Source organism: Methanomassiliicoccus sp., assembly GCA_033485155.1.
Lineage (GTDB): Archaea > Thermoplasmatota > Thermoplasmata > Methanomassiliicoccales > Methanomassiliicoccaceae > UBA6.
Genome location: JAWQJJ010000001.1, coordinates 568928 through 609447, shown reverse-complemented (window position 1 = coordinate 609447; position 40520 = coordinate 568928). Strand labels below are relative to the sequence as shown.

Genomic DNA, 40520 nt, shown 5'->3' with positions numbered 1-40520 from the left:
GTCGACGATCTCGCCGATCTCTTCCGAGCGCTTGCCCAGGACGGTGATGACCTTCGCGCTCTCGTCGACGACCTTTGAGATCTCCTGCATCTTCCTGACGGTGTTCTCGACCGCGGCCTTGCCCTGTCCCGCGCTCTCCGCTCCAGATTTAGCGCCATCGGCCATGCTCTGGAACCTGCTGACGATCTGGGTTACATTCGAAGACATACCCTCCATGATCTTGGCCGTCTCGTCCACCTGGGCAGACTGGTTCTGCGCTCCCTTGGAGATCTGCTGGATCGCGGCGCTGACCTGCTCGGTGGAGGCGTTCATCTCCTCCGCCGAGGAGGCTAGCTCCTGCGAGGTGGAGGAGACCAAGCTTATCGATCCATTTACCTCTTTCAATAGATCGGTGAGGCTCTCCCCGATATGATCGAGCGACCGGGCAAACTGTTGGAAATCACCCTGGGTCTCGATACTCACCCGAGCGGTCAGGTCCCCATTGGAGTAAGCGTCAGCGATACGCATCGCTTCGTTGATCGGGCCGATGACTGAATCCAGAGTATCGTTGACCCCTTGCACTATCGTCGCATAGCCACCCTTAAGCCGGTTCACGTCACCGCGGGTGGAGAGCTTTCCCTCGATCGCAGCCTTGGACAGCTTTCCTGACTCTTCGAGTAAGGCATAGAGGGAATTCCGCACATCGTTCAGATTGGCCATGAGGATCTTGAAGTCCCCTGAGTATGTGTTGTCGATCGCCGGCAGGTCCTCGCCATTGGCCATCACTTGGATGTATGTTGAGGCGTAATTTACCGGTCCCACTACGGCGTCCAGAGTATCGTTCATTCCATGAATGATATGAGCGAAACCGCCTCTGAGCCTGGTCAGGTCTCCTCTGATGTTCAATTGCCCGTCTTTTGCTGCCTGGATTAACAATTCGGACTGTTCATTCATCAGGACCAGTTGCCTCTTTACCTCGTTTATGCTGTTCACCAGTCCCTTGAAATCGCCCCTGAATTCTTTTTCAATCAGCTCCTGGTGTTCACCATTGGCCATCACTCTGATGTAATCCGTGCAATAGTTCAATGGTTCCATCACCGCGTCTAGAGTATCGTTGACGCCCTGGACAACCCTCTGATACTCACCCTTGTGTCTTGAAGCGTCGACCCTAGTGGATAATTTTCCCTCGATTGCTGCCTGGGAGAGTTTCTTGGTATCATCGACCAGCACTTCGATGGAATTCTTGGCTTGAACGAGGCTGTCGTTGACCTCCTGATATTGCATATGTAGGGATTGAGTGTACGCATTCCCCTCTCCCGCCTTAGCTTCGAAACTCAAATCACCATCAGCCATCTTCTTCAGATTATTTTTCAACTTGGCGAACTCAGCGGTGCGGTACTCCGCTTCCTTGGCCTTGGCGGTGACGTCCTGAACGATCTCGATGTGGCCGATGTTCTTTCCTTCTCGGTCCTTGATGTAGGTGACATCGACCTGGAAGTTCATGTTCGCCTGCTCGAAGAAGGTGATCTTCTTATCGGCCCGCAGGCACTCGACGCCGCAGTTCTTGGTCTTACAGATGCCGGCGCCCCAATTGCTGCATGGCTGCCCCATGACCTGGGACCGCTTGACCTTCAGCATCTCTTCGACCGGCTTGTTGATGAAGGTCCAGTTCATGTTGATGTCGGTGACCGACAGCGGCCAAGGCAGAGAATCGAGGATCTGCTCATAGAGGTATATCTTATCCTCGAGCTGCTTAATCTTATATGAGCTCTCTTTGGATTCCTTTTCATTTACAGAACTTGCATCGTTTGGAGTTACATCGAGATTACTCAGTCAAACACCCCACTATCCTAAAAATTAATTTATACTTTATATATATTAATATCATTAATTAATCAAAATTGATTACATCGATAGAGATTCTATGATCACGTAAGGTCCGGTTAATCATCTGGATAGTGAGGCTTTCCCGGCAGGCTTATACGCATTGAACACGAGAACGGTCAATTGGAAATTGATAATGAGAATGGATAAACTCAATAACGCTCTACAATCTAGTGAAATAAACACTACAATTGAAAAAATGTTTTCCTCATCGGTTCTTAATCAGGAACCTCATTCGACGGAAGGGGATCGCGGACGAGGTTATGCAGCTGCTCTGTAAAAGGGTGAAACGTTTTCGCTCCGATCATCCCTCATCCATTATTTCTCCCGATCACATCGGGCCAGGGAACTTGGATACAATAATGCGCACTGCCATGGTGGCAATAGAACACTACTTCGTTCACGGAAGAATTGGCCACCGATACTACTTGGCCATCGTTATATTATGTGCCATCATTGGGAATCTCTTCATCGCAGGGCCACCCTTCAAGTCAGGTGTTTCCTCTCCGACCGGTTTTTATCTTCATTACAGCAAGTACAGGCAGCTTCTTCACACTTGGCTTTCCCCTGATACCTGCCTACGTCGCGATCAGGCTTGACGATATCATACTGGCCGTTACCAAGGAGGGGTTCGACTACTGGATATGTTGTCCACAAGTAAACTCGATGCGAGTATGAGGTGGCTGGACGCTAGGAGGGTTCGAATAAATGTTGGGCACGGCCCCATTAGGCGGAGAGTTGAGATTGATAACATCAGCAGGCGGAATAGAGATGGAGACTTCATGGTGAATATTCCAAGACTCTACGTAGACATCATGCTACGCGCGACCGATGCAAAGATCTCCAAATATGTTAGAGATAATGGAAAATGGCTCGAAGAAGGTGATGCTGTAGAAGATTACCATTTTTCATATCCTGATAGTACCCGGCTATCCTCTATATTCATAGCTCTTCAAGCGCCACCATCAAACGTCTTAGCCCTCGTCATCCTCACTGAAAAATCACCCAATGTGATTTACCAATGGGCTCGACATGATCAAGGAATACACGTATCATGAGCTGATACCATCGTTCAATGGCTCGATGATGATCGAAGCCGAAGTAACCCTCAGATCATGCTATTCTTTGATGCCGCTTCACTTGGGTGGAATGATTAAAAGGGGTATCTTGATGCTGCGTGATACTTTACTGGTCACGCTCCCGAGGACGAATCGGTTCACGCTCCCTAGGCCTCTGCTACCCATGATCGCCAGGTCGTATCCCTTCGCCGATTCGCTCAATATCTCATCCGCCGGATTACCCATGGCCAACACGAGCTGATGCTTCAACCCTGCTTCATCCAGGATTCTCTCCGCTCCCCTCAGACGGGCCACCTCCTGATCGGGCACCTCTAAGGGAATATCCATCTCCTGTCCGGCCGAGGCTGGCGGCGTCCAAACGAACATCAGGTTGATCGTTGAGTCATGTTCCCTGGCTATGCCCACGGCATACCTCACCGCCTCCTCGGAATACTGTGACCCATCCACGCAGACCAATAACTTTGCCATCGGCACCGTCTTCACCTCCTACCATTACCAGCAGAAATTATTCGAACGGGGGTTATTAAGGAATTCATTCCATCTTCCGTTATGTTGAAAAAAGAGGGTCTACGTTGCCCATCGTTAGTACGGGTCAGAGGCCTCGATCTATTCATCGAGGCACCGTCCCGTACTTGAATCGGGCACAGCGTGGAACGTTGGCCCCTGTACGACGAGTCGTTCTGCTGTGGCCCGATAACGTGTTCTCGTATTAACAAAAACTAATTGTATATATCCTCGATCTTACTCTTCCCCCTGTGGGACGCATCTGGGTACTCCCCTGCACGGCCCTTGTGGCCGCAATTTTGCTCGTTGTAATCGTGCCGGTCGGCCAAAGCAGCGCCTCCTCCCCGGCGACGGTGTTCTCGACCGATTTTGAGGGGGTGGGATTCTTCATCACCGCCTGGGAACCGATAGGGTGGTCCCGCGGGGACTATGCCGCAGGCCATGTCGATGACCTGTGGTGCCGGGCCAACTCTTCCTGGCTGGGGATACTCTCCACCGGGTCGGGCATCAACATCACCGCCCACTCCACCCAGTCCGCCCTGTACTGTGCCAAGTTGGGAACGAACTCCAACAATGGGGCCGATAACCTCGTGAATGGCTACCCCGACCCGGGTATGGACTCGTGGGTACGGCTCACACCGTCCAATGCTGCGAGTTATGACGGGATGACTTTGACATTCTGGTACTGGGCTAAGACCCAGGACGCCAGTTACACCGGTGATCTGACCGACTACCTATGCGTCAACGCCAATAACGGGGCCACTACGACAATGGTCTGGAAGCAACCCTCGGCCGACAGCAACGGCTGGCAGATGGCCACGGTCTCCCTGCCGGCTGGGACGGTATGGATGGAGTGGGAGTTCAAGTCAAGTTCTTCATCCAGCGGCCACTATCCCGGGGCGCTTATCGATGATGTGACTGTCACCACAGGCAGCGTCGTCTCCGCCTCACCATTCTCAAAGATCGGCAGCATGAGCGCATACTACAGCAGCCGGACCGTACAGGTGCCAGCGACCTGGACCAACGCGGACCATCTCTCCCTTTACTACCGTACCGGGAACGGAGGATGGAATCTGTACACTGACAACGGGCATCCCGATGGCCTTTTCGGCAGCGCGCCCATCACATTCATGGCTCCCAGTGACGGGCAGTACCAGATCTTCACCATCGCAGGCAATTCCGCTCACGGTGAAACGATGAAGGCTGTTGCCGATGCGTCGATCGTCGTCGACGCCACCCCGCCAACCCTGGCCATCACCTCTCCGGTCGGGGGAACGGTCCATAATGAAAGTACCTTGTCCCTGAACTGGGCCGCCACCGACCATGGCTCCGGCATCGCGCGGACGGAGGTCAGCGTGGACGATGGGGCATGGATCAGGGTGCAGGGAGCTTCCCGCTCCCTCAGCGGGCTGACCGCCGGTACGCACACCGCAAAGGTCAGGGCGACGGACAACGCCGGTAACTCGGAGGAGGGCTCGGTCACTTTCATCGTTGCCCCGGGAGCCCCGGCGATGAGCGTGTCGCCGATCGGTCCGGGGGCGTTGCTCAACAGCACGGTCGTCGTGTCGTTCAATGAGACGGTGACCCACGCTTCGGTCCACATCTCGGTGAACGGTGTTCCGGCCACGCTGTCCTGGAACGGCGAGGTCGCGACTTCGACGTCCCCTTCTCTAGATCCGGGTCAGACCTACACGGTCAATGTGACCGGCACCAAAGTGGGAGGTCAAGCGTTCAGCGTGGAGTGGTCGTTCACTACAGTGAATGATATGGGGAGCATTTCCGGCACGGTGCGCGATCAAGGGGGCAACGCAATCTCCAATGCCACGGTGGCCCTGAGCAACGGCGATGTGATGATTACAGATGCCGGTGGGCACTTTAAGTTCACCGCCCTTGCTCCTGGCAATTATACTATGACCATAACCGCCCAGGGGTTCGTGGTGAGGACCATGGCCGTTAACGTCACCGCGGGTCAGGTGCAGGAGATGGGCGATCTGAAGATCGATGCTGTTACCGCCGATGCTCCGAACGGCGGTCTCGATCCTATCGTTCTACCTCTGGTCGCCCTGCTCGGGATCGGAGCGATCGCGCTGGTGGCAATTTGGAAGGGGAGAAAGAGACACTGACCGCCCTCTCGCCGCGGTGCTATCGCTCACACGTGTGACCTAGTGGCCATGGCCCGCCTCATTTCGCCAGGTCGTTGACGACCTGTACGGCTTCCAGGGCGTCCGAGGCAAAACCGTCCGCCCCGATGGCTTTCCACAGCCCCTCCACGTTGTTGAAGGGGTACCCTCCCACGACGATCTTGATGTCGCCGAGTTCGGGATCTCCCCTCACGAACCGTATGAGGCCCCTCACTCGCCTCACGTTATAGGCCATAGTCGCGGAGACCAGAAGGAATTTGGCTTGCCTCTGCTTGGTTATCGATACGACGTCCGGATGCGGCGTGTTAGCGCCGAGGAAGCTGACGGCCCAACCGTCGACCTCCAGGAAATCGGCGACCATCCTGGCGCCGACCTCGTGCATCTCATTGCCCACGCAAGTGACCACGATGGATCCCTTTCCCACCTTCCGGGGGCACATCTCGGCGTAGAGCTGGGCCATGAGCTGAAGGGTCACCTCGGTCACCAGGTGCTCCTGGGCCACGCTGATCAGTCCCTCCTGCCATCGCCTCCCCAGCTCATACTGCGTCCGCTGGAAGACGTTTAGGTACAGGTCCTTGAACGGCAACCCTCGGGCCAGGGCCTGCCGGATCGTCTCCTCGGCCTTGCTCCGGTCGCCTTGGAGAACATTTTCCAGGTAGGTCAGGGCGACCTTGCCCATCTCCTCGTTCTCATCAATGTACCGGGGGGCGGACTCAGGCATGGTCGGAAATCTTTCCAGCGTCGACTGGAGGATGTGATCGACCTTGGCAGCGAACGGGCCTTCGAGCTCCGACCGGCATCGCTCGCGCATGTGCTGCAGTTTTTCGTAGAGAAGGTCAGAGGGGGCCCCGGTGTGCTTGAGCACTACCTTGGCCCAGCTGATGTAATTGATGAACAGCTGGGGGGAGTCCATGACCGCGGCGTCGAATAGGAACGTCAGCTGTTTTTTGGTCTCCTCCAACCAGGGGTCGTTCGCATCACCCTTGTAGGAGGCGAAGACCTCCGGCCGAGCCTTCTGGTGGTCGTCCATTACCCCTGCCGCCAAGTCATCTATCAGTCCATACGGGTCTTTCATATCCCCACCTCCATCGTCCTCATAACCGTTCGTTCCGCTCTCTCGCCCTTCCGAGAGGTATGCCCCCTTGAACTGCAATATGCCTCCCGCTCCTCCAACACATAGTGGACCATCATTCCACGGCCTCCTTACTGCCGATCGTCTGGCGGGCAAGCTCTTTCACCTGCTCTATGGCCTCCCTCATCACTGTCAGCGTCCCGTCCCGGGACTCGAAGCGCAACGACAGCTCGTCCGCGAACTTCTTGGCCTTCCTCTCGAAGCACTCCCGTTCCCCGATGGTATGCACATAGATGCTCCGGGAGTAGCCATCGAAGAGCTTGGTAAACATGGAATGAAACATCTCATCCTCAAGGTCCATGCCCATCTTCCTATTCCAGTCCTCGTGGTGCCATTCCATGTCCATCTCCGAGAAATATGGGGTCGAATAGTAGGTCAGGGGCACATTCTCCTTCTCTCGATCGTACACCTCCTGGGTGAGGTACACGGCGATGCAATCGTCAGCCTTGAACATAACCGTTGGTACCTTCACCCGGTCCTCGACGCCCTTAAGCGATCCGCAGGTACCATAGCCCAGGAGGACGGCGTCAACCTTACCTTCCAGCGAATCGATCCGATCTATGACTGTTTCTCTCAGGGCCTTAGGATTCTCGTGCAAATGATATTCCAAATACTCATGGAGAACGAAGTCGCCGTCCCCTTCGGTAAGTGCTTCCAGCTCCCGTTTGAAGTGGTCACAGGCGATGATGGCGATCCTCAACTTACCCCGCACCTCCAAGAACCCGCCGACCCCGCCAGCGAACTGGGTTCCCCCATCTATTACCGTAGCCGGTGGCTATTAAGGTTTATTATCCTAAAGAAACGAGAGGAGCATCATTTCTTGAAATTAATGTAAGTATCCTGCTTCCGGTCCGGAAGGAGCCAGTTAGGGCGATGCATTGCCTCCATCGGCGGGTCGATCGTGAATTTAAATATCCACCTAACCACATCGGCCATCCGCCAAAGTAACGATCTCAGGCGCCCTGGGGGATGGTCGCATGTCCTTGAAGTAGGGCCTCATCTCCTCGAGGACCGGAGAGGCCGCGACGTCCGAGGTGATCAACAAGACTGAGATGGAATTCGTCGGAAAGGATACCATCGACATCCTGACCAACAGGAGTTCGTCATCACGGTTGAACCAATAAGAGGAGGAGTGGCAAGGTTAGCTCGGTAATGATCATCAGCATGGACATCACCGGTAGGAAGCGATGATGAGGTCGAACCGTCAGGGTGTCTGAGGAACCCATAACAAGCACGCACCGACCGTCAGATGCGTTCGCGAGAATTTATCTGGACATAAGTTCTTGATGATCGGCCCGACGAGGGATGCGATGAATAGGAAGGTAACTTACAAGTCCGAGATAAGGGAGAGCATTCTGGATTATCTGGCCGGCGACGACAGGACGATCGTGAACTACCTGGCCTCCAATAGCAACCTGCCAGGTCCGCGCGGCAACCTGGAGATGGCCGAAGCCTTCGCCGACCTGGCGGGCGAGATGTCTATCAAGGAGCCCATCAAGATCTGGAAGCTCGCCGCCGACATGGCTGCGATCCCCCCGGAGGCTGCTCCGGTGAACGACCCGATGGAGATGGTGCCTTTCTGCGGCACGGTGGCCATCGGAGCTATTGCGTCGGCTCAGGAGGGATTGGACGAGAAGGCCTTCGCTCTCCTCAGGAAGATGGCGGACGACCCTCGATGGAGGACACGGGAGGCGGTGGCTATGGGCCTTCAGCGCATGATCGCGAAGGATGGTCGGGCAGTGATGACCGAGCTCGAAAGCTGGATTAAGAGCGGGGAGTGGCTCAGGATGAGGGCGGCGATGGCGGGCGTCGCCGAACCGGCCCTGTTAAAGGATCCGGAGCTGGCCCGAAGAGCCCTCGACCTGCACAAGGGGGCAATCGCAGAGGTCCAAAGGTCCGGGAACCGGAAGGATGAGGGGTTCAGGACGTTGCGACAGGCATTGGGCTACTCCCTCAGCGTCGTGGTCAGCGAGTGCCCGGGTGAGGGTTTCAGGTACATCGACCGAATCGCCCATACCTCCGACCCGGATATCAGATGGATCGTCAAGGAAAATTTAAAGAAAAAGAGGCTGACCAAGTCCTATCCTAGGGAGGTCGCCGAAGTGACCGATATCCTGAACGGTCGGCCGTGAGCCAGAGGCCCATCGCTATCCTTTAGTCAATGTATCCGATCGTGGCGGAGAGAGGGCCCTACCGCCGCCACTGGCTGAAACGTGTATATAGTGACTCCTAGCAACACACGTCGACCGGCCATCCCGAATCATCATAGTCGAGCTATGTTGGCTGGTAAAAAGGAGACGTGATTCCGCTGACAAGTTCGACCACCGATGACTATCGACCGATCGAAGATTATGGGCTTATCGGCAACAGGCATACGGCCGCCCTGGTAAACAGCGCTGGGTCGATCGATTGGCTGTGCTGGCCCCGCTTCGACTCTCCGTCCATCTTCGCCAAGATCTTGGACCCACAGCTGGGTGGAAGCTGGTCCATCCAGCCGACCTCCGAGTTTAAAAGCTATCACCGCTACCTGAAGGATACCAACATCCTCGAGACTTTCTTCGTGGGCCCGCGGGGAAAGATAGCTGTGCTCGACTTCATGGACATGTCCTGGGCCGAGCAGGAGATGGAGGGTGGCCCTCCGGGCAAGCTGATCCGAGTGGTCAGGGGGCTGGAGGGGAACGTGGAGACGACGAGCCTCTGTCGACCCAGACCTAACTACGCCCGGGATAAGTGCGCCATCGATCTTAGGGGGAACGAGACGTCGATCGACAACTTCATATTGACGGGGCCGGTGGGCTGGCTGGTGGACGAGGAGGACCGGTCCCTCGCCCAGACCTTCATGGTGCGCCCGGGAGAGCAGTTCTACTTCACCCTGGCCAGCGACATCGACCAGAGCCCATTGGGTTCCATCTACTCTTCCCTTCATTCGACCCAGAACTATTGGGTGGCCTGGGCGGACAAGTGCACCTACAACGGACCGTACCGTGATATGGTCGTGCGCTCCGCCCTGATCATGCAGCTGATGACCTATGCACCGTCCGGGGCCATCGTCGCCGCGCCGACGACCTCTTTGCCCGAGGAGATAGGTGGCGAGCGCAACTGGGACTATCGTTATACCTGGCTCCGTGACGCTTCCTATTCCCTTCTCAGCCTGGTCCGTGCCGGCTACTCCGATTTCGTCGAGCACTACACCAGCTGGGTGTACCGGGCGACCGTTGGAGACCTCAAGATACTCTATCCCATCGTCCCCCATGGACGGACCGAGGAAGAGGTGCTGGAGCACCTGCGGGGGTATAGGGACTCGAAGCCGGTGCGCATTGGCAACGAGGCCGCCGACCAGCTGCAGCTGGACGTGCTGGGGGAGCTGTATGGGGCCGCGTACTTCGTGTGGCGCCTGGGTTTGTTCAAACCATTCGAGGACGGGGAGAGGCTGAAGAGGGGACTTGAATGGATATGCGACAACTGGAAGATGCCGGAGAACGGCATCTGGGAGGTGCGGGGCGGACGGCGCAACTTCGTCTATGGAAAGGCGATGCTGTGGTTCGCCCTCGACCGGGGCATCCAGATCTGCGAATCCCTGGGATTCGAAGGAAACTTTGATCGATGGAAGGGAGAGAAGGAGGCGATCCGCGAAGCCATCATGACTCGGGGATGGAGCGATAAGCTCCACGCCTTCAAGCAATCCTTCGAGGACGAGTATCTGGACGCAGCCAACCTGATGCTCCCAGTCATAGGGTTCATCGACGGCACGGACCCCCGCATGCTCTCGACCCTCGACGCAACGATGGAGCACCTGGTGGTCGACGACCTCTGTTATCGGTATAACAACGCTCCCGAGGGCCTCTCGGGCAAGGAGGCCACCTTTACTCTGTGTACCTTCTGGCTCGTGAGCGCCCTGCTCCTGGCCAACCGCTTGGAGGAGGCCCGGAGGATCTACGATCGTTTGCTGTCGAGGGCGAGCCCGCTGGGCCTGTTCGCCGAGGAGCTGGACCCCCGGACGGGGGAGCAGCTCGGTAACTTCCCCCAGGCGTTCTCGCACCTGGGCGTGATTCATACAGCGATCAACTTCGCATACCTGGCTGGGCTGGGCGAGGTGGAGCAGGGATGCTGGCAGCCGATGATGAACGGTGAGTTCGGGGTGTGCGGGCCGATCGTGGGGGGCCATCGCTCAGTCATGTTCACTGAACCGCGGCAATGACGCGGAAAGCTACCCGTGACCAACTCACGGCCGGGGCGGCCTAAGGTCACGGGGGTGCCCGCCCTTCTTGAAGTGTTCCTCGATGCGTTCCAGGCTCAGCCCCTTGGTCTCGGGCGTGAGCCGCCAGGCGAAGATGAAGGAGACGACTCCGATCGCGGCGAATAGCCAGAAGGTACCCGACTGCCCCAGCAGCTCCACGAGGTGGAGGAAGGTAAGCGTTATGATGAAGTTGGCACCCCAGTTGGCCACGGTGGCCACGCTCATGGCCGTTCCCCTCACTTCCAGAGGAAATATCTCGGATATCAGTAGCCAGAAGACCGGCCCCAGGCCGATGGCGAAGAATGAGATGTAGGCGATGAGACTGAGGGCGGTGACCGTCCCGACCGTTCCCCCGGTCGTACCCGAGCTGAGGGCGAACCCCGCCCCCAGGACGACCAGGGAGATGACCATGCCGGCGATGCCGATGAGAAGCAAGGGCCGGCGGCCTACACGGTCCACGATCAGGACCGCGAGGACGGTAACCAGGAAGTTGGCGACCCCCACCCCGGTGGTGGCGGCGATGGAGGCCGAGGCTGATCCGAAACCCGCATATTGGAATATGGTGGGGGCGTAGTAGATGATGGTATTGACCCCGGTGATCTGCTGAAAGATGGCGAGGCCCACTCCGATGATGAGCGGATACCTAACGAAGTTAGCCAGAAGGGCCTTGAGCCCCTTGGTCTCGACCTTGATCTCCTTCTCGATCTGGTTAATCTCCCCTTGCACATCCTGGGTCCCGTGCACCCGCTGCAGCACCTTCTTGGCCTGGTCGTTCCTTCCCTTGTATACGAGCCACCGGGGGCTGAACGGCATGAAGGCCATGCCCACCAGGAGGATGACGCCGGGGATCAACCCGACGGCGAACATGGCCTGCCAGTCCCCGGTGGCGGAGAAGTAGTTGTTCACGGCGTAGGATATCAGGATGCCGGCGGTGACGAACAGCTGGTTGAATGATACCAAGGCCCCCCTGATGCGCCTGGGGGCGAGCTCGGAGATGTACATGGGGACGATGAACGAGGCAAGCCCGATGGCCATGCCGATAAGGATCCGGCCTGGCACGAACACGGTGAGACCGTCGGAGACCACGACGATCAGCGTGCCAACGATGAACATGACCGACCCGATGATGACTGAGATCTTTCGACCGAACCGGTCGGCCATGTACCCGCCGAGGATGGCCCCGACGATCGCTCCGATGAGGACCGAGCTGGTGGCAATCGATTCCTCTCCCGTGGTAAGATGCCACTCCTGTTGCAGGAAGAGGATGGCGCCGGAAATGACTCCGGTGTCGAAACCGAAAAGTATGCCTCCGACCGCGGAGATGAGCGTAGCAATGATCACGATGATAGTTAGTCGGTGATGGACCTCTGTCGCATCCGTCCCGCGGTGCTCGCTCATGTCTGGTGCGGTCGGGAGGACATCCTATTAAAGAAAGCACCTGAGTTTCAATGGAAAAACGAGAAAACACCGGTCGTCGTGCAATCTGCCTTTCCCGAATGCCGAGATCCAGGTGCGAATTGAGCACGGATAACATTCTGAGCCGACGGAGCGGGATAGCTATGGGGCTATCCTCATCGGTGTGGATCCACAGGCAGGCTGAAGAAGAAGGTAGAGCCACGATCCGCACGCGACTCGAACCAGATCCGGCCGCCGTAGCGCTCGACGATCCTCTTGGCTATGGCCAGTCCCATCCCCGTTCCCTCGTACTCGTCCCTGGTGTGCAGCCGCTGGAACATCTGGAATATTCTCTCCTGGTACTTGGGGTCGATGCCAATGCCGTTGTCCTGGACGCTGAAGACCCACTCCTCGTCGGTCTTGCGGGCCGATACGTTGACCTGGGGGGCGGCCACGCTGCGGTACTTGATGGCGTTCCCCACTAGGTTCTCAAGGAGCAGGATCATGTGACCTTTGTCCGCGATGACCGTCGGCAGAGGGCCATGCGTCACCGATGCCCCGCTCTCGGAGATGGCGATACTGAGATCCTTCTGAACGATGGACAGGACTGCATCCATGCTTACCGGCTCGAGGAAGCTCCCTTTGCTCTCGACCCGGGAATAGGTGAGAATGTCGTCAATCATGGCCTTCATCCTCTTCGCCCCGTCTACGGCGAACCCTATGTATCTCCTGGAAGTCTCATCCAGTTCGCCGCCCTCTCTCCTCTCCAATAGCTGGAGGTAATTGGTCACCATCCTTAGAGGCTCCTGCAGATCGTGTGAAGTAACGTACGCGAACTGCTGCAGCTCGGCGTTGGAACGTTTGATCTTCTCCTCGTACCGCTTGCGCTCGGTTATGTCCCTAACCACTGCGAGGATGGCTTTCCTGCCCCCGAATGAGATCGTCCGGGTGCTCAGCTCGACCGGTATGCGGCGGCCGTCCTTGGTCATATGGGCGCTCTCGAAGATCTTGTGCCCGCTGCCGATGGTGTCGCTGATGTCCACCGGGACGCGGACCGATATCTCCGGCGTGGTGATGCGGGACGGCCCTAACCTGAGCATCTCCTCGCGAGTGTAACCGAGTTGTTGGCAGGCTGCATCGTTGACCTCTAGGAACGAACCTTCCGGGTCGGCCACGAAGATGGCGTCGTTCGTAGAGTTGAAGATGTCCCGGAACTTGGCCTCGCTCTCCCGGAGCGCTTCCTCCGCCCTCGCCCTCTCCACTGCGGACCATGTGCGGTCCGCGGTCTCCTCGACCAGAGTAACATCGAGTGCCGTCCACCGCTTCGGCGCGGAGTGCTGGACGAGCAGAACGGCGACGAAACGACCCTCCTTGATCAACGGCACCCCGACGAGCGAGGCGACCCCGTGGCGATGATAGCTGCCTCGCTCCTCACTGGAGAGACCATCCGTCAAGGCCACGTCCTCGACGATGATGGTGGTGCCATCCCTTAACGCCGAGAGCGGGTTCGTCCCGAAGTCCACCATTCGCAGCTGATCGGCGATCTCTTGGACCCCGGGAGCATAATAGCTCCTCTCGACAGCGAGATGGTTCTCCTCCCCCTTCACCTCCCCATACGCCACGCGGGCGACCCCAAGATGCTCTCCGAGGACCCGCGCCGCAGTTCGCTGAATCTCGACGGGGTCCCTGAGCGGCCGCAGCGCGTCGCTGAGCTTCAGTAGGAAAGCCCTCTGCTCCTCCATCCTCTTCCTTTCAGTAATGTCCCTGAAGATAGTGTAGACCTGATACGGTCGGTCCTCACCCGGCCGGAACAGCGGCACGGCGGTAACTAGGATCCAACGGTACGCTTCTTCCCGATGGTTGTAGACTCCCATCACCACATCGGCGACCTCGCGGCCGGTCCGCAGCGAAACCATCGCCGGATGCTCCAATCCCGGGAAGGGGGTGCCATCCTCCCTTATGGTATATTGCTCCTCGCTTACGGAGGACCCGCCCACGAACTCATCGGGAGACCGGCCGAGGATCAGCTCGGCTGCGGGGTTCATCGATACTATCCGGCCCTCCGCATCCTGGAACACCACCCCCTGGAGCATGGTGCTGAACAAAAGCCAGGACTGCTGCTTGTCCGGGACCGTCGGTCTCTTGATGTTCATGGGGTTCGGCGCCATCGGCATTAACTTCCCTGGTCCGAACGGGATACCTGCATCCATGCCCGGACGGTGCAGGTAGCTCAACGGACCATTCCAAGTATTGGTAAGGCTGATAGTTATACTGCTGCGGCCCTCGGAGTGGCGGACTACACCGCCCTTCGTCTAGCCGGATGAAAGGGCGAAAACAGCGGGGTGACCGAGTTTTAAGTATCACTATGACTCTTCAGGCTCGGCGGAAGTCGGAGGCCTGCATCGATATACAGAGGTGCCTGCACAGCAGCGTGAGCTCTGGATGCTGGCCTAGCGCCAGAAGCATAGTAGGTCAGTGGTTCAGGATGCCATATCATAGGAAACCGATCCAGATCAACTCGCATGGTAAGCAGATCGTCAACCGGAGGCTCAATCCCCATTATCGGGAGGGGATGAGCGTGGAGGAGATGGACCGCTTCCTGGAGATGGAATCAATCAAAGTCATCGCCAGCGAGAAGAGGGGCGGGGAGTTTTTCTGGTACTTCAAGGTCAGTCCATTCCTCGACATCCAAGGGGATGATGGCGGTCAAAGGCTCATAGGCAAACGGAACCCGGCTGGCCTCCGTTCGAGATACGCGTTCATCAGGCAACCTCAGGAGGGGGACGAACGCATTTACATAGTCCCCACTCCAGTGCTCCAAGACATCCTCCTCGACCTCTACCAAGAGAAGCTGGAGGCCGGCGGTTCGAGACGAAGGGTCGATCCTGAGTCCACCTACATGGCCCTTTACCCGTCACATATCGATAATTTTCTCGTCGATTGAACGCCTGGACCCTAGACGCGTATGGACTGGGGCCGATGGAGGTTTCCATTGGTGCCCGCACACTCGTGGATCTCCAGCAGCCAGGGGCCGACCGGGACCGGCCCGTCGACCCTGGCCATGGTTGCGAAAAAGCCATTCTCCCTCTGTGGAGAAGCGGGCTAGCACCACCGTGCGATCGTCCCACTCCCTATAGCCTCCAGCCGCTGCAATTACCCTATCAAGCCTCTCGCTCTCACCTCTAGATCGCTCCGCACGAAAGTGTGGGAAGAGCAAGCTGGAGAGTTACATGAAGGCGATGTCGTACCCCCGCTCATTGACCCCTGACCAGTCTTCCTGGCACATAGCAGGTTCTGCACGTTACCGTGAAGCACAATGACTTCTCCATACATTCATCGGCTAGACGCTGGAACCTTGATCTGTTGGTGACCTTCGGGATGTCCTCATCCCCACCAAGGCACTCTTGGGTTCACCAGCATCCCTTTTCCATTTTCGCCTCGGTCAGAAGAGCCTGAAATCACAGACTTGGGCGTCGTTCAGGTGATCGTGGTCGGCGTTCTCGGTCATGAGCTCGTACCCTTCCCAGAACTTTTGTGCGCGATAGAGATCGAGACCTTGGTTGATGAGCATCGTATAGGTCCTGCGGTACAAGGTCTTATTCCGGCATGCGGTGTATAAACATCGATGTGCTTTCGGGCCAGCAGGGGCATTGCTACATGCTACCCTGGCCCCTGTTATCATGTAGCACAGACTTTATATACTCCATCTCAAATCACCTAGCGAGTTATCTGGGGTAATTGTATGCTGGGCATAGACGACCTTATGATCGTCCTTGGCTACGCGCTGTCCATCGGGCTAGCGGTGGTTTGTGTACTGTATGGTTGGTTGAAGAGGAACGCGGAGGGCGAGCGTCATGGTTGATACCACGGTCTTCGCCATCTGCACCGCGGTCTATCTCCTGGCAACGATGTTCCTCGGCTATCTGGGCTACCGTCACACCAAGGCGGCAGACGACTACATGATCGCCGGCCGGAAGGTAAGCCCCATCATACTGGGACTGTCGTACGGCGCCACCTTCATCTCTACGTCCGCCATCGTCGGGTTCGGCGGGATCGCCGCGCTGTACGGGTCCGGCCTCATCTGGCTGACGGTCCTGAACATCGGCCTGGGGGTCCTCATCGCATTCATCCTGTACGGCAAGAGGACGAGGGACATAGGCCACCGTCTAGGGGCGGTGACCTTTCCCGACCTACTGGGCAAGCGGTTCAACTCCAATTTCATGCAGTATGCCACCGGAGTCATGATCCTACTGTCCATGCCTCTGTACTGCGCGGCGATCATCATTGGCGGGGCCTGGTTCATCCACACCACCTTCAACATCGACTATTACGTGTCGGTGCTGGGCTTTGCCCTTGTCACGGCTGCCTATGTGGTCACCGGCGGCCTCATCGCAGTCATGTACACCGACGCCATGCAGGGCGTCCTCATGCTGGTGGGTATGACTCTACTACTCGTGCTCACCTTCATGAGCATAGGTGGCGTGGAGCAGGGCTTTACCTCTCTTACCAACATGTCGCCGCAGATCCCGACCTTCCTGCAGAACGGAGGCCTTCATTCGTGGACGGCCATGCCCGACCTCGGCTCCAGCATCTGGTATACATTGGTGACGACGATTGTCATGGGAGTGGGGATCGGCGTGCTGGCGCAGCCGCAGCTCAGTGTCCGATTCCTCTCGGCCAAGGACGATGCGTCCATCAACCGGGCGGTGTCCGTTGGCGGTCCTTTCCTGCTGATGATGACTGGGGTGGCCTTCACCGTCGGCCCTCTGACCAACGTGTGGTTCTGGAACAACACCGGTAAGATTGCCTACGAGGCTGCCGGGAAGAACGTCGACAACATCATTCCCCTGTACATCAACTCGGCGATGCCTGAGCTCTTCGTGGTCATCTTCATGCTGGTACTGCTGGCGGCAGCGATGTCGACCCTCAGCTCGATCTTTCACACCATGGGCACCACCGCTGGCTATGACCTTTACAGGCACATCGCCAAGCGGGACCAGCCCTCGAAGAGGATCGCTCAAATCGGAACGGTGATCATGATCGTGGTATCCGTGGTCCTCGCCCTGGTCATGCCCGCTAATATCATCGCCCGCGCCACCGCCATGTTCATGGGCCTGTGCGCCTGCGCCTTCCTGCCTGTGCTGACCTACGGACTGTACTCCAAGAAACCGCTGGCCATGCCGGCTAAATTGTCCCTGGTGGTGGGGGCGACCTCCTGGTTCCTTTGGACCGTATTCGTTCACACTGCGGAGGCCTCCCAGCTCGGGATCTGCAAAGCCCTGTTTGACCAGGTGACCCTGCTGGGCGCCCCGTTCAACGTCATCGACCCCCTGATCGTCGGGCTCCCCCTGGCCGCGGTGACCCTGGTCATCGGCGTGCTGGTGGCCCAAGCCCGGCACAGCGCCGAGAACCGGCTGGAGGCTTAGGTCGGGGGGAGTCATGGCTGCAAGCCACAACCCAAGTCATAAGAACCTCCCACACGATATGTAGGGACGTTGACCGCCAAGTCCCTCGCCGTGGGGGCCACGGCCCCCGATTTCGAGCTCCCGGAGGCGTTCGGAGGGACCGTACGCCTCTCGGAGGTGCTGTCCAGAGGCACCGCTTTGCTAGCCTTCTACCCTTCGGACTTCGGGGTCATGTGTGCCGTCGAGCTCAAGATGCTGCAGAGCCTACTGCCCCGGTTCCAGGCATTGAACGCCACAGTCTTGGGGATATCGACCAACAGCGTGATCACCCACTCAGCATGGAAGGAGCACATGAGGTTCACCTTCCCCCTGCTGTCGGACTACTACGGCCAAGTCAGCGATTCCCTGGGCGTGCTGGTCGGTGAGGAGATTCATTCGGGATATATGCTGGGTCGGTGCCTGAGGGCGGTGTACATCATCGACCGCGAGCGCAGGGTCAGGTATTTCTGGTTCACCGAGGATCACGCTTCGGAACCAGACTACGATGAGTTACTGGAGGTCTGTTCGGAGCTGCAGCTCAGTACAGCTCCATCTCCAGCTGATAGAACTCCGGGTACTGCCAAGCCTTGACCTTGCGGAAGTACGGGAACTTGGCCACCATCTCCTCCTCACTTAGTCGCTCGGACAGCGGGGGCCCGAAGCTCGTCTCGTGCTTGGGGAAGTCCACTATGCTCAGCTTTCCCCCCTGGCGCAGGCACCGGCGAAGCTCCGATTCGAAGAGCGAGAGGTCTTCTATCTCGTGGACGACGTTCACGGCTACCGCACGATCGATGGAGCCGTCCCCAAGGGGGATCCTGGGTAACTCGCCCTGTACCGGGACGACCCGGTCCTTAAGGTCCGCAGGGACGTTCTCCATGAGGGCGTCAAGCATAGCCTGCTGGACGTCCACCCCGTAGAGCTTCGACACTCGCCGGGCTAGAGGAAGGGCGGTGTATCCGGGGCCGCACCCCAGATCGGCGACCACCTCGCCGGGGGAGGGGGCCATGCGTTCCACGATCCCCTCCGGGGGCTGTACCTTCCTACGGTTCTCGTTGTCTAATCTCCTCTTATCCCCGGCAGGGAACCTGTGACCGCTCATTGCTTATCCTCCAACATCGCCCTGGTCACTCGAAGCAGACCGGAGTCCCGGCCGCTTTCCACCTCCGTCTCCATTATCCTGAGCGCCCTCCGGTGCAGGGGGGAGTCAAGGACCAGGGTCTCATACTCTCCTCCTTCCCCGGCGAGGTTCATCCCCTTGCGGCGCGCCAGGGCCCGCAGGGAATCCAGCGCCTGACGGTCGATCTCCCGGCCCAGCCACGAGGCGTCGAGGCCGTCGGCCGATACGCTGACCATGATGGCCCTGACCCCGGCATCGATCAGCTCTTCCATCAGCAGGCCCTGGTCCTTCCTCCACAATGGAGAATAGACGTTGAGGTCCAGGCCCTCGCAGACGTGATTGATGCGATCCCACTGGTAGTCCGAGGCGATGGCTCCAGTGGTCACGCCGTCGACGTCAAGCAGGGAAAGAGCGTCTCCCAGAGCCCGCAGATCATCCTCTTCCGTACCTGAAGAGTCCACCGCCACCAGCTCCTTCCCCATGGCCTCGGCCATCAGAGGAAGGATCTTAAGGTTGGGAGTGTGGAACACCCAGGAATGGGGGTCCTTAGGCCGGACGTTGACCAGGACATCTACGGAGTGTCCCTGTTGCTCCATGAGGTAGGCGGCGAACACGGAGTCTTTTCCTCCCGAGAACAGGGCGGCCAAGCGCATAACGGGGATTATCACGGGTCCGGGCCTTAAGCTTGCCCCCGGCAAATATTAGAACCGGGCAATCCGTTGCGCCGGACGATGTACTGCCCCCGCTGCGACCGCAGCATCAGGACCGATGATCTCGCCAAGCTCAACCAGGAGCTCAAGGAGAAGTTCGGGCAGGACGCCCTGGAGAAGGGCAACTGCCCGGTCTGCGGCACTCAATTGATTGACCTGTCCAAGCGGAGGTCCCACTGATGCGCCTGGACTCTCTCTCCTCCACCGAGTTCGCGAAGGTGATGAAGAAGCGCCCGGTGATATTCCTGCCCATCGGGGCAACCGAGGCCCACTCCTCACACCTCCCTCTGAGCACCGACTCCCTGCAGCCGGAATATATCGCCGACGCGGTGGCCGAGCGGGTGCATGGCCTAGTGGCACCCCCGCTGCGGTACGCCTTCCACTCCTCCACCAGGAACATGCCGGGGACCATCGGGCTGGGCTTCGACACCACCATCCATGTGGTCAGGGACATCCTGGACTCGCTGATCGCCAACGGGGCGGACAAGTTGGTGGTCATCAGCGGCCACGCCGGGAGTTCACACATGAACGCTCTCAGGCAGGCGTGCGTGGAGATCGTGGAGGAGCACCACGTCAAGATCATGCTCCTCACCGATTACGATATCGCCAAGCACTTCCCCGAGGACCAGCGAGGGGACGGGCACGGGGGCAAGGTGGAGACCTCCCGGGTGATGGCCATCGCCCCCGCCCTGGTGTCGCCCCAGGATAAGATCGGCCAATATGTGAGCCAGGGCTACATGATCGTGTCCGACCCGGAACGGTCGATGCCCGACGGCTTCGTCGGCGATGCTCCCTCGGCCTCCGCCGAGCTGGGGACCAGGGTCAACGCGTTCATCATCGATGAGCTGACCAGGGAGATCGAGAAGGAGTTCGGGGTGCGGGCATGATCGAACTCAAGATGCAAGCGGCCCGCAAGGCCGTGGAGTTCGTCGAGGACGGTATGATTCTGGGGCTGGGCACTGGGTCCACGACCCGCCTGGCGATAGATGAGATAGGAAAACTGGTCAAGAACGGCTACCGCCTGGTGGGGGTACCGACGTCGGTGGAGACTGAGAAGCAGGCCCGCTCCCTGGGCATCCCTCTTACTACCCTGGAGGAGGTAGACAGGATCGACCTGACCATCGATGGTGCGGACGAGGTCGACCCCCGGTTCCGCTTGATCAAAGGATTAGGCGGGGCGTTGCTCAGGGAGAAGATGGTCGCTTACTACTCCCGACGGGAGGTCATCATCGTCGATGGCTCCAAGATCGTCGACGTCCTGGGGGTCAAGACTCCGCTGCCGGTGGAGGTCATCAGGTTCGGCCACCGCCGTACCAAGAAAGCGCTGGAAGCCATGGGCTGTACCGCCCTGTTGAGGGGCGGGAACGAGCAGCCGTTCATCACTGACAACGGCAATGTCATCTACGATTGCAAGTTCGAAGCGATAAATGACCCGGAGGGGATGGACTCGGAGATGGCATCGATCCCCGGGATTGTGGAGACCGGCCTCTTCATCGGGCTGGCGACCTGTGTGGTCGTCGGAACGGAAGGTGGGACGATAATAAAGGAAAAGGACTAGGCCTGTTGCAGGGCGACCTGCTTCAGGGCCTTGATGTTGTTTTGGATCTCCTCGATCCTCTTCATCTCCTCCTTTTCCAGGATCTCGATGATCTTCTCGAACGGTAGAGCGAGCTTGTACGAGTGCACCGGCCTTCCTTTGCCCTCCTTCTTGATGTCCCTCTTAATCACCCACTTGCGCCGACGGAGCTCCTGCATCGCGATCGAGACCTCCGGCTGCCTTAGGGCAGTCGATATCTCGATCTCCACCGAGGTGGTCTCCTCTTTCTTGCGCAGGAACACTAGGGTCTTAGCGACATTTTTTGGCATGTCGGTGCGCATGAGGAGCTTGACGAGGGTTTCGTCCTTTTTCGTGAATCCTCTTTCATTCATAATTTATCTTAATCAATTATTAATCGAAGCATATATATGACTTTCTATTTCACGAAGCGGTAATAAGCGGCCTCTCCAAGCCAGTAAAAGGTTTTCCATTCGTATCGTCATCATAATATCAAAATTTGCAACTGAGCATCTGGCATGCCAAAATATTGCTATCTTTCATGATTCTTAATAAGCTGGTTTGTCCATAAGCGTTCCGCCCAGGGAGAATTATGGGTCCTCCCGGCGGCCGGGGGGAGCGCTCCGGGAGCGCCGGAAGACGTCGCCGGCCGGCCGGGCGGGAATGGTCAAAAAAGGCTAAGCCAGATTGTCGTTCTGGGCCCCCTCCGAGATTGCTAATATTTTAAATAGATAATGCGTATTAGGAGTCCTCACCTCGTAAGGTGTTACTATGAAGATGCCTCACACTGTCAAAACCTATTGTCCCTGGTGCAAGTCTCACACCGATCATGAAGTAGAGAGAGTCAAGAAGAAGAAGGCCAGCGAGCTCAAGTGGGGGCAGAGGAGATTCAGGCGGGCCACCTCGGGATACGGAGGATTTCCCAGGCCCAAGCCCGAGGGGAGGGAGAAGCCCACCAAGAGGGTCGCCCTCCGCTACCGCTGCAAGACCTGCAAGAAGGCCATCCAGAGGCCCTGCTTCAGGGCCAAGAAGTTCGAGCTGGAGGAGTGATTTCCATGGCTGAGGTACACACTGGCAAGTTCATCAAGGTCAAGTGCCCGGATTGCGGCAACGAGCAGATAACCTTCAAGAACCCCGCCACCAACGTTGCCTGCAACGTCTGCGGTTCCACCCTCGTCAAGGCGAGGGGGGGCGCGGGCGAGCTGCGCGGCACGCTGGTTGAGGTGGTCGATTAAGAATGGTGCGCCAAAGCGAGTTCCCTGAGGAGGGCGAGCTGGTCGTCTGCACGGTCCAGAACGTCAAGAACTTCGGAGCCTTCGTCTCTCTGGACGAGTACGGCGGTAAAGAGGGCTTTATCCACATCAGGGACGTCGCTACTGGTTGGGTCAAGTACATTCGGGACTTCGTCCGGGAAGGACAGAAGGTCGTGTGCAAGGTTCTGGGCGTGGACTCGTCCAAGGGCCACATCGACCTCTCCCTCAAGTCGGTCAACGAGCACCAAAAGAGGGAGAAGATCCAGCAGTGGAAGAACGAGAACAAGGCGGACAAGCTCATCGAGATCGTGGCCGAGCGTCTGGGCACCAGCAAGGAAGCGAACTACGAGCAGTACGGGTACGATCTAATAGATAAATTCGGGACCCTGTTCGGGGCGTTCGAGACAGTGGCGTCCAATCCCGGGTCCCTCACCGAGGAGGGCTTTGAAGGCGACTGGACCAAGACCTTCATCGATGTTGCCAAGGAAAACGTAACGCCCTCGTTCGTGCAAATCGACGGTTACATGGAGATGACCTGTTTCCAGCCGGACGGCGTGGATCGCATCAAGGACGCGCTGATCGCCGGGATCGTCTCCTCGAAGGAGCAGGTCAAGATACAGTACATCGGGGCACCGAAGTACCGGGTGGTGGTGGCGGCCGCGGACTACAAGACCGCAGAAGAGGAGATGAAGGCTGTCACCAGCAACATCATCGCGAACCTGCAGGCTTGCGGGGGGAAGGCGAGCTTCCACCGCGAGGCAAAATGAAAATAGCGGTTAATTCATGTGTTGTGGCTGGTGAGCCGGCACGACCGCGGCCGGATCACACCTGCAAGGTTGAAGCATGAAGACTTCGCTCAGGAAATGTCCCCAGTGCGTGGAGTACACTCTGTCGGATCAGTGCTCTCGCTGTGGGTCCAGGACGGACACCCCGATACCTCCCAGGTATTCCCCTGAGGACCGTTACGGGGAGTATCGGAGAAAACTAAGGAAGGAGAGTGATGGTCGTGGAAAAGATTAAGGCAGTCTTTATCGAGGAACCGCAGTTCGACGCGCCCGTACTGGTGGAGGGCCTACCCGGAGTGGGGAACGTGGGAAAGCTGGCCGCAGAGCACCTGCTGGACCAGCTCAAGGCCACGAAGTTCGCGGACATCTACTCATCCTATTTCCCCCCTCAGGTCATCGTCGACGATGACGGAGTGATTAAGCTCGTCAACAACGAGCTGTACTATTCCAAGGCCGACGGCAAGCACCCCGACCTCATAATCCTGGTCGGGGACTACCAGGGCTTAACTCCGGAGGGCCAGTACGACCTCTCCGACCACATCATGCAGCTCTGCCGGGGATGGGGAGTCAAGACCATCTACACCCTCGGGGGCTACGGCATCGGCAAGATGGTCGAGCAACCCAGGGTCCTGGGGGCTGCCACCAGCAAGGATGTTGTGGAAGCAATGAAGACCAAAGGGGTCATCTTCTCAAAGGGCGAGCCTGGTTCCGGCATCGTGGGGGCCAGCGGCCTGCTTCTGGGGATGAGCAAGATCTACGGGCTGGACGCCGTGTGCCTGATGGGGGAGACCTCGGGCTACTTCGTCGACCCCAAGGGGGCCGAGGCGGTGCTACGCATCCTCGCCGAGATCCTGGGAGTCTCCATCGATTTCGCCGACCTGGTGTCCAAGGCTGAGCAGATCGACCTGATCACCTCGAAGCTCAAGGAGATCGAGACGCCGGCGGAACCGAAGCGCGAAGACCTCGGTTACATCGGATGAACGGTCCCTGGACCCTTTTCCTTTTAATTTTCCTGCTCAGGCCGATCGCCCATCAGAGCGGAGGAAGGAGCGGAACGGTCCGCTCCAGATAAGAAAAAAAGTATGGGGGAGGTTCGAAGGCAGGCTTACTTCTGGTGTGCATCCCATCCCATCTTTGAGCCCTACTTCCTTAGGTATTCAGATTCGAACTGTTCCATGGCCTCGAGCGTTCTCTCTGCCTCCTCCATCTTCTTGACCTTGTCCATGACAACGTCCACCCGCTCGTAGACAAAATCCCGTATTGCCGCCCGGATGGCTTCCGAACGGGAAGGGAAATCATCTACCTTGACTAGGAAGTCCAATGCCCGAACGTAACGTTCCGGAAGGCGTATCGTAACCTTCTCCAACCCTGGTTCTTCCATGTCCTCACCATGGCAACGCGAGAGGTCGTTCCGACCTCTTTTGTCCGACAAGAGTATAAACGACGAACTATATATAAATTCTTAGATGAAGAATTATTAGCGCAGAGTGGGGATGGCCAGTCCTGCATTCGCATTCTGGCCATCGCCGTGACCGGACGGAGGTCAGGCGAAGGTCTAAATACACTATCCGTAATAGGGTGTGTACCCCCGACTTAGCTCAGTCTGGCTAGAGCGGCTGACTGTAGTGGGTTACCGGAATTTCCGGTCCTCAGCCGCCGATATCAGCAGGCCCCCGGTTCAAATCCGGGAGTCGGGACCACCTCATTCTCATATCCCTCTTTGAGCCCGTTTCCCGCGGTCGAGCGATCATCATCCGAGCAGGGCTCGGGCGGCGTCCTCCGCCTCCGCGAGCGTCCTCTCTTCATCCATAGTCTCGACCTTGTAGTCCTTCATGACTACCGCGCCATCACACAACACCGTCTTCACGTTGGTCCCGAAAGACGAGTAGACGAGATTGGAGACGATCGTTTCCGGGCGCGCGGGCCGAAGGTTAGCAGCCTTGCCGTCCATGATTATCAGGTCGGCCCGCTTCCCCACCTCGATGGAACCGATGAGATGGTCCATGCGCACCGCCCGGGCGCCGTCGATGGTCGCCAGGTCCAGCACCTTCTGCGCCGGCAACACCGTCGGCTCCCATCGGTTGGCCTTCTGGAGGAGGGAGAGAAACTTCATCTCCCCGAACATGTCCAGACTGTTATTGGTGGTCGAACCGTCCGTCCCGATGGACACGGTGACCCCGTTCTGCAGCATCTCGGGGATGGGGGCGACCCCGCCGGTGGCGAGCTTCATGTTCGATACCGGGCATGTGGAGACCCGGGCGCCCGCGGATGCCATCTGACGGACCTCGTTGATGGTCAACCACGCAGAATGGGCGGCCACGCAGTGGTCGTTCAGGAAGCCGATAGAGGACAGGTAGTCCCCCGGCCGCTTGCCCTCCTTGCGCTTACAATCCGAGACCTCCTTCCTCGTCTCCGACAAGTGGAAGCCTAGCAGCAGATCGTTCTCCAGGGCATAGTCCCGGGAGGCCAGGAAGGTCTGGGTTGAGCACACGTACACCCCCTGCAGCCCCACCGCAGGATAGATACGAGGACGGCCCCGGAACTCCCGGTGGAACCGGGCACAGTTATCCAGGGGGACCCCCTTCTGGGTCGTGTACTCCTGGTCCAGCACCGCCCACCCCAGGATGCCCCGTATCCCCGCGCGCTCCACCGCCCGGGCGATGATGTCCTGGGAGTAGTACAGGTCAAGGAAAGTGGTGGTCCCCGAGCGTATCATCTCCAGGCACCCCTGGGCCGCCCCCGCCTCAATGTCGCGTTCGGTGCGCTGGGCGTCTACCTTGAACGAGCGATCCAGGAACTGTGGGAACGGTAGGTCGTCGGCGATCCCCTTTAGGATGGCCATGGACACGTGAGTATGGGTGTTGATTAGCCCCGGGAGCACGATGTCCCCTGACGCCTGGATCTCCATGTCGGCCGAGCCGCTCACCGTTCCTCCGACCTGCTCGATCCTGCCATCCCTGATCAAAATGTCTCCCCGGACGAGTTGTCGTTCTGCATTCTGGGTGACGATTTGGGCATCCCTGATCAGCGTCAGCATGATGATCGGGCGTTCATGATGAACACGATAGATTAACCTTGTCCCAGGCAAGCATTGTTATGAGGGGAAGGCGTTAAGGTGGGTGTCTTGAGGATGGGAGATTGACGAGCATCACGTTCCTGGGAACCGGAGGAGGGCGTTTCGCCACCATCTACCAGATAAGGGCCACCGGTGGCATATATCTCAATGACGGACCGAGGGTACATCTGGATCCTGGCCCGACGGCGTTGATGAACATGAGGCGGCTGGCCCTCGATCCCGCCAAGACCGACGCTGTGCTCATCTCCCACTGCCACCCCGACCACTACGCCGATGGGGAGATGATCATCGAAGGTATGACCAAAGGGGGCTTCAAGCGGACCGGGACGCTGGTGGGAAGCGTCAGCGCCCTCGACGGAACCAACGGTTTCAGCCCAGCAGTCTCGGGATACCACCAATCGATCACCTCCAGCGTCGTCCGGGCCGTGCCGGGCGTGACCTTCGATATCAAGGGGATGAGGGTAGACGTCACTCCGACATCGCACAGCGACCCCACTGGGGTCGGTTTCAAGTTCCACACGACCAATGGCATCATATCGTATGTCGGGGACACCGAGCTGGCCGATTCCATCGTCCCTGCTCATCGGGGATGCCGGGTGCTTATCCTTAACCTCACCCGACCCCTGGGCTCTCGGGTGCCCAAGCATCTGTGCACCGAGGACGCCGCCGAGATCGCTTCAGCCATCAGGCCAGAGGTCGTTCTCTTGACCCATCTGGGGATGAAGTTGGTGCATGAGGGGGTGAAGCGTCAGGCGGAGCACATCGAGGCGGCCTCCGGCTCCCGCACCCTCGCCGCCGAGGATCTCATGACCGTGCAGGTCGGCAAGACCATCAGGACGGCCCGTTCCATGGGGCGGGAGATTATCGAGGACAGCGGCCCGGTGGATCTCGACCGGTGAGCGACCCCAGCGCTATGGGGAGTCGGCGCTACCACGTTTGTACGTTCAGGGCGAAATATTAAATGTGGTTAGTGCGTGAAATAGTCGATGATAGTTTGCCAGCTTGCGGGTTTTTTGGGCAGTGGAAAGACAACTTTGCTGGTTCGCCTGGGCTCTGATCTTAGCAAGGCTGGAAAGAGGGTTGCCATCATTGTCAACGAGGTCGGCGAGGTAGGTGTGGACGGGGCGGTCATCGACTCATATGGGCTGAAGAGCGTGGAGATCACCGAGGGGTGCATCTGTTGCTCCCTCTCAGGCAGCCTTCAGAACACTCTGAGGGCCATAACCAGGGAGTACAAGCCGGACATTATCATTATTGAACCGACGGGTATCGCGCTGCCCTCCATTGTGGCTAAAATGGTTCGGATGTCGATGATCGGTGAGGACCAAATGTATACCATCTGCCTCATCGACGCATTCCGGGCGCTCAAGCTGTTCAGCGAGGCCAACCTGTTCGTCAGCCGGCAGATAGCCGGGGCGGACATCGTGGCGATCAACAAGATGGACCTGGTGGGCGAAGATGTCAAGAACAAGGTGACCAAGATCATCAGCGAGATGAGCCCGCAGTCCGAGATCGTCTACATCTCGGCCAAGCTCGGGGACGGGGTCGAACCGCTGGTCAAGCTGCTGGAGGGGAAGGTATGAGCGAGGAGAACTCCAAGGAGCTCGCGGACGCCGGCTCGTTCGGTCTTAAGGCCGGGTTCCATGCCCATCCCGCCATCTCCTCGAAGGAGTTCGTGGCGTTGATGGAGCGCCTTCTAAAGGATGTCGGCACCAGGGTGACGGAGGAGAAGGGGCTGATGATGGGACACATCAAGACGTTCGTGTCCACCGGGCAGGGAACGTTAAAGGTCAATCTCATCGACATGGACATCGGTCCAGAGACCGTCGATCGCCTCTCGGGCCCGACGGTGGATAAGGGCGAGATAAAGTTCATGGCCGCGCTGGTCGGACTTGATGACCACGAGGTCGAGGAGATCATGGAGGATTGCCTTGAGATCCTCGAGGATCGCCTGGAGCTAGAGATAGAAGAGCATGAGCATGATCACGAGCACGAACATCATCACTGAGGTGAAGAAATGTACGGAATAGCAATAGATGTGGGCACGAGCGGCACCAGGATGCACGCGGTGGACCTGGCGTCCAAGAAAATCATATCCACGGCCATCACGGTAAGGCACCCGGTCCCCGGGGCCAACGTCATGGACCATTTGACCTTCTGCATCGAGGTCAACCAGGATATCGCACACCAGCTTCTCATAGACACGTCTAACAAGCTCATGAAGATGCTTGAGATCGACCTCAACAAGGTCGAGCGGGTGGCCATCTGCGGGAATCCCATCCAGCTATCCATGTACCAGAACATGGAGGTCCGGGACCTCGCTTTCGCCATGCCCAACGCGTTGAAGAGCCGTGGGGTCGAGCAGCAGAGGCGGGACGCTGCCGTCCTTAACGCGGTGGACCTCGGCCTCGATCTGCCCGACGGAGTAGAGCTGTACGTTCCTCCGGCCATCCGCCACGAGATCGGCGCCGATGCGCTGGCCATGATGTACAAGACCGGGCTGCTGGAGCGGAAGGAGAACGTCCTGGTCACCGATTACGGCACCAACGCCGAGATGGCGTTGAAGGTCGGCGATGACATTTACACCGGCTCGGCCGCGGCCGGTCCGGCCATCGAGGGACAGTCGATCAAGGCGGGCATGCTGGCCTCCCCGGGCGCGATCAGCGACATCAACGCCGACCCCGACTGGAAGTGCACGATCCTTGACGATGGCATCCTTCCTCAGGAAGGCGACATCATCAATCCTCTCAACGGCGCGACCATCAACGAGGGCAAGATGCACGGCAGGGCCGTGGGCATCACCGGGACGGGCGTCATCTCGGCCATCGCCGAGGGCCTGGACAACGGGCTCATCAAGATGCCCCACATCACCACGATGGACGGCACACTGCACCTGCAAGACGGAGTCATTCTAGAGGAGAACGACGTGGTCGAAGCCTCCAAGACCTTCGGGGCCATGCGCGCCGGGCACTTCACCCTGCTGGAGCACGCTGGGCTGAAGTTCGAGGAGCTTGACGTAATGTACATGAGCGGGGCGTCGGGCACCTATGTCGATGCCGTCAAGGCCCAGCGGGTCGGACTCTTGCCACCCTCCTGCGGACAAATCTACCAGTTCGGTAACACCTCCCTCGCTCTGGCCCTGGACATCGTCAGGGAACCCGAGGTGATGGACAAACTGCAGAGCCTGGCCAACTCCATCCGGGCCAACCACATCATGTTCGCCACCGATAAGGTGTTCGAGAAGGTGTTCGTGCAGGAGCTCGCATACTGGACCGAGGGAATGCCCATGGAGGTCTACAACATGATGCTGGAGATGGCGGACATCCAACCCCTGCCGGAGATCAAGGGCGTACCCAAGGTCACTCGGACCGTGCTGAGAGATATCCCAGATCTTGGGTTCAAGGGCCTCAAGGTGCTCCGGGACATCGGCATCTATGTCAAGGGGAGCTTCGAGGGCTGTACGGGCTGCCAGGCCTGCGTAAACGAGTGCCCGGAGAACGCCATCAAAGTCCAACAGGGCGGAGCTTCGGGATACCAGGTGGAAGTGGCCTCGGACCTATGCAACGGGACTGCCTGCCTGAGGTGCGAGCGCATCTGCCCGGACAAGTGCTTCAAGTTCAAGGAGCTGACCAAGAGTCTAATCAAGGCTTGAATGGGCCACGGAAACCCTTTCATTTCTCCTTTTTCACCGGCGACGCTCGATCGCGCCCAGGTTTTATAAAAATGTAAATGATAAGAGGTTTTCAGTTACTGGCCTCATCAAAGGTCATAGTTCTTGGGATTGAACATGGGGACGTCCTTGTATGCCCTGAGGCACTGTTCGAGGAACTTGGACTCCTCGTCGGGGAGAGCGGACAGGTCAGTGATGATCTTCCTGAGCATGTCCTGCTCGTGCTTGGATAGCCTCAGCTTCCCGCTCTTGTTCTCGTCCTCGATCAGCCGCGCCGCGGTGATACCGGCGGCCTTGGCCCGCATATAGATATCGTTCCCGTGCTCGGCGATGGCCATTCCGATCTTGTAGGCGTTGTCGTAGGCCAGGATGAATGCCTCCGGGCTGCGGTAGCGGTCGGTGGCCATATACAGGTCGCGAAGGATTTTGTCTTGCTTTAGCTGCTTGGCCATGTTCATCAGGGCAGCCTCGTACCCTATGGATCCCAACCAGCACTGGACGGACGAACCGCCGAACTCAGGGTGGTACTCGACGGACTCGTTGGACCACAGGTCGCAGGTCTGAGCGATGAGGTTGCCCATTAGGTCAGCGTGAGCACACTGGGAGTCCTTGCCCTCCTGGGAGGTGGGCTTTCCGGCGATGGCCTTGACGATCGGTCCCTCGTAGCCGCAGTCCTTGTCTGGCCCGGTGGCACCGCACTCCCAGGCCACCAGAGTCCTGGCGGAAGCGATGGCACGAGTGATCGCGGCGAAGGTCCTGGGAATATCTCGATCCAAATAGCCGCCGGCCATGAACATCGAGGTGTTGGCACCGGCGCAGTTGGTGTCCCCTCCCGCCCGCACCTTGTTCTTCTTGGCGATGTCCACGATCTGGGGCCACAGCCACTCCATGTCGATGGAACCAAGGTAGCCGATACCGAACAGCCAGCCGCGGATATCCTGCCTCAGCACAGCATAGTCGGCCATCTCCTTACCCCCGGTCGATTCGATGGACAGCAGGTCAGCGCCGTTCTCAGCGGCGACCTCGATCGACTGGATGCACTTTTCAGGGTAGTTGTGCTTCTTGTCCATCCCCGGCCGAAGGCCCTCTTCGGCCAGTCGAGGATCGGCGAGCGTATGACGAATGGAGAGGGCGATGCTGTATTCGTCGTAGTACTTCTGCATCAGCTCTTTCTGGCCAGCGACCACGGGCTTAGCATACTTTTGGGGCTCGTTGACCATCTGGAAGATGTGCTCATTCTCCAGCTGCACAGCGGGAAAACCCAGGGTGATGGATCGGTCGAGGATATCCTTGGTGATGTAGTCGACGTACTCTCTTCTCAAAGACTCAGGGTTCTTCTCCGCACCTGGCCGAGGGGCGAAGTTGATCTCCGGTACAACAACCCCCGCCCCCACCGTCTGCCCCAGGCCATACGCCACCGGGTACTTGGACTCGCCAAAGACCATCTCGTCGGGGGAGCCGTACTCCATCTTGGTGTACCTTCTGATAACCACAGTGATGCCTCCTTCACTCCTTCACCGCGGTGAGCTTATCCCAATTTTCCCGCAGCTTCCTCCAGTCGTACCCATCGATGATCTTATTGGCCAGGACCGGCCCCTGGATGGCCTTGGCCGCGAACACCCCGAGGGGGTACGATTCCACATATGCGCGGTTGACCGCGCCGCCAGCGCAGATGAACGGGATGCTGATGCCCTTCTCCTGCAGCTTATCGGCGATCTTGGGGAAGGCGGACATGGTGGTGGTCATCAGGGCGGTGCCAGTGACTATCTGAGGCTTTTCATGCTCGACCGTGGTGACCACATCGGCGATGGCGACGTCCCGCCCCATGTCCACTACGGTGTACCCATTGGACTTCAACAGCACGGCGGCGATGTTCTTGCCTATGTCGTGGGGGTCGCCCTCGGCGACATGCATCACGACCTTGGCCCTGGTCTCGCGGGTGCCCTTCATCTTGGACTCGCAAAGCTTTACGCCCTTGTCCATAGCGTCCGCGGCCACCATCACGTGCGGCAGGTAGTAGATGCCGCGCCCGTACAGCTCCCCAACCACATCCATACCCTTGATCAGACCGTGCTCTATGACGTCCTCAGGGCTGTACTCCTTGAGAGCGGCGATGACGTCGTCGTTCACCGTCTTATAGCGCATGAACACCACGTCCTCGGCGACCTTCCTGAGGGTCGGGTCCTTGGGGACCATCCTTGCGGCCAGGTCCTCAGGGCTCTCCTTCGACTCCATCTGTATGTCGTATCGCCTCAAAACCCGGTCAAAGTTGACACTCTTTAAATCTAACATGCTCGCACTTCAACCCTATCCTCCATAGGGCACAGCGTCATTTGACGCTTTCGGTACTCGATTTATCTCGACCGTATTTGAATGTAACGAGCGATTGTTGGCGAAGAGCCAGGTACTTGATGGGCCGAAGGCAAGTGGAGACAAGCATCCTTGGCATCGGACCTCTTCCATCTTCATGGATGCCGGAGCGGTCCAACCGCCCTCAGGGCGTAGGCGCTTGAGCTTGGAGCATTCGATCATCCAACCCCGATGATTCAGCGCGGAACGATCATCGATCCCTAATATAGGATATATACCAAACCCGCTGCATATTCAAACCAGTGAGGTTTTTCCGTTAGAACTAAGAAAAATTTTGAAATAACGTGTGTTTCTAAATCGGGTCCGAAGTCCGAGGTCGGTGGCTCAACTTTCCTCCTATGAAAGGTTTTCTGAATCCCCACCACACCGACCTTGGACTCACCATTCTCTGTTGCTCTCGAACGCCCAGTCGGGGCAAAAACCTTTTCGCCCAGGAGCCTGATGATGGGGCGTGACCCTGGAACAGGACATATTGAAAAAAATCTCCCCCTCGGATGTCGAACGGGAAGCCATCGGGAGCAAGGTCAAGGCACTTCTTGAGAGGGTCACCGCAGAGACACAAATGGAGGGAATGGGGCTGGAGGTGCTTCTCGTCGGCTCGGTGGCCAAGGACACCTTCCTCCACGATCCCGACCTCGACGTTTTCATCCTGTTCCCCGAGAGTGTAGCCCGGGACCGGCTTGAAGCGACCGGGCTGGCGCTTGGCAGGAAGGTCCTTGGTGAGGGAGAAGAGAGATACGCTGAGCACCCCTACATTCACGGGAGGTGGGAGGGGCTGGAGGTGGACCTGGTCCCCTGCTACCACATAGAGGATACTTCCCGCCTCCGATCGGCGGTCGACCGGACCCCGTTCCATACTCAGTACGTGAGGTCTCACCTACAGGCCGCCCAGAAGGACGAGGTCCGTCTCCTCAAGCAGTTCGCCAAGGGGACCGGGATATACGGAGCGGAGGCAAAGACCCAGGGCTTTTCCGGTTACCTGCTGGAGTTGCTTATCTTAAAGTACGGGACGTTCCAGAAAGTTTTGGAGGCAGCATCCTCGTGGAAGAGGGGGACAGTGCTGGACCTGGGTGGTGGGAGGGGGAGGAAGTTCGGTGATCCCCTGGTCTTCCATGACCCGGTGGATAGCAACCGTAACGTCGCCTCGGCGCTGTCCTCTCAGGGCTTGGCCACATTCATCTATGCCGCCCGCCAGTACCTCCAGGCACCGTCAGAGAGGTTCTTCTTTCCCCGCCCTAGGGAGATGCTCGATCTGGCCGAGATGAAGGATCTAGTCGCGCGCCGAGGCACCGGGGTGCTGGTGGTGACTATGCACCGGCCCCGCCTCATAGACGATAACCTATACCCTCAAGTCAGACGCAGCCTGGATGGCATATGCGCCCTCCTGGAGAGCAACGACTTCAAGGTCATCGACCGCGTGTTCCACGTCACCGGAGAAATCCAGTTTGTGGTCGAGCTGGAAGGTCTGTCTCTTCCACTGGGCCGATACCACAGCGGCCCCCCGGCTTGGGTCGACAACTCATATGCCTTCCTGGAGAGATGGGAGAAAGAAGGGCTCAGCAGGCCGTTCCTAGAGAATGGTCATTGGGCGGTCGTCGCTCCCCGGACCCACACCCAGGCGGATGATCTAGTGAGGTCAAAGCTGTCCACCGCTGCACTGGGCAGCGATCTGCGGGAAGCGGAGGTGCGGGGAGTGGCCATGGGCCTATCCGCCATGGTCGAAAAGAACAGGCCAGCGCTCTCGGCGATGCTCGATAAAAGAATGAACTGGGAGGTTTAAAGACTGCCGTTCAGAAGAACGGCGGATTAATGAGGAAGATCCAGACCCCTAGGGCCAGGAGCATGTACAGGGCGATGTTGCCGATCGTAGTCTTCTTGTCGACGTCCTCGGTCTTGATCCGGGCATACTTGAACGAGTAGTTCAGGAAGATAACTCCGGCGAGGTATACGATGAAGCCGACTATGCTGCTCACATAGTTGCCCACTGCGGCAGACAAGCCTCCGAACAGGAAGGCGACCAAGGTGGTGTATAGCAGGGCTTTGGTGCCGACCATGTCTTTCTTGAGAAAGGCCTTCTCATCGAACTCCGGAGGGACCCATTCATACTTCTCCTCCGTCTCTTCGTCCTTTCTCTTCTTGCGGGCCATGGGGGCTCCCTAAGCGCAATCCGATAATAAACCTTTTCAGAACGACCTTGGCCCATCGGACAGGCCATTAGGTCCCGTCCCTATCTCCCGCGGGCGCAGGAGACGTCGGCCCCATATCTGCCGGGAGAGACCGTCTTTCGGTGGCAATCACACTGCTGGCTAACTAATAGTAAGGGGTATTTTCGAATACCTGGGGGGGCGCTTTTATATTCAAATGGAGTTCGAGAGAATGAAGGTGCATTAATGCCCGCAAACAGCCTAGAAGAGTTGCCTGGAGTAGGACCCGCAACTGCAGAGAAGCTGCGTGATGCCGGCTATGTCGACCTTATGGCGATCGCGGTAGAATCCCCCAAGGTTCTCGCCGAAGTGGCGGAGATCGGGGAGTCCACCGCGGTGAAGATAATCAACGCGGCCAAGCAGGCCGCGGACGTCGGAGGGTTCGAGACCGGAGACTTGATACTTGAAAGAAGGAGGAACATTCACAAGCTCACCTCCTGCTCAAAAGCGTTCGACGAGCTCATGGGCGGTGGTCTGGAGACCCAGGCCATCACCGAGTTCTTCGGCGAGTTCGGGAGCGGTAAGACCCAGCTGTGCTTCCAGCTGGCCGTCAATGCCGGTCGTCCGGTAGACGAAGGCGGCCTCGATGGGAACGTGTTCATCATAGACACCGAGAACACTTTCAGGCCGGAGAGGATTGTCCAGATGTCGACCGCACTGGACCTCGACCCCGAGGAGGTGCTGAAGAAGATCCACGTGGCCAGGGCCTTCAACTCCCACCATCAGATGCTGCTGGTGGAGAAGGCACAGGAGCTGGCCCATGACCTCCATGTCCGCCTTATGATCGTCGACTCGCTGACCGCCCACTTCCGGGCCGAGTATGTCGGCCGGGGTGCGCTGGCGGAGAGGCAACAGAACCTCAACAAGCACATGCATGATCTGCTCCGCTTCGCCGATCTCAACAACGCGGTCATCGCCGTGACCAATCAGGTATCGGCCAAGCCCGATGCGTTCTTCGGCGACCCGACCCGACCGATCGGCGGGCACATCGTCGGCCATGCTGCCACCTACCGCCTGTACCTGAGGAAGAGCAAGGGGGGCAAGCGTATAGCAAGGTTAATTGACTCCCCTAACCTTCCCGAGGCCGAGGCGGTCATCAGCGTTGGCGAGGAAGGGATCAGGGATTGAGAGCACTGAGGCCATGCCCACCCCAGGAGGGAGGGCATGAGCCTGGTGCCATATTTTTTCGAGCTGTCCGGTGAGCATCCGTCCCTCCCGCTGGCGGAAGCGTACGGTTGCTGTGCCGCCGAGTGCGATCACTTCCAGCTCTCGGAGAACGGACCGGGCTACGCGATCTTCGGCTTCGATAGCAGTAAGATGAGAGACATAGCCTCAAGGCTAGCCCTCACCCACCGTCTGGGACGATACTTGGGCGCCTCGCCGATGGAGGAAACAGTGAGATTCGCCGAAGGCCTGGACCTGCCATTGGGAAGCATCGCAGTGCGGGCCAAGCGATTTCAGGGCCACTGCCAGGAGGTGGACCTCAACCGGCTGGCGGCGAAGGTCGGCGGAGCGGTTGCCGGTGGGCGACGGGTTGATCTCGTGTCTCCCGAGGTTGAGGTCGGCCTGTTCGTGTCCGACCGGGTGCACTTCTACCTGCGGGAGGCGGAGGTGGACCGCTCGCAGTTCGAGGCCCGGAAGGTCGCAGAGAGGCCGTTCTTCTCCCCCATCTCCTTGCACCCGAAATTCGCCCGGGCGGTGGTCAACATGACCCTCGTTCCCCGGGGAGGACGGTTGCTGGACCCATTCTGCGGTACCGGAGGCGTACTCATCGAGGCAGCGACGATCGGAGTAAAAGCATGCGGCTCGGACATCTCCCCGGCGATGGTAGAGGGCTGCATACGCAATATGGAGCATTTCGACCTGCCGTGGGAGAGGATCGAGGTCGCCGACATCGGGGACATCGGCGATGTGTTCGGCAAGGTGGATGTGGTCGCTACCGATCCCCCCTACGGCCGGGCCACCAGCACGATGAAGGAACCCCTGGGCGAGCTGTATGATCGAGCCATGGCTTCGGTGAGCGATGTGCTGGAGCAGGGCACCAGGGCCTGCGTCGTCCTTCCCCGCCCCTGTCCTCACGCCGACGGCCTGGAGCTGGTGCATCACCACCTGCAGAAGGTGCACCGCTCCCTATCACGCAACTACTGCGTCCTCAGGCGACGCTGACCGTGAGATCCTGGGAAACGCTGACGCCGGAGGCGGTCGCTGCCAGCTCGAGGGTCCTCGACGCCGTGGCGTCGGCTGGAAGGTGAATGAGGACGGTCACCGACGCGTTGGTCTGATAGCCAAGATCCAAGTCCAAGATGTTGGTGGCATCGGACGAGGATCCGTTGCTCAGAAAGATCGATGCGGTCCAGTTACCAGGAATGTTCTCGAGGCTCATCCGCACCTGGCTGTCGGTGTTACCAGTGTTGTTGATCAGCACGGTGAACTCGACCATCGAACCAGCAGCCGCGGTGGTGTTGTTCCCTCCGACCACGTTCAGCTCGAATGAATGGTCCGGAGAGATGGTGACCATGGGCTGGGGGACGAAGGTGACGGCCAACACTACCAGGCCGGCCAGACCGAGGACGATCGACCGCTTGTCGATCTTGGTGACGTCGTTGAGGGGCGCGGGATGCTTGAGGCCCAGCAGGAATACGAGGATGGCAAAGAGGAACCAGCCGTCGTAGAACAGGGTCATCAGGGCGAGGAAGAAGAAGGTCGCGTAGCCCACGTACTTCGCCCTATCGCCCAGCAGTCCCCGGGCTACGTGCCCGCCGTCCAGCTGCCCGATGGGAAGCAGGTTGATGGCGGTGACCAGGAACCCGACCCAGGCGGCGAAGGCGGTGGGGTGCAGGGCCATGCCATCATTGAGCGGTACGAACACCGCGAGGAGCTGATACAGCGGCTGGATGAAGATGGCCATCATCCCCGCGTCGCTGACCGCGCCAGAGACGGCGTGCCCGTTGGCGGTGAGGTACAGCCCGATGATCGCCACCGGGATGGTGACCGCCAGACCTCCCAGGGGCCCGGCGATGCCGATGTCCACCATCGCCTTCCGGTTGGGCATGGGGTCGCGCATGGAGATGAACGCCCCAAAGGTGCCGAAGGGCGGTATGGATGGGATGAAGTATGGTAGCGAGGCGTCCACCCCGTGGCGCTTGGAAGCTATATAGTGCGATAGCTCGTGGATGCCGAGAATGGTCATCAGGGGGAGGGCGAAGAACAGCGCCCCATACAGGATGTTATCGGCGGCGAGCCAGTCGGATGATCCCACATAATCGGCCCACAGCAGGGTGCCGGACAGGGTGGTGGTGATGAAGGTGATCGCCAATAGCACCTGATTGATCCGCATGTTGCCCTTGCGGGCCGGGGGCGAGCGGACCACAGTTATGGCGTGCTCCCCCTTCGAGTAGTTGATGAACGGGATGAGCTGATGAGTCTTCATTTCCTTGCGGAGGTCCTCGAACTTGGGGCCCAAGGTGGCTTCATCGGCGCGGACCATCAGCTTGATGGCGTCGTAGTTGACCGTCACTTCGTAAACGGGGAAGTATTTTGTCACCAGCGAGCGTATTTCCTCGACATAGGCGGTGACATCTGGGTCGGACATCGGCCTCTCACAGATGCGCTCGGGCATTTAAAGCATGCGGACGAAGGGTCCAGGACCAAGAACGACCTGTAAACGACCAGCGGGAGCAATGTTCTATACCGTCCTCGACGATTTGGAAATGCTATGCGGTACGAAGAGCTTGATGGGGAGACCCGCCGGTGGATGCTCGCGGAGCTGACGGCCGAGGAGAATGGCGACCACCCCTACCGGAGCCCCAGCCTCTCCGCCGAGGGCAGGGAACGATTCGGACCGCTGATGAAGGAAGCGGTCATCAGGGGCACTGAGGACTCCCTGGCCGAGGCCCTTATAGCCAAGGAGCTGTGGGCCGAGTTCGAACCCTCCCCCTTCGGCGGGGTGAGACGCACCGAGCCGGCGCGGGCCGCAAGGACGCTGGCTCGGACCGAGTTCAACACTTGGTACGTGCGCGGGCTGTGCCGCCGATTGATGGAGGAGGGTGAGATCTATTGTCAGGTCTACCGGGCCGCCCCGGCCGACGCCCCAGGAGACCTATGTGAGCCGTTCCAGGGGATGGTGCTGGAAATCGGTTACCTCTACAACGGGCACCGCATTAAGTACTGGCCCAAGCCCAACGACCGCGCTTTCTCCGTCCCTTGTGGTCCCCAATGCCGCCACTCGGTGAGACGTATCTCCAGCGGCATGAAGGCCATGATCGAGCTGGAGGAGCGCCAGTTCGGGGCCTCCTTCCGGCGTCCAGGGCCCTGAGGTCCGAGGGCAAAGGATTATTATTCGCACATTAATGGGCCTGCGTGAACAGGTACGTCCAGTTGTTCCGCGTGGGCAACTGCGTGATGGGAGTCGTCGGCCTCGTCCTTGCCGCCCTGATCGCGGTGGGCACCGATATCGTCAACTTCCTCCCTCAGATCGCCATCGCCTCCGGGGTGGTGGTGACCTTCATCATCGGGGGCAATACCCTCAACGATTACCTTGATCGCGATGTGGACAAGCTGGCCCACCCCGAGCGGCCGATCCCGTCCGGCAGGATAAAGCCGGATGCCGCCCGCAACATATCCGCGGGGGCGTTCGTGATCTCCCTGGCCTTTGCAGTCCTGCTGTGGGGCGTGTTGTCCTTCATCATCGTGCTGGTGGCGATCGTCCTTATGCTGGCCTATGAGCTGAAGACCAAGAAGATGGGCCTGTCCGGCAATCTTTCCATCGCCGTGCTCACCGGCATGCTTTTCCTACTCGGAGGAGCCGTGGTCGGGGACATCCGCGCTACCCTGGCCATCTCCATCATGGCCATGCTGGCGACCCTGGGCCGGGAGATTGTCAAGGACGTTCAGGACATGACTTCGGACTTCGATCGGCGCACCTTGCCCCAGCGGATCGGAGCGGGGGCCGCGGGGGCCGTGGCCAGCGTCGCCTTCCTGGTGGCAGTGGCCCTGTCCTTCGAGCCGTACCTCGCCGGCCGGTTCGGCCTGGCTTATCTGGCCGCGGTTTTGTTCGCTGATGCAATATTTATATACTGCTCTATAGTTCATTTCCGAAATCCCAGGCAGGGGCAGAAATGGGCCAAGTACGGCATGCTGGTCGCGCTGGTCTCGTTCTTACTGGGAGGTTTGCTATGACCGTCAAAGATATCCTTAGTGAGAAGATGAAGAAAGGCGCGCTGCATATGACTCTCCTGGACCCCGCCAAGCAGGAGCCTGCCGTGGCCGCCGAGATCACCCGGACCGCCTGCGAGCTGGGCACCGATGCCATCATGGTCGGCGGTTCCACAGGCGTCACCCAGGAGAATCTGGATCAAACGGTGCAGGCCATCAAGGCGAAGGTTGACGTCCCGGTCATCTACTTTCCGTCGGGCGCGAATGCCATCTCTCCCTACACCGACGCCATGTACTTTATGAGCATGCTCAACTCCCGCAACCTCAGAATGGTGGTGGGAGAACAGGTCGCCGGTGCCCCCATCGTCAGGAAGCTCAAGCTCGAAACCATCTCCATGGGGTACATCATCGTGGCCCCGGGGATGAAAGTGGGTGAGGTCGGCCAGGCCGACGTCATCCCCCGCGACCAGCCCAAGCGGGCGGTGGCCTATGCCCTCGCCGCGCAGTACCTGGGGATGGATTACGTGTACCTTGAGGCCGGGAGCGGCGCACCCCAAGCGGTGCCCGAGGACATGATCTCGGCGGTGAGGTCGGCCATCGACATCCCGCTGCTGGTAGGTGGAGGGATCCGGGACGCGGAGACCGCGGCCAGGGTCAAGAACGCTGGCGCCAGTGTGGTAGTCACCGGAACGGTCGTAGAGAATGGCGAGTACGTCGCCCGCCTGGAGGGCATCATCCGGGCGGTGAAGTCCTAGAACCTCACACCATCTCCAGCAACGCCCTGTGGATGCGGTTGTCGCCCGACAGCTCGGGATGGAAGCTCAGAGCCAT

At 58.8% G+C, this 40520-nt stretch carries 41 protein-coding genes and 1 tRNA gene (1 of these 42 cut by a window edge); 25 read left to right on the top strand and 17 right to left on the bottom strand.

The window, feature by feature from the left end; genetic code table 11:
* Positions 1–1653 (bottom strand): hypothetical protein (locus SA339_03090; protein ID MDW5562186.1); only part of this gene is annotated, 1653 nt, incomplete at its 3' end.
* A gap of 884 nt (positions 1654–2537) precedes the next feature.
* Between SA339_03090 and SA339_03085 the strand changes: the two genes are divergently transcribed.
* Positions 2538–2921, top strand: a complete 384-nt coding sequence (locus SA339_03085) for a hypothetical protein (GenBank protein ID MDW5562185.1) — start codon at positions 2538–2540, stop codon at positions 2919–2921.
* 78 nt (positions 2922–2999) lie between these two features.
* Here SA339_03085 and SA339_03080 read toward each other — a convergent pair whose 3' ends face one another.
* Positions 3000–3410, bottom strand: coding sequence for a universal stress protein (locus SA339_03080; protein MDW5562184.1), 411 nt, complete (start codon positions 3408–3410; stop codon positions 3000–3002).
* A 287-nt stretch (positions 3411–3697) separates the two neighbouring features.
* Here SA339_03080 and SA339_03075 point away from each other — a divergent pair, with 287 nt between their 5' ends.
* Complete coding sequence (locus tag SA339_03075; GenBank protein MDW5562183.1) at positions 3698–5569, top strand: carboxypeptidase regulatory-like domain-containing protein; 1872 nt, start codon at positions 3698–3700, stop codon at positions 5567–5569.
* A 58-nt stretch (positions 5570–5627) separates the two neighbouring features.
* On the opposite strand, the gene SA339_03070 is transcribed toward SA339_03075, so the two are convergent.
* Positions 5628–6662 carry a cobalamin-dependent protein gene (locus SA339_03070; protein ID MDW5562182.1) on the bottom strand — a complete coding sequence of 345 codons (1035 nt, stop codon included), beginning with the start codon at positions 6660–6662 and terminating at the stop codon, positions 5628–5630.
* A 112-nt stretch (positions 6663–6774) separates the two neighbouring features.
* The gene (locus tag SA339_03065; GenBank protein MDW5562181.1) at positions 6775–7431 is read right to left on the bottom strand and encodes a DUF1638 domain-containing protein; all 657 of its coding nucleotides are present in this window, start codon (positions 7429–7431) and stop codon (positions 6775–6777) included.
* Between the two features lie 598 nt (positions 7432–8029).
* On the opposite strand from SA339_03065, the gene SA339_03060 reads away from it, so the two are divergent.
* Positions 8030–8851: a hypothetical protein gene (locus SA339_03060; GenBank protein ID MDW5562180.1), complete on the top strand. Its 822-nt coding sequence runs from the start codon at positions 8030–8032 to the stop codon at positions 8849–8851.
* Positions 8852–9018: 167 nt separating this feature from the next.
* Positions 9019–10917: a glycoside hydrolase family 15 protein gene (locus tag SA339_03055; GenBank protein MDW5562179.1), complete on the top strand. Its 1899-nt coding sequence runs from the start codon at positions 9019–9021 to the stop codon at positions 10915–10917.
* 24 nt (positions 10918–10941) lie between these two features.
* Here the strand turns inward: SA339_03055 and SA339_03050 are convergent, their stop codons facing one another.
* A complete protein-coding gene (locus SA339_03050; GenBank protein MDW5562178.1) occupies positions 10942–12354 on the bottom strand; it encodes a sugar porter family MFS transporter in 1413 nt (470 codons plus the stop codon).
* 173 nt (positions 12355–12527) lie between these two features.
* Entirely contained in the window at positions 12528–14519 is a 1992-nt protein-coding gene (locus SA339_03045) for a PAS domain S-box protein (protein MDW5562177.1), read from the bottom strand.
* Positions 14520–14836: 317 nt separating this feature from the next.
* Between SA339_03045 and SA339_03040 the strand changes: the two genes are divergently transcribed.
* Positions 14837–15295, top strand: coding sequence for a hypothetical protein (locus SA339_03040; protein MDW5562176.1), 459 nt, complete (start codon positions 14837–14839; stop codon positions 15293–15295).
* A 498-nt stretch (positions 15296–15793) separates the two neighbouring features.
* Here SA339_03040 and SA339_03035 read toward each other — a convergent pair whose 3' ends face one another.
* A complete protein-coding gene (locus SA339_03035; GenBank protein ID MDW5562175.1) occupies positions 15794–15943 on the bottom strand; it encodes a hypothetical protein in 150 nt (49 codons plus the stop codon).
* 262 nt (positions 15944–16205) lie between these two features.
* Here SA339_03035 and SA339_03030 point away from each other — a divergent pair, with 262 nt between their 5' ends.
* A complete protein-coding gene (locus SA339_03030) occupies positions 16206–17777 on the top strand; it encodes a sodium:solute symporter family protein (GenBank protein ID MDW5562174.1) in 1572 nt (523 codons plus the stop codon).
* Positions 17778–17846: 69 nt separating this feature from the next.
* Positions 17847–18386: a redoxin domain-containing protein gene (locus tag SA339_03025; GenBank protein MDW5562173.1), complete on the top strand. Its 540-nt coding sequence runs from the start codon at positions 17847–17849 to the stop codon at positions 18384–18386.
* On the opposite strand, the gene SA339_03020 is transcribed toward SA339_03025, so the two are convergent.
* Positions 18334–18894 (bottom strand): methyltransferase domain-containing protein, encoded by a 561-nt coding sequence (locus SA339_03020; protein MDW5562172.1) that lies wholly within the window; start codon positions 18892–18894, stop codon positions 18334–18336. The two genes, SA339_03025 and SA339_03020, sit on opposite strands and share 53 nt — an antisense overlap.
* Entirely contained in the window at positions 18891–19580 is a 690-nt protein-coding gene (locus SA339_03015; protein ID MDW5562171.1) for a diphthine--ammonia ligase, read from the bottom strand. The genes SA339_03020 and SA339_03015 overlap by 4 nt, the downstream gene beginning before the upstream one ends.
* A 63-nt stretch (positions 19581–19643) precedes the next feature.
* Between SA339_03015 and SA339_03010 the strand changes: the two genes are divergently transcribed.
* The 3 genes from SA339_03010 to rpiA are packed head-to-tail and all read left to right on the top strand — an operon-like array spanning position 19644 to position 21180.
* A complete protein-coding gene (locus tag SA339_03010; protein ID MDW5562170.1) occupies positions 19644–19802 on the top strand; it encodes a hypothetical protein in 159 nt (52 codons plus the stop codon).
* The gene (locus SA339_03005) at positions 19802–20509 is read left to right on the top strand and encodes a creatininase family protein (protein MDW5562169.1); all 708 of its coding nucleotides are present in this window, start codon (positions 19802–19804) and stop codon (positions 20507–20509) included. The genes SA339_03010 and SA339_03005 overlap by 1 nt, the downstream gene beginning before the upstream one ends.
* A complete protein-coding gene (gene rpiA / locus SA339_03000) occupies positions 20506–21180 on the top strand; it encodes a ribose-5-phosphate isomerase RpiA (protein ID MDW5562168.1) in 675 nt (224 codons plus the stop codon). Before SA339_03005 ends, rpiA begins: the two co-directional genes overlap by 4 nt.
* On the opposite strand, the gene SA339_02995 is transcribed toward rpiA, so the two are convergent.
* Positions 21177–21551: an ArsR family transcriptional regulator gene (locus SA339_02995; GenBank protein MDW5562167.1), complete on the bottom strand. Its 375-nt coding sequence runs from the start codon at positions 21549–21551 to the stop codon at positions 21177–21179. The genes rpiA and SA339_02995 overlap by 4 nt on opposite strands.
* A 397-nt stretch (positions 21552–21948) precedes the next feature.
* On the opposite strand from SA339_02995, the gene SA339_02990 reads away from it, so the two are divergent.
* The 4 genes from SA339_02990 (at position 21949) to SA339_02975 (ending at position 24195) form a co-directional block, all read left to right on the top strand.
* The gene (locus SA339_02990) at positions 21949–22227 is read left to right on the top strand and encodes a 50S ribosomal protein L44e (protein MDW5562166.1); all 279 of its coding nucleotides are present in this window, start codon (positions 21949–21951) and stop codon (positions 22225–22227) included.
* 5 nt (positions 22228–22232) lie between these two features.
* Positions 22233–22412 carry a 30S ribosomal protein S27e gene (locus tag SA339_02985; protein ID MDW5562165.1) on the top strand — a complete coding sequence of 60 codons (180 nt, stop codon included), beginning with the start codon at positions 22233–22235 and terminating at the stop codon, positions 22410–22412.
* Between the two features lie 2 nt (positions 22413–22414).
* On the top strand, positions 22415–23197 hold the full coding sequence (locus tag SA339_02980) for a translation initiation factor IF-2 subunit alpha (GenBank protein ID MDW5562164.1): 783 nt from the start codon (positions 22415–22417) through the stop codon (positions 23195–23197).
* Between the two features lie 233 nt (positions 23198–23430).
* Positions 23431–24195, top strand: a complete 765-nt coding sequence (locus tag SA339_02975; GenBank protein MDW5562163.1) for a proteasome assembly chaperone family protein — start codon at positions 23431–23433, stop codon at positions 24193–24195.
* 161 nt (positions 24196–24356) lie between these two features.
* Here the strand turns inward: SA339_02975 and SA339_02970 are convergent, their stop codons facing one another.
* Positions 24357–24647 carry a ribbon-helix-helix domain-containing protein gene (locus tag SA339_02970; protein ID MDW5562162.1) on the bottom strand — a complete coding sequence of 97 codons (291 nt, stop codon included), beginning with the start codon at positions 24645–24647 and terminating at the stop codon, positions 24357–24359.
* A 155-nt stretch (positions 24648–24802) separates the two neighbouring features.
* Here SA339_02970 and SA339_02965 point away from each other — a divergent pair.
* A tRNA-Tyr gene (locus tag SA339_02965) sits at positions 24803–24915 on the top strand.
* Positions 24916–24965: 50 nt separating this feature from the next.
* Here the strand turns inward: SA339_02965 and SA339_02960 are convergent.
* A complete protein-coding gene (locus SA339_02960) occupies positions 24966–26252 on the bottom strand; it encodes an amidohydrolase family protein (GenBank protein MDW5562161.1) in 1287 nt (428 codons plus the stop codon).
* A gap of 101 nt (positions 26253–26353) precedes the next feature.
* Between SA339_02960 and SA339_02955 the strand changes: the two genes are divergently transcribed.
* The 4 genes from SA339_02955 (at position 26354) to SA339_02940 (ending at position 29943) form a co-directional block, all read left to right on the top strand.
* On the top strand, positions 26354–27190 hold the full coding sequence (locus SA339_02955) for an MBL fold metallo-hydrolase (protein ID MDW5562160.1): 837 nt from the start codon (positions 26354–26356) through the stop codon (positions 27188–27190).
* Between the two features lie 87 nt (positions 27191–27277).
* Positions 27278–27874: a GTP-binding protein gene (locus tag SA339_02950; protein MDW5562159.1), complete on the top strand. Its 597-nt coding sequence runs from the start codon at positions 27278–27280 to the stop codon at positions 27872–27874.
* The gene (locus tag SA339_02945; protein MDW5562158.1) at positions 27871–28299 is read left to right on the top strand and encodes a hypothetical protein; all 429 of its coding nucleotides are present in this window, start codon (positions 27871–27873) and stop codon (positions 28297–28299) included. The genes SA339_02950 and SA339_02945 overlap by 4 nt, the downstream gene beginning before the upstream one ends.
* Before the next feature lie 9 nt (positions 28300–28308).
* Complete coding sequence (locus tag SA339_02940) at positions 28309–29943, top strand: methylamine methyltransferase corrinoid protein reductive activase (GenBank protein ID MDW5562157.1); 1635 nt, start codon at positions 28309–28311, stop codon at positions 29941–29943.
* A 107-nt stretch (positions 29944–30050) separates the two neighbouring features.
* Here SA339_02940 and mtaB read toward each other — a convergent pair whose 3' ends face one another.
* Together mtaB and SA339_02930 are read right to left on the bottom strand one after the other, a co-directional pair.
* The gene (mtaB, locus tag SA339_02935) at positions 30051–31454 is read right to left on the bottom strand and encodes a methanol--corrinoid protein co-methyltransferase MtaB (protein ID MDW5562156.1); all 1404 of its coding nucleotides are present in this window, start codon (positions 31452–31454) and stop codon (positions 30051–30053) included.
* Positions 31455–31467: 13 nt separating this feature from the next.
* Entirely contained in the window at positions 31468–32253 is a 786-nt protein-coding gene (locus tag SA339_02930; protein ID MDW5562155.1) for a B12-binding domain-containing protein, read from the bottom strand.
* A gap of 529 nt (positions 32254–32782) precedes the next feature.
* Between SA339_02930 and cca the strand changes: the two genes are divergently transcribed.
* Positions 32783–34111, top strand: a complete 1329-nt coding sequence (gene cca / locus SA339_02925; protein MDW5562154.1) for a CCA tRNA nucleotidyltransferase — start codon at positions 32783–32785, stop codon at positions 34109–34111.
* A gap of 10 nt (positions 34112–34121) precedes the next feature.
* Here cca and SA339_02920 read toward each other — a convergent pair whose 3' ends face one another.
* Positions 34122–34478, bottom strand: a complete 357-nt coding sequence (locus SA339_02920; protein MDW5562153.1) for a hypothetical protein — start codon at positions 34476–34478, stop codon at positions 34122–34124.
* Between the two features lie 243 nt (positions 34479–34721).
* On the opposite strand from SA339_02920, the gene radA reads away from it, so the two are divergent.
* Both radA and SA339_02910 read left to right on the top strand, forming a co-directional pair.
* The gene (gene radA / locus SA339_02915) at positions 34722–35663 is read left to right on the top strand and encodes a DNA repair and recombination protein RadA (GenBank protein MDW5562152.1); all 942 of its coding nucleotides are present in this window, start codon (positions 34722–34724) and stop codon (positions 35661–35663) included.
* 36 nt (positions 35664–35699) lie between these two features.
* Complete coding sequence (locus tag SA339_02910) at positions 35700–36701, top strand: RsmD family RNA methyltransferase (GenBank protein MDW5562151.1); 1002 nt, start codon at positions 35700–35702, stop codon at positions 36699–36701.
* On the opposite strand, the gene SA339_02905 is transcribed toward SA339_02910, so the two are convergent.
* Entirely contained in the window at positions 36688–38127 is a 1440-nt protein-coding gene (locus tag SA339_02905) for a site-2 protease family protein (protein ID MDW5562150.1), read from the bottom strand. The two genes, SA339_02910 and SA339_02905, sit on opposite strands and share 14 nt — an antisense overlap.
* A gap of 123 nt (positions 38128–38250) precedes the next feature.
* On the opposite strand from SA339_02905, the gene SA339_02900 reads away from it, so the two are divergent.
* The 3 genes from SA339_02900 to SA339_02890 are packed head-to-tail and all read left to right on the top strand — an operon-like array spanning position 38251 to position 40444.
* Positions 38251–38850, top strand: a complete 600-nt coding sequence (locus SA339_02900; GenBank protein ID MDW5562149.1) for a hypothetical protein — start codon at positions 38251–38253, stop codon at positions 38848–38850.
* A gap of 44 nt (positions 38851–38894) precedes the next feature.
* Positions 38895–39713, top strand: a complete 819-nt coding sequence (locus SA339_02895; GenBank protein MDW5562148.1) for a UbiA family prenyltransferase — start codon at positions 38895–38897, stop codon at positions 39711–39713.
* On the top strand, positions 39710–40444 hold the full coding sequence (locus SA339_02890) for a geranylgeranylglyceryl/heptaprenylglyceryl phosphate synthase (protein MDW5562147.1): 735 nt from the start codon (positions 39710–39712) through the stop codon (positions 40442–40444). Before SA339_02895 ends, SA339_02890 begins: the two co-directional genes overlap by 4 nt.
* A gap of 4 nt (positions 40445–40448) precedes the next feature.
* Here SA339_02890 and pdxT read toward each other — a convergent pair whose 3' ends face one another.
* On the bottom strand, positions 40449–40520 hold the 3' end of the coding sequence (gene pdxT / locus SA339_02885; protein ID MDW5562146.1) for a pyridoxal 5'-phosphate synthase glutaminase subunit PdxT. 519 nt of this gene lie beyond the right edge of the window; only the last 72 of its 591 coding nucleotides appear in the window; the start codon falls outside the window, past its right edge; its stop codon occupies positions 40449–40451.

Excerpts from the sequence above, each read along its gene's own strand:
- SA339_02960 (MDW5562161.1), bottom strand. The coding sequence starts at position 26,252 with ATGCTGACGCTGATCAGGGATGCCCAAATCGTCACCCAGAATGCAGAA.
- rpiA (MDW5562168.1), top strand. The coding sequence starts at position 20,506 with ATGATCGAACTCAAGATGCAAGCGGCCCGCAAGGCCGTGGAGTTCGTC.
- SA339_02905 (MDW5562150.1), bottom strand. The coding sequence starts at position 38,127 with ATGTCCGACCCAGATGTCACCGCCTATGTCGAGGAAATACGCTCGCTG.
- SA339_03045 (MDW5562177.1), bottom strand. The coding sequence starts at position 14,519 with ATGGCGCCGAACCCCATGAACATCAAGAGACCGACGGTCCCGGACAAG.
- SA339_02950 (MDW5562159.1), top strand. The coding sequence starts at position 27,278 with ATGATAGTTTGCCAGCTTGCGGGTTTTTTGGGCAGTGGAAAGACAACT.
- SA339_02920 (MDW5562153.1), bottom strand. The coding sequence starts at position 34,478 with ATGGCCCGCAAGAAGAGAAAGGACGAAGAGACGGAGGAGAAGTATGAA.
- SA339_03070 (MDW5562182.1), bottom strand. The coding sequence starts at position 6,662 with ATGAAAGACCCGTATGGACTGATAGATGACTTGGCGGCAGGGGTAATG.
- SA339_03080 (MDW5562184.1), bottom strand. The coding sequence starts at position 3,410 with ATGGCAAAGTTATTGGTCTGCGTGGATGGGTCACAGTATTCCGAGGAG.
- SA339_02930 (MDW5562155.1), bottom strand. The coding sequence starts at position 32,253 with ATGTTAGATTTAAAGAGTGTCAACTTTGACCGGGTTTTGAGGCGATAC.
- SA339_02990 (MDW5562166.1), top strand. The coding sequence starts at position 21,949 with ATGAAGATGCCTCACACTGTCAAAACCTATTGTCCCTGGTGCAAGTCT.
- SA339_02910 (MDW5562151.1), top strand. The coding sequence starts at position 35,700 with ATGAGCCTGGTGCCATATTTTTTCGAGCTGTCCGGTGAGCATCCGTCC.
- SA339_03030 (MDW5562174.1), top strand. The coding sequence starts at position 16,206 with ATGGTTGATACCACGGTCTTCGCCATCTGCACCGCGGTCTATCTCCTG.
- SA339_02945 (MDW5562158.1), top strand. The coding sequence starts at position 27,871 with ATGAGCGAGGAGAACTCCAAGGAGCTCGCGGACGCCGGCTCGTTCGGT.
- SA339_02985 (MDW5562165.1), top strand. The coding sequence starts at position 22,233 with ATGGCTGAGGTACACACTGGCAAGTTCATCAAGGTCAAGTGCCCGGAT.
- SA339_03005 (MDW5562169.1), top strand. The coding sequence starts at position 19,802 with ATGCGCCTGGACTCTCTCTCCTCCACCGAGTTCGCGAAGGTGATGAAG.
- radA (MDW5562152.1), top strand. The coding sequence starts at position 34,722 with ATGCCCGCAAACAGCCTAGAAGAGTTGCCTGGAGTAGGACCCGCAACT.
- SA339_03040 (MDW5562176.1), top strand. The coding sequence starts at position 14,837 with ATGCCATATCATAGGAAACCGATCCAGATCAACTCGCATGGTAAGCAG.
- SA339_02900 (MDW5562149.1), top strand. The coding sequence starts at position 38,251 with ATGCGGTACGAAGAGCTTGATGGGGAGACCCGCCGGTGGATGCTCGCG.
- SA339_02890 (MDW5562147.1), top strand. The coding sequence starts at position 39,710 with ATGACCGTCAAAGATATCCTTAGTGAGAAGATGAAGAAAGGCGCGCTG.
- SA339_02995 (MDW5562167.1), bottom strand. The coding sequence starts at position 21,551 with ATGAATGAAAGAGGATTCACGAAAAAGGACGAAACCCTCGTCAAGCTC.
- SA339_02975 (MDW5562163.1), top strand. The coding sequence starts at position 23,431 with ATGGTCGTGGAAAAGATTAAGGCAGTCTTTATCGAGGAACCGCAGTTC.
- SA339_02940 (MDW5562157.1), top strand. The coding sequence starts at position 28,309 with ATGTACGGAATAGCAATAGATGTGGGCACGAGCGGCACCAGGATGCAC.
- SA339_03020 (MDW5562172.1), bottom strand. The coding sequence starts at position 18,894 with ATGAGCGGTCACAGGTTCCCTGCCGGGGATAAGAGGAGATTAGACAAC.
- SA339_03085 (MDW5562185.1), top strand. The coding sequence starts at position 2,538 with ATGAGGTGGCTGGACGCTAGGAGGGTTCGAATAAATGTTGGGCACGGC.
- SA339_03010 (MDW5562170.1), top strand. The coding sequence starts at position 19,644 with ATGTACTGCCCCCGCTGCGACCGCAGCATCAGGACCGATGATCTCGCC.
- SA339_03050 (MDW5562178.1), bottom strand. The coding sequence starts at position 12,354 with ATGAGCGAGCACCGCGGGACGGATGCGACAGAGGTCCATCACCGACTA.
- SA339_03060 (MDW5562180.1), top strand. The coding sequence starts at position 8,030 with ATGAATAGGAAGGTAACTTACAAGTCCGAGATAAGGGAGAGCATTCTG.
- SA339_02980 (MDW5562164.1), top strand. The coding sequence starts at position 22,415 with ATGGTGCGCCAAAGCGAGTTCCCTGAGGAGGGCGAGCTGGTCGTCTGC.